Genomic DNA, 57511 nt, shown 5'->3' with positions numbered 1-57511 from the left:
CGAAAGGACTGACGAGCGGGTATCTGCCGCTGTCCGGCGTGATCGTCAGCGAGCGCGTGTGGGATGCGATCGAGCGCGGCTCGCGCGAGCAGGGCGCGATGAATCACGGCTGGACTTACTCCGGCCACCCGGTGTGCGCGGCGGCGGCATTGACGAACCTCGACATCATCGAGCGCGAGCAGTTGGTGAGCAATGCCGCGGAGGTCGGCGCCTATTTTCAGGCGCGTCTGCACGAGGCGTTCGACGCGCATCCGCTGGTCGGCAATGTGAGGGGCGTGGGCATGCTCGCCGCGCTCGAACTGATGGCCGGCAAGACTGAACGACGGCCATTTCCGGCCGCGGCGAAGGCGAGCCAACGGGTGGCGCAGGCGGCGCTCGCGCGCGGTTTGATCGTGCGCGCGCTGGGCACGAACGACATTGTCGGCTTTGCGCCGCCGCTCATCGCCACGCGCGCCGACATCGACGAAATCGTTGCTATCGCACGCCATGCGCTGCACGACGTGAGCGACGCGTTATCGGCGCCATGACAGCGAGGCCCGAGGCCGCGACCGACGGCTCGCGGAAGCCGCTGGTTTTTCACGCCCTCGCTGAGTCCGGCGAGCGGGGCTATTCAATCCAACCAGGGACTCGACCGTGTCCACGCGCAACGACGTTTTTTCCCTTGATTTCACCGACACACCGTACTGGTGGCAAGACTGGCGTCCGCATGACGAACTGATGTCGGAGGTGCCCCGCGAGGTGGACGTGGCGATTGTCGGCGCCGGTTATGCGGGCTTGTCGTGCGCGCTCGAACTGGCGAAGCAGGGCTTGCGCGTGGCCGTGCTCGAAGCGGATGTGCCTGGCATCGGCGCGAGCACGCTCAGCGGCGGACAGGTGTCGGGAGGCGTGAATGTCGGCAAGGCGCCGTCGGGAAAAAAGCTGGATGGTTCGGTATCGGAGGAGCGTCAGCGCACCCTGTTGAGCGAAGCGTCGGCGTCTTACGAGGTGTTCGAAAGCATCCTGCGCGACAACGCGATCGCGTGCAGCTACGTGAAGGCCGGGCGCATCAACGCGATGTGGACCGACGCGCATCTCGCCGCGTGGCGCAAGCGCATCGTCAATCTGAACACGTATGCGCGCGCCGGGGCGCGGCTGCTTTCACGCGACGAACTGCGCGGCGAACTGGCGAGCGACATCTATGCCGGCGGCGTTCTGCTCGAACGGGCGGGCCAGCTTCATCCGTCGATGATGTTCGCCGGTCTGCTCGCCGCGGCGCGCGGCGCGGGCGTCACGGTATGCAGCCGCGCCCCGGTCGACAGCATCGCGCGAGTCGGCGCGCAATACCGGGTCGAGACGCCGCGCGGCGCGCTCGCCAGCCGGCACGTGGTGATCTGCACGAACGGCTACACAGGTTCGTCGACGCCCGATCTGCAACGTCGCGTGGTGCCGGTCGTATCGCATCAGATCGCCACCGAGGAATTGCCGGCCGACTTGCGCGCCTCGCTGATACCGAAACGTCGCGGCATCTCGGAGACGCGCCGCGTCGTCAACTACTACCGCTATTCGCCGGACGGCACGCGGCTGCTGTTCGGTGGCCGGGCGCGCTTTTACAACCTCGATCGCCGCCAGTCGGCTGCGATCCTGCATGCGCAGATGGTCGAGCGCTTTCCGCAGATGGCAGGCGTCAAGGTGGCGTATAGCTGGGGCGGCACGGTGGCGCTCACGCTCGACTTCCTCCCGCATCTGGGCCGCACCGCCGATGGCGTCTACTACGCGCTCGGCTGCAACGGCAGCGGCGTGGTGATGATGACGTATCTCGGCTACAAGGTCGCGCGCCTGATCGTCGAAGGACAAGCGCCCGAAACCAGCGCCTACGGCACGCCGATGCTCACGCATCCGCTCTATGGCGGCAAGCCGTGGTTCATGCCCGCGCTCGGCAGCTACTACCAGATTCGCGACGTCATCGACAAACGCAGGCAACGCGCTTGAGCGGCGGCGCACATCACTTCACACAGGTAGGAACACGACAATGGGTTTGAGAATCGGAGTCGATATCGGTGGGTCGTTCACCGATTTCGCGGTGCTGGACGAAGCCACGCGAACCATTCGCACGCTAAAGGTGTTTTCACGTCCTGACAGCCCAGGCAGCGAAGTGCTCGCGGGCGTCGAGGGACTGCGCGAACGCTACGGCATCGAGCCGCACGAGGTGACGTATTTCACGCATGGCACGACGGTCGGCGTGAATGCGGTGGTGCAGCGCCGCGGGCTGAAGCTGGGGCTCATCACCACGCGCCACTTCGAGGACGTGCTCGACATCGCGCGTTTGAAGATCCCCGATATGTACCATCTGATGTCGAGCCGCCCGGCGCCGCTCATTCCGCGCGACCGTGTATTCGGCGTGATAGGACGTTTCGGCGCGGACGGCGTGGAGGAAACGCCCATCGACGAACAGAGCGTGCTCGCCGCCGTGCGCGGCATGCAGGCGGCGGGCTGCGAGGGCGTGATCGTGTCGCTGCTTCACTCATACCGCAACCCGGCGCACGAACAGCGGGTCAAGGCGATTATCGGGGCTGCGCTGCCGGGCTTCTTCGTGTCGTGCTCGCACGAAGTGTGGCCGATCATCCGCGAGTACGAGCGAACGGTGACGGCGACCATCGGCGGCTATGTGCAGCCGCGCGTGTCGAACTACTTGACGCAGTTGCAGGCGGCGCTGACGGAAAGCGGTGTCGGGGCGGACCTCAAGGTCACGAAATCGAATGGCGGCGTGATGAGCGCCGAGCACGGCAAACAGAACTGCGTGCAGATGATCCTGTCCGGCACCGCGTCGGGTGTGATCGGCGCGGCGTATCTCGCCAGGCTCTGCAACGTGAAAGATTGCATGAGTCTCGACATCGGCGGAACGACCGCGGATATCGCGCTGATCGTGGACGGCAAACCGCAGTACGCAACCGGCGAATACATCGGCGAATTCCAGATTCATATTCCGTCGGTGTCCGTGTCGTCGGTCGGCGACGGCGGCGGCTCGATTGCCTGGGTCGACGAATTCGGCGTGTTGAAAGTCGGCCCCGAAAGCGCAGGGTCGAGCCCAGGACCGGTTTGCTATGGACGCGGCGGCACGCGCCCCACCATCACCGACGCGTTCGCCGTGATCGGCGTGCTCGGCAACGCCGCGCTCGGCTACAACGCGGTGAAGGTGGATGCGCACGCGTCGCGGCGCGCAATCGAACCGCTCGCGCGGCGTCTGGGGCTCGATATCCATCAGACCGCGGCGGCCATCATCGAGGTTTCGATCTCCGGCATGTACGCGGGCGTGAGCCGGCTCAGTTCGCGCTTCGGGATCGATCCGCGCACTTTCGCGCTGATGCCGTTCGGCGGCGCGGGGCCGATGCTCGGCTGCTTTCTCGCGCGCGCCTTGAATGTGCGCAATCTTCTGGTGCCGACCACGCCGGGCGTGTTGAGCGCGCTCGGCGGCCTGATCGCCGATACGAAGAACGATTTTGTTCGAGCCACCTACTATCCGCTCGACCGTGCATCGCTCGCCTTGCTGAGAGAGGACCTCGCACACCTCGAAGCCGACGCCCGCGCATGGGTGATTCGCGAGGCGGGCACCGACGCCGCCGCCGAGATCGTCGTATCGGCCGATATGCGCTATCGCGGGCAATCGTTCGAAATCGACACGCCGCTCGCGATGGAAGCGCTCACCGGCGGCGATCTCGAAGCGATCGCGCAGGCATTTCATCGCGAACATGCGCGCCTTTTCGGGCACAGCGACGAGAAGTCGCCGATTCAGGTGGTGGCGCTGCGGCTCGTCATCACCGCGCCCACGCCGAAACCTGAACTGCCGCGGATCGCGATGGGCGAGGGCGCGCCGCGCGTGGAATCGGAGATCGACGTCTATCTGGACGGAGCCTGGCGCCGCGTGCCGCTTTACCCGCGCGCCGCGCTGCTCGCGGGACATCGGTTCACCGGGCCGGCGATCGTCGCGCAGGACGACACCACGACATGCGTGCTGCCCGGTTTCGACGCACGCGTGGACGAATACGGCAACCTTTTTCTCGAAGCGGTCTGATTGGCCGACCCTGGAAACGCACGATGACATTCGATAAATCCGTTCTTCAGATCTTCGCGAACTATTGCGTCGCGGCCGCCGAAAGCATGGCGTACACGCTCGTGCGCACCGCGCATTCGGCGTTCGTGAAGGAAACCGAAGACTTCTCCTGCACGCTGATGAACACGCGCGGCCTGACTTTCGCATCGCCGAAAACGCTCGGCGCGACCTGGTATCCGGGGCTCGATTTCGGCGCGGTGATCGACATGATCGATCACTACGAGCCGGGCGACATCTGCATGACGAACGACGCGTATAGCGGCTACGTCGCCACCCACACGCCCGACGTGATGATGTGGAAACCGGTGTTCTTCGGCGGCGAGATCGTCTGCCATGTCGGCGGGCACATTCACAACACCGATATGGGCGGCGCGGTGCCGGCGTCGCTGTCGCGCACGCTCACCGAGATTTATCAGGAAGGCATTCGTTTCGCGCCGACCAAAATCGTCCGCGCGGGCGTGCTCGATGAAGCATTGCTCGAACACATGGCGATCAATGTACGCGCGCCCGAGCAGAATCGCGGCGACCTGAAGGCGCAGATCGCCATGCTCATGACCGGCGAGAGGCGTGTGCTGGAAATCATCGAGCGCTTCGGCATCGACCAGTTTCGCGCCGGCATGGACGCGCTGCTCGACTATTCGGAGGAGCAGGCGCGCACGATCGTGCGCGGCATGCCGGACCGCGAGTACTTCTTCGCCGAGTACGCCGACGAGGATTCGGTCAACGGCAAGCCGCTGCGCGTCGCGCTGACGCTGACGGTGAAGGACGGTTCGCTCGTGTTCGATTTCACGGGCAGCGATCCGCAGTTGAATTCGTCGCTGAACATGCCGACGGGCGGCAAGGAGCGTCATGTGCTCGCGCTCGTCGGCCTGAACTACGTGCTGTATTCGCTGAATCCCGATCTGCTGCTCAATGCCGGCATGCTGAAAGTGGCGCGCTGCATCATGCCCGAAGGCACGATCATGAACTGCGTGCCGCCGGCCGCGGTCGGCATGCGCAGTTTGACCGCGAAAGTCGCGCAATACGTCACGTTCGGCGCATTCTCGATGGTGTGCCCGGACCGCTTGCCGGCCTGTCCGGCCGGCGGCATGTCGATCCTGAACGTGAAGACGGTCGACCGTAACGGCCGCACGGTGATCGCGTCGATTGGACCGGTGGGCGGCGGCGCGGGCGGCATGGCGTGCGCCGACGGCTCCGACGCGTCCGGCGCGAATGTCGCGTTCCTGCGCAATACGCCGGTCGAGATCAACGAAGCGGAAGTGCCGATCCGCATCACGCGCTATGGCGTGGTGCCGGGCAGCGCCGGCGCCGGCAAGTATCGCGGCGGCCTCGGGACCGTGATGGAGTTTCGTGTCTTCTCGCCGGGCACGCTCGTGACGGCGCGCAATCGCGACCGTTCGCGCTTTGCCTCGTGGGGTGTGTTGGGCGGCAAGGCCGGCGCCGTGTCGCGCTTCACCCGTAACCCAGGGACTGACAGCGAGGAAGACCTCGGCGTGACCGACCTCGTGATGTGCGGTCCCGGCGACGTGATCCGTCTCGAAGGGTGCGGCGGCGGCGGTTATGGTCATCCTTACGAACGGGATACAGGGAAGGTGCTCGAGGACGTGCGGCGCGGCTATCTGTCCGTCGCTCAGGCGCGCGATCTGTATGGCGTGGTGCTTCTCGAGGGCGCCGTCGATGCGGAGGCGACCGCGGGTCTGCGCGAGGCGGCGCAAAGCGCGGCGCGGCAGCGGCCGGCATGTCACTTCGACCATGGTGCGCAGCGCGACGCGTATGAAGCGAAATGGACCCGCGAACGCTACGACGTTCTGACCGGTATTCTCGCGCGCGCGCCGGTCGTATGGCGGCACTTCCTCAAGCACAAGATCTTCGATGCGCTCGACGCGAGAGAGACGGCCGGCACCTTGGCGCCGGGGCCGCAAGTGATCGCGCAACTGTATGACGAAGTGCTGCGACGCTATCCGCAGTTGCTCGATACGAAGGCGCCGGCTAGCGCCTGACAGCACCCGGTCCATGGCAGGTCGTCGGCGCGAAACCGGCAACCATGCAAATTGCCGCGTTGGCGGCGCCGGAACAGTTTGTTTATGCCGTCTGCCTTTTTTTGTCGGCGCTTTACGCGTTTTGTGCCGGCATACGATGCTGCTGACGAGACTTCACAAGAGAACGTTGCCTGATTCATTTACATCCGCGGAGCCCTGAACATGAACGACGAAACGAATAGCCGCGGCATCAGCCGCCGCGACATGATGCGCATGTTGGCCGGAACCGGCATGATGGCCGCCGGCGGCGGACTCCTCACGGCGGCGCCCGGCGCGCTCGCCGCCGAGGTTCCGAAGAAAGGCGGCAGCATTCGTGTCGCCTATGACGCGGGTTCCGTATCGGATACGCTCGATCCGGCAGCGGGCTCGACCGGCGGCGACTACATCCGCTTCTTCATGTTTTACAGCGGCCTCACGCAGCTTGACGAAAGCCTGACGCCGCGCATGAATCTCGCTGAATCGGTCTCCAGCACCGATGCGAAAACGTGGATCATCAAGCTGCGCCAGGGCGTGACCTTTCACGACGGCAAGCCGCTTGCGCCGGCCGACGTGGTCTATTCGCTGACGCGTCACAAGGACCCGCAAACGGCCTCGCGCGTGAAGACACTCGCCGATCAGTTCACGAGCGTGACGGCAAGTGGACCGAACGAAGTGACGTTGACGCTGCAGGTGCCGAACGCCGACTTGCCGGTGATTCTCGCGACCCCGCAACTGGTGATCGTCAAGGACGGCACGAGCAACTTCAACCAGGCGATCGGCACCGGTCCCTACAAGCTGAAGAGCTTCAAGCCGGGCGCGGGCACGATCGGCGTGCGCAACGACAACTACTGGAAGCCGGGGCAGCCGTATCTGGATCAGATCGAGCTGATCAGCATCAGCGACAACGCGGCGCGTGTAAGCGCGCTGCTCGCCGGCGACGTTCATCTGATCAACTCGGTCGACCCGCGCTCGACACGCCGTATCGCCGCGACGCCGGGATACGAAATGAAGGAGACCCGGTCGGGGCTTTATACCGACCTGATCATGCGCCGCGACAACACGTTCACGGGCAACCCTGATTTCGTGAAGGGCATGAAGTACCTGTTCGATCGCGAGCAGATCCGCTCCGCGGTCTTTCTCGGCTATGCGGTGATCGGCAACGATCAGCCGATTCCGCCGGGTCATCGGTACTTCAATGCCTCGTTGCCGCAACGCAAGTTCGACCTCGACAAGGCGAAGTTCTACATGCAGAAGGCCGGCGCGGTCGGAACCACGTTGCCGCCGATCTACGCCACCACGGACGCGAACGGCTCCGTCGAAATGGCGCAACTGATCCAGCAAACGGCCGCGAAGATCGGCGTGAACCTGAGCGTGAACCGCGTTCCCGCGGACGGCTATTGGTCGAATCACTGGATGAAGCACCCGCTCGGCTTCGGCAGCATCAATCCGCGGCCGAGCGCGGACGTGCTGTTCACGCAGTTCTTCGAATCCGACGCGCCGTGGAACGAGTCGGCGTGGAAGGATCCGAAGTTCGATCAACTGCTCGTGAGCGCGCGCGCCGAGACCGACGACGCGAAGCGCAAGCAGATGTACGGCGAAATGCAGGCGCTCGTGACGGACGAGGGCGGTATCGGCATCCCGTCGTTCATCAGTCTGCTCGATGCGAACGACAAGCGCCTCAAGGGGCTTGGCTCGATTCCGACCGGCGCGATGATGGGCTTTTCGTTCGCCGAATATGCGTGGTGGTCGGCTTGAAGTAGGCCGTTCAGGTTGCTGATCGTTCCGGTGACCGGCTCGCTGCGAAGGCCTCGCTGGCGAGGCGGTCTGCGTCGTGGCATTCAATCGAAAATTCAATGAAGCTAGATTCGTACTGGCTGGACACGGCTCCCGAATTCAAGGACGGCGCCGACGGTCCCGTGGAAGGGCGCAGTGATGTGGTCGTGATCGGAGGCGGCTTTACGGGCCTATCGGCCGCGCTCGAACTTGCCACGCGCGGCGTGTCGGTCACCGTGCTCGAGGCGGGGCGGATCGCGGGCCAGGCATCGGGGCGAAACGGCGGGCAGTGCAACACCGGCGTGGCGCAGGACTTTGCGTCGCTCGCGGGGAGCGTCGGGCTCGAACAGGCTCGCGCGTTTTATCGCGCGTACGAAAGCGCGGTGCGGACGGTCGAATCGATCGTGACGCAGCATCGGATCGACTGCGATTTCGTGCGTTGCGGCAAGCTCAAACTCGCGGTGAAGCCGAAGCACTTCGACAAGCTCGCGCGGACCTATGAAGTGTTGCATCGTGAAGTCGACCAGGATATCGAACTGATCGAGCCGGCACGAGTGCGCAGCGAAGTCGGTTCAGAAAGTTTCCATGGCGGACTGCTGCAACGCAATGGCGCGCAGATGCACATGGGCAAGTTCGGCGTGGGGCTCGCCCAGGCCGCGGCGCGTCATGGGGCCCGCATCTTCCAGCATGCGGCCGTGACGCAGATGAAGCGCATCGACGGCGGCCGCTTCGAGGTCACATCCGCACGCGGCGTGATTCTGGCCGACAAGGTGCTGGTGGCGACAGGACCGTCGCGGCAAGGGCCGCTGCAATGGTTCCAGCAACGGATGGCGCCCGTCGGCAGTTTCATCGTGGTGACAGAGCCGCTTTCCACGCGGCAACTGGACGCGCTCTTCCCTCGGCGGCGCAACTATGTGACCTCGCTGAACATCGGCAACTACTTTCGTGTGACGCCGGATAACCGGCTGCTGTGGGGCGGGCGGGCCAGATTCGCGATGTCGGACCGGCGCTCGGATGCGAAGAGCGGCCGTGTGCTGCAGGCCAACCTTGCGAAGTACTTTCCAGAACTGGCTGCAACGCGGGTCGACTATTGCTGGGGCGGTCTCGTCGACATGACCGTCGACCGGCTGCCGCGCGCCGGACAGCATGACGGGCTCTACTACTCGATGGGCTACAGCGGGCACGGCGTGCAGATGTCCACGCATATGGGGCGCGTGATGGCGGACGTGATGTCCGGTTCGCCCGCTGCGAACCCGTGGCGCGCGCTGCCCTGGCCGCCGGTGCCGGCCCATGCCGCACGCCGCTGGATGCTGCCGCTCGTCGGTGCGTACTACCGGATCCAGGACATGCTGCATTGACGTGAAATGCGCGGGAAGATACCACCTTGCATCGACGCTCGCGGCGAGCAGGAACGAACGATGCTAAGGCACGGGTGTCTTCAGACGGAGCCGGATGGGATGAAAAAAATATTCGAAATCTCCCTTGGCGTCGTCACGAGCGTGGGCGGCTTTCTGGAGATGGGATCGCTGTCGACCGCGGCGCAGGGCGGGGCGGCGTTCGGCTTGCAACTGGTCTGGCCGATTGTCGTCGGCACGCTGTGCATCATCTTTCTGACCGAGATGGCGGGCCGCTTTGCCGCGGTGAGCCAGCATACGATCGCCGCGGGCATTCGCGACCGCTTCGGCATCAAGTTCTTCCTGTTGCCGTTCGTCGCGGTGCTGATCGTGAACACGCTGGTGCTGTCGGCGGAAATCGGCGGCGTCAGTGTTGCGCTCGAGATGGCCACTGGGCTGAAGCACCCGTGGTGGGCGCTGCCCGTCGCGCTGCTGGCGTGGTTCACGCTGTGGCGAGGCACCTTCGGGCTGATCGAAAAAGGCGTGTCGCTGCTCGGCCTCGTCACGTTGAGCTTCGTCGCCGCGGCGGTCACGCTCAAACCGGACTGGCATCAGGTGGCGGCAGGCGTGCTGCCCAGCGTGCCGCATCATGATCGGGCGAACTACTGGTTCATCGTCGTCAGCATCCTCGGCGCGTCGATCACGCCGTCGCTGTTCCTGTTCTATTCGTCCGGCGCGGTCGAAGATCAGTGGGACTCAGGCTATCTCGGCGCGAACCGCGCGATCGCCACTTTGGGCATGACCTTCGGCGGCTGTATTTCGCTGGCCGTGCTGGTTGCCGCGGCGTATGTGTTTTCCGCACACGGCATCACGCGCGTCGACGACTACCACCAACTGCCGCTGCTGCTGGTCGCGGTCTTCGGCTTCTGGGGCTTCGTGCTGTTCATCGCGTCGCTCGCGTTCGCGTGCTTAGGCGCCATCTTGCAGATTGCGCTGGAGCAGGCGTATTTATTTGCACAGGGCTTCGGCTGGAACTGGGGCGAAAACCGCAAGCCCCGGGACGATCCGGGGTTCTGCCTCGTCTACACGTGCGCGCTCGCGATCAGTGCGATCCCGATCGCCGCGGGCGTCGACCCGCTCAAACTGACCGTGTTCTCGATGGCGCTGACAGCGGTAAGCCTGCCGCTCACCGTCGTTCCGTTTCTGGTGCTGATGAACGACGAGGGCTATGTGGGACGCCACCGCAACGGCGCGATTTCCAATACGGTGGTCGTCGCGATCATCGTGCTCGCCTTCGTGCTGGCGATCGTCGCGCTGCCGTTACAGGTATTGGGAGGCGCATGATGGACATCGTGCGGGACGTGCTCGACAAGCAGGTGGTGGACCGCCACTCCGTCAGGATGGGCCGGGTCGACGGCATCGTCGCGGAACTGCGCCCCGGCCGGCCGCCGGAAGTGATTGCGATCGAGATCGGCTCGGTAGCGATCGCGCGGCGCGTCGGCGAGCGCACCGCGCGGTGGGTCGCGCGGCTCGCCGCGAAGATCGGCGGCGCACGCCATGCCGAGCCGTATCGGATTGCGTGGAGCCGTATCCGCCTCATGGAGGTCGACATCGAGGTCGACATCGACATCGACATAAACGACACGCCCCTCGACGATTGGCAGCGCTGGCTGCGCGAGCACGTCGTCGAGCGCCTTCCCAGGTGGCTGCAATGACGCAGGTCAACGTCGATCTTTTGCTCGGCCGGCGTGTGCTGTCGCGAGACGGCAGGCCGCTCGGACATGTCGAAGCGATTCACGTCATACGTGATGCGGACGCATGGGTGATCAGCGAATTTCACATGGGTTCGGATGCGCTGCTCGAGCGCCTCGCCGTGGGGCTGCTGCCGCGGCTGCTGCGTGAAGCGATGCTGCACAGGCGCCGCTCCCGGAGTCATCGGATCGCGTGGCACCAGATCGACATCGCGGACCCGCGGCATCCGCGGCTGTTGTGTGATGAAACCGAGTTGAACCGCTTTTCGTGAAGGAGACAGCTTGTGCCGGCTCTGTCGTGAGGCGGCAGCCGTTGGCCCGGACGCCGAACAGCAGCGTGAGCGATCCGAGCGATCCGAACGCGTGAGCGCGCCCGGTTGTTGCTTCGTCACCGCCGTGAAGGGACGAGCTACCCATCGCAAAAGCGAACGCCCCCCGGCCATTTTGACCTAGACTTGAATGGATTCGCTCGCCGGGTTCGGCGTCCGCAATCGCCACTGACGGGCGCAAACGCGCCATGCCTGAATTCCGTAAACGCGAACGCCCTGTGCCCGTATCCCAACGACGGAGGTGAGCGCCATGGCCGAGAGCTGGAAGGTTGCCGGTACGTATTTCGAGAGCTGCAACTGCTACGCCCCGTGCAGTTGCGTTTGTCTCGGCCCGCCGTCGGATGGAGACTGCGCGGCGCTGATCGGTTGGCACGTCGATCAAGGCGAGTTCGCCGGCGTGACGCTGGACGGACTCAACATCGCGCTCTTTGCGTATTCGCCGGGTCACATGCTGCAAAACAAGTGGCGGGTGGCGCTTTATCTCGACGAACGCGGGACGCCGAAGCAACAAGAGGCGTTGGGTCAGATCTTCTCCGGTCAAGCTGGCGGGCCGCTTTCCGCGCTGGGCCCGATGATTGGCGAAGTCATGGGCGTCAAACCGGTCGCGATCGACTATCAACTCGACGGAAAACGTCGCAGCCTTCGCATACCCGATGTCGCGGACATGGAAATCGAAGCGCTGTCCGGGCAGGACGGAGGCGACGTCACCATCAGCAATCACCCGCTGACCCCAGTCCCCGGATTTGCGGCGGTGATCGGGAAATCGACGCGCTTTCGCTTTACCGACCACGGTTTTTCCAGAGAGATCTCGGATCGGAACGGCTTCTATTCTCCGTTCGCCTACCATGGCTGAGCGAGGTTTCGACAGTGGCTTCGCGACGCGACGGCTCCCGGTGCGCGACCGCGTGATCGTTCTGTCGGGACTCGCGGCCGCCGCGACGCTCGCGTGGATTTACCTGCTCAACATGAGTTGGGGCATGGAGCACATGGACGCGGGCGCCGCCATGGTCATCATGCCGCGCATGACGGACTGGGGCGCCATCGATCTGCTGCTGGTGCTGGCGATGTGGGCCATCATGATGGCGGCCATGATGCTCCCGTCAATCGTGCCGATGGTTTTGAGTTTCGCGTTCCTGAGCCGTCAGCGGCGTGCGCAACGACTGCCGTATGCGCACACGAGCGTATTTGTTCTCGGCTACCTGGCCGTGTGGTCCGGCTTCAGCCTGTTGGCGACGCTCGCGCAGTGGGGCCTGCTGGAAGCCCGTCTCGTTACACCGATGATGGTGAGCGCAACCCCGCTGCTTGCGGGCGCGTTGCTGATCATTGCCGGCGTCTTCCAACTCACACCCTTAAAGCACGCGTGCCTTAGCAAGTGTGCTTCGCCGCTCGGTTTTCTTCTGAACGAATGGCGCGACGGCAGCGCCGGTGCCTGGATCATGGGGTTCCGACATGGGGCGTATTGCGTCGGCTGTTGCGGCGCACTGATGGCGTTGCTCTTCGTGTTCGGCGTCATGAACGTGCTCTGGGTTGCCGCTTTGTCGATCTACGTGATGCTCGAAAAAATGCTGCCGCAAGCGCGATGGCTTCCGTTTGCGGAGGGCTTGCTGCTGGTTGGCTGGGGCGTCGCGGTGGCAACGACGGGGTGAGGTCGCGACACTAGCAGCCCGGTGAACGGTCTCCTCATGCCCCCAAACCGCGAACCTACAAAGCCGCATCCACGCCGATGACTTCAACCGCCTGGCGCCGATACCCATCAGTGGCGAGCAACAAGCTGCGCGTGTAGTCGTGCTCGACCTGCTGCGCGCGAATCTGCCCGATCGCGCGCTCCTCGACGATCTCGCCGTTGCGCATCACCGCGACGCGTTGACAGAGAAAGCCGACCACCGCGAGGTTGTGGCTGACCAGCACCATGGTCGGCCTGCGTTCACGATGCAGGCGCTGCAGCAGATTGAGAATTTCCGCCTGCACGGAAACGTCGAGCGCGGAGGTGGGTTCGTCGAGCAGCAGCACGCGCGGTTCGACGATCAGCGCACGCGCGATCGCCACACGCTGACGCTGGCCGCCCGAAAGCTGATGCGGATAACGAAAGCGGAACGCGGGCCCGAGCCCGACTTCGAGCAAGGCTTGCGCGATCCGTTCTTCCTGACGGTCGATGCCGTTGATCGCCAGCGGCTCGCGCAGCGTCTGATCAACGGTGAAGCGCGGGTGCAGCGACGCGTACGGGTCCTGAAACACCATTTGCACGTCACGCCGGAACGAGCGGTCGATCTTCTCGCCCAAGACATGCCGCCCGACCCGCATGCGGCCGCCGGCCAACGGCGTGAGTCCCGACAGCGCCCTCAAGACGGTCGACTTGCCGGAGCCGGATTCACCGACAAGGCCGAATACCTCGCCCTCGCCGACCTGAAAACTGGCGTCCTTCACGGCGTCGAAATAGCCGGTTTTCGTCTTGAAGCGGATTTGCGCCTGCTGAACGTCGATCATGCCGCAGCTCCGGTGGATTGCGTGAGCCATGCCGGATCGCGCGCGAGCACGGGCAATTCGTCCGGCGGGTCGATAAGCGGCGGGTTGGCGGCCAGCAGGCCGCGCGTATAGGGATGCCGCGCCTGCGCCAGATCGCGCGCCGCGCAGGTTTCGACCACGCGTCCCGCGTACATCACCACGACGCGGTCGCAGAACGACATCACCAGCGGCAAGTCGTGGCTGATCAGGATCAGGCCGGTGTCGTGCTTCGCGATCATTTCATCGAGAATGCCGAGCACCTGCACGGAGACCAGCACGTCGAGCGCACTCGTGGGTTCGTCGGCGACGAGCAATCGCGGTCCCGAGGAAACCATCATCGCGATCATCACGCGTTGGCCCATGCCGCCGGACAGTTCGTGCGGGTACGCATCCGCGACCCGTTCGGGGTTGCGGATATGCACGGCGGCGAGCGCTGCGACGATCTTCTCGCGCATCGCCTTGCGGCCCAGTTTGGGATCGTGCAGTGCGAACGCCTCGCGCATCTGCTGCGCCACGGTCATGACCGGATTGAGCGAATATTTCGGGTCCTGCAGGATCATGCCCATCTGCTGGCCGCACAGGCGGCGCCGTTTGCCCGGCGGCATGGCGAGCAGGTCCTGGCCGTCGAAGCGCAGCGTTTTCGCCGTGCATTGCGCGGCGGCCGGCAGCAAGCCGAGCAACGCGCGCCCGGTCAGCGATTTGCCCGAACCCGATTCGCCGACGATGCCGAGCCGTTCGCCTTTATTGACGGTGAGCGAAAGGCCGCGCACGGCTTCGGTCAAGCTGCCGTCGTGGCCGCGAAAGCCGACGCGCAGATCGTCGATTTCGCACAGAGCCCGCTTGGTATCGGCGTTCATTTTCATCCTCCGTGGCGCGGGTCGAACACGTCGCGCAAGCCGTCGCCGAGCAGGTTGAACGACAGGCTCACGAGCAGAATGGCGAAGCCGGGAATCGTCGCGACCCACCAGGCGTCGAGCAGCACGTTGCGCCCCGACGCCACCATGAAGCCCCATTCCGGGCTGGGCGGCTGCGCGCCCAGGCCGAGAAAGCCGAGGCCGGCGACCGTCAGGATGATGCCGGCCATGTCGAGCGTCGCGCGCACGATCACCGACGACGAGCACAGCGGCACCACGTAGCGCAGCAGCAAGCGCGGGCGCGAGGCGCCCTGCAAACGCGCGACGTGCATGAAATCCGCCTGCACGATGCGCAGCGTCTCGGCGCGCGCGAGCCGCGCATAGGCGGGCCACGCGGTAATCGAAATCGCGATCACCGCATTGATGACGCCGGGGCCGAGCGCGGCGGCGAAGGCGAGCGCCAGCACGATCTTCGGAAAGGCGAGGGCGATGTCGGTGATGCGCATCAGCACGTTATCGATCCAGCCGCCGAAGAAGCCCGCCGTGGTCCCCACCGCCAGGCCGACCGGCACCACGATCACGACCACGAGAATGGCGATCGACAGCGTGAGACGCGAGCCGTCGATCAGGCGCGAAAGAATATCGCGGCCGAGTTGATCGGTGCCGAGCCAATGCGATGCGGAACCCGGCGGCAGCAGACGGTCGGCCAGCACCTGTTGCAGCGGATCGTGCGGCGCGAGCAGCGGTCCCAGCGCCGCGACGACGATCAGCAGCGTCAGGATCGCGAGGCCGAACACCGACAGCGGATTGCCGGCGAAACGCCGCCAGCGCCGGTACGCGAGCCCGAGCGCGGCCTGTTTGCGCGAGCCTGGCGTGTCGCTCAGCAGCCAGGCTTTCCAGCGTCGGGGCGGGGCGTTCATCGGCCAGTCCTGCGTTGAATCGTCGGTGGAAGGAAGCACGGCGTGACTCTCCTGAATCTCAGCGGGCACGCGGATCGAACACGCGATAGAGCGCGTCGGTCAGCAGGTTGAGGGCGATGAAGGTGATGCCGATCACGAGCGTGCTGCCGAGCACGGCGTTCATGTCGGCGTTGAGCAAGGCGCCCGTCAGGTAGGAACCGATGCCCGGCCACGCGAATACGATTTCGGTGAGCACCGAGCCTTCGAGCAGATAGCTGTAGGCGAGCGCGATCACGGTGAGGAGCGGCACGGCGATATTGCCGAACGCATGACGCCAGATCACGCGGCGCTCCGGCAAACCTTTCGCGCGCGCCGTCGTGATGTATTCCTGGCTTAACTGGTCGAGCATGAACGAGCGCGTCATGCGGCTCAAATAGGCGACCGAGTAATAACCGAGAATCGCGGCGGGCAGCGCGATATGCGACACGGCGTTGAAGAACACGTCCCATTCGCCGGCGATCAGCGCGTCGAGCAGCAGGCTGCCGGTGTGCGTGTCGACCATGCCGTCGAAGACCGGGTCGATGCGGCCGGGCCCGGACACCCAATGCAGCTTCGCGTAAAACAGCAGCAGGCCCATCAGACCGAGCCAGAACACCGGCACCGAACTGCCGATCAGGCCGACGAAACGCGCGACGTGATCGATCCAGCGGTTATGGCGAACCGCGGCGATCACGCCGAGCGGCACGCCGACCAGCACGCCGAGTAGCGTCGAGAGCGTGGCGAGTTCGAGGGTGGCGGGAAAGACGCGCTTGATGTCGTCGATCACCGGATTCGCCGTCAGCAGCGACATGCCGAGATCGCCGTGCAGCACGTCGCGCACGTAGATCAGGAATTGCACGGCGAGCGGCTTGTCGAGGCCGAGTTCGACGCGCATTGCGGCATACGCTTGCGCGGAGGCGCGGTCGCCTAGCACCGCCAGCACCGGATCGATCGGCACCTTGCGGCCGATCACGAAGGTCACCGCGAGCAGGCCGGCAAACGTGATCAGCAGCGTGAGCGCCCAGCGTAGCAGGCGCAAGATCCAGCGCACGCTGCCGCGATCGGCGGCGAGCGCGCGCACGCGGTCGAATGCGCCAACGGGTGTAATCGGAGTGGACATGATTTTTCCTTGCCCGAAGCGCGGCGGCGAATGCCGCGAAGCCGCGCTTCAGGCTGTCGCGCTTACTGCTTCTTCAGATCGCGATACGACACGAGGTCGTTGATCGGGCCGACTTCGAGACCGCTCACGCCCGGACGGTACGCCACCTGCGCGACCTTCTCGAACATGATGACGAAGGGCGATTGCGCCAGCACTTCCTTCTGCATCGCCTGGTACAGTTGCGGGCGTTTCGCGCTCGACGGTTCGGCCAGTGCGGCGTTGGTCTCTTTCGTCAGTTGCGGAATATCCCAGGCGTTGCGCCACGCGAGCATCTTGTAGCTGGAGCCGTCGCCATTGTCGGGATTCCAGGTGAAGCCCTGGGCGTTGCTGTGCGGGTCGATATAGTCCGCGGACCATTCGCCGATGTAGATATCGTGCTGACGGGCGCGATATTTCGCGAGGGTCTGCTTGTTGTCGCCCGGAATGATCTCGACCTTGATGTTGCCTTGCGCGAGATTCGCCTGCACGGCCTGCGCGATCTCGTTGTAGGGATAGTCGTTACGCACATCCATCTTCACGGTGAAGCCGTTGGCGAGGCCGGCTTTCGCGAGCAGGGCCCGCGCCTTCGCGACGTTCTGCTGGTACGGGTTCGCATTCAGCGCGCCGAGGAAGCCTTCCGGCAAGAAGGTTTCGTGCACCTTGTAAGTCGATCTGACCACGTGATTCTGGATGCCGTTGTAGTCGATCAGCCATTTCATGGCTTCCTGTACCTCGGGCTTCGCGAGGTTCGGGTTCTTCACGTTCAGGCCGAGATACATCAGCGTCGCTTGCGGCACCGCCGTCACGCGCGCCTTGCCGCTTTTGGCGAGCGTCGCGAGGTCGTCGGGGCTCAGGCCGCGCGCCACGTCGACATCGCCGTTTTCGAGCAGCAGACGCTGGCTCGCCGCTTCGGACACATGGCGCAACACGATGCGTTTCATCGCGAGCGGCACCCGGTAGCCGTCGAAGCGTTGCAGCACGATGCTGTCGTTCGCGGTCCATTTGACCAGCTTGTACGCGCCGGAACCCGCCTCGTTGGTGCGCAGCCAGTCGTTGCCGAAGTCGTTGCCTTTCTGATGCGACATCAGGAGCTTCTGGTCGAGCACCGAGGCGGGCCAGGAGCCCAGCACGTTGAGCACGAACGTGGGCGCGTATTTCTGATCGGTCGTCACGCTGACGGTGCTGTCGTCCACCTTCTTCACGCGTTGCAGCACGTTGTCTTTCGCGAGGCCGATGCCTTGCAGCACGGCCGCCGGCCCCTTGTCGAGCAGCACGGCGCGCTGGATCGACCACGCGACGTCGTCGGCGGTGAGCGGATTGCCCGAGTGGAACTTGAGGCCCGGGCGAATCTTGAAGGTGACGGTGAGGCCGTCGGGGCTGACCGTCCACGATTGCGCGACATCGCCGTTGAACTTCGACGGATCGCGCAAATCGACTCGCACCAGCCGGTCATACGTATTCGCCACGTATTCTTCCGGCACGAGTTCGTAGATTTCGCCCGGATCGAGCGTGGTGAATTCGTCGAGCAGCGTCGCCATGACGAACATGTCCTTCGGCGTCGCCGCATGGGCGGCACCGCCCGCCACCGACAGCGCCAAAGCCGACGCGACGGCGGCCACCGCCAGCGCATTGCGCAAAACCAGTTTCATACTCGCTCCGTGAGGAATGGTTAAACGGCAAGAAAGATGCGGACCTGCAAATACGATGTGACTACATCAGGCGCAATGGACCGCTTTCGCTGTTGTCGATCAGCGGCAAGGCCAGCGAGCCCGGCAACTCGTAGTGCCACCATTCGCTCTTGATGTGCATGAAGCCCGCGGCATGCATCACGCCGAGCAACAGCATGCGATTGCGCTGGACAGGCTCGGGCAAGCCGGCGTGGAAGTGCTCGGATTCGACGGTCATCGCGTCGAAGCCGGTGCCCATGTCGAGCGCCTCGCCGTTCGCATCGACCAGCGTCACATCGAGCGCCGTGCCGCGGCTATGGTTCGAGCCGCGGCCGAGGTCGGCGATATAGGTGGGGTCCGGCAGGAAGTCCCACAGCACCTGTTGCGCTTGCGGCGGGCGGTAGGCGTCGAAAATGCGCAGCGTCGTCCCGATGTGGCGCGCGAGTTGCACGGCGCGGCGCAATGCGGCTTCGGCCGGTTCCAGCAGCAGGCAGTGCGCGGCTCGGTAGATCGGCTTGCCGGTGAGATTGCGGTGCGTCGCGTATACGAGGTCGATGTCGACCCCATGCGTCGCGGGCGTGATCTCGATGAGTCGGTGGTCGGTCATGAGCGGTGAATGAAGGTTCAAAGATCGAACTGGTTGAGTTCGCCTTGCAGTTCGCGATTGCGCGCGACGCGTTCGTCCAGCGTCGGCCCGAGCCGCTCGACGATGGCGGTGATGAGCAGATTGAACAGGCACGTGAGCGGCGCGAGCGAGTCCCAGAACTGGCCCACGTCGGTTTTCACCTGCAGCAGATCGGCGGCGAAATCCCTCGCCCACGGACAATAGATGTCGGTGACGAGCGCGAAGGGCAGGCCGCGGCGCGTGGCGGCCTCGCAATAGCGGCGCGCGATCATCGAGTAGGCGCGCGTGTCGGTGACGATCAGATACGGCGACGCGAATTCCGAGTTCAGCGAATCGACGTACGAGCCGGACATGCCGTCGGAATAGAAGACGCGCGGGCGAATATATTCGAGGTAGCTGTAAAAGGCGTTGCTGATGCCGCGGGTCGATTGAATGCCCAGAATGTAGACGGCATCCGCACTGGAAATGCGCTCGGCCACGCGCGCGAAGGTCGGCGATTGCGCGAGCTGGTAGACGTGCTGGATCGCGCCGATCTCGAGGTCGAGCGAGTGGGCGAGGGCGGGGCTGGGTGTGACAGGGTTTCCCGTTTGCGGTGCCTGCCGCGCGTGCGCGGCTTCGCCGTGTTCACCCGATGCGCGGCGAAACGCGTCGAGCCGGTCGGTGATCATCCACGGGCGGTCCCGGTGCGTGCCGCGCAGTTCGCGTTTCAAATCGTCGAGATTGCGGTAGCCGACGCTGCGCAGGAAGCGGCCCACTGAAATGCCGCTCGTGCCGGCTTGCTGCGCGATCTGATCGGCGGTCTCGAGGCCGAGCCGGTCGAGATTCGCGAGCAGATAGCTGGCGATGCGCTTTGCAGTGGGCGTGAGTTCGGCGAAGCGTGCTTCGACCGTTTGCGCGAAAGTGGGCGGCATAAGGCGCTTGCTGTTTGTTAGTTGGCTGTCATTTTGCGGAGCGACGACATGCATCTAACAAAGCCAATAAACCGAGCGCCAGTCTGGAAAAATAATCGGAGTGCGGGGATCGATAGGTTTTGGCACCGGAACGCGCGGCGTAGTCATGCTCGCGGCCTTCGCTGTATGACTGGCTTAACGGGAACGGAGCCTGGCTTGGTCAACGTGGAGGCGGACCATCGAAGCGTACTGCGCGCGCGTCGAGGTGGGATAGATCGTCATCGTCGGCTAAGACGGTTCAAGGCCGCATGCCGCCGCAAGCCCAGGCTTGCTGTGCCGACCGCGGTTCACGTTCATCCTCGCGAACCGCCGACATGACAGCTTTCCACTGTCCCCATTGCCGCTACTACTGTCTGTATGTACAGTGTTGGTCGAACCTCGCGCAATCGGCTCAGCCGAATCAACTACGCGCGGCCATGCTCGCACACTCAATGGAGATCCATCCTCATGCCGGCTTCATCCAGTCAGGAGCAACATGCCTGAACAACTCTGGCTGCCCGGGCTCGAGGCGCCGCCCCCGCCGACGGACGGGCTTTTCTTCGCCGTCTTTCCCGACACGCGCACGGCGGGCGGCATTTCCGAACTCGCGCGGCAGCTCTGCGGACAGACGCGCGCGAGAAGCAAACCGCTCGGGGCTGGCCGCTTGCACGTCACCTTGCAGCACTTGGGGAATTTCGCGGGTGGTTTGCCGCCAGCACTCGTCGACGCCGCGATGCGGGCAGCCGCTTCGATCAGCATGGAGCCGTTCACGGTCGAATTCGACGCGGTAACGAGCTTTGCGTCGAAGCCGCGGCCGGGGCCGTTGGTGCTGGTAGGAAGCGAGGGCGTCGTCGGGCTTCATGCGCTTCACGACGCGCTCGCAGAGGCATTGCAAAACATCGGTTTCGGCGGCCGCGCGCATTCACCGGCCGCGCCTTATACGCCGCATGTCACGCTGGCTTACGGCATGCCCTGGGGCGCGGCGCGCCCGATCGAGCCGGTCTGCTGGAACGTACGGGAGTTCGCGTTGATACACAGTTTGCTTGGACGCACGCGGCATATTGCGCTGGCGCGCTGGTCGTTGAAAGGGGCGAAGTAATGGCGCGCGGCGACTTCACGCCCACTTCGCGCCCACTTCACGGCGCGCCGGCCTGTCCGTCTGACGAGGTTGGCCGGCGGCGCACCCGCCTAGAACCGCACGCCGGTTGCACAACCGCCGGCAAAGCCGCCGCCGCTTCCGCCCGCGCCGCCGCAGAACACGCCACAGCCGGACAACGCGACCGACATCGTCACCGCGGCGAGCATCACACGCAGGCATGATCGGAAAGCCGGCTTGCCGAGGCCGACAGTGAATGCGGCGGGGCGCGGGCGCCTTTCGGCGGAAGCGGTAAGGGTATTGCTGGCGGGTAGCTCGAACGTTCCAGATTGCATGGCGTACATGACTCTTATCAGGGGTAAGCGGTAGTGAGAGCCGCGCCGGTTGACGCAAGAAAAGCGGCGCGGCCGCGAACCCCGCAGCCTAGTTCACGCTTGCCGCCACTCACCTACGCGAAATCCGAAAGTCCAGCGGATTTCTCCGGTCGAACAGGCGAAACCGCCCGTGCGCTCCCTGATAGAATGCGTGGGCCGCAACGTAGTGGATTGCCGATGAAATTGCTTGATGCGTTAGTCGAACAGCGTATTGCCGCCGCAGCCGCGCGCGGCGAGTTCGACGATTTGCCGGGCGCGGGCGCGCCGCTGTCTCTCGAAGACGATGCACTGGTGCCCGAGGAAGTGCGCGTCGCCAACCGGATCTTGAAGAACGCGGGCTTCGTGCCGCCGGCTGTCGAACAGCTGCGCGCGTTGCGCGATCTGCAAGCGGAACTGAATGCCGTGAGCGACCGGGTCACTCGCTGCCGTCTCCAGGCACGCATGCTGGCGCTCGACATGGCGCTTGAATCGCTGCGCGGCGGCCCGCTGGTCCTGCCGCGCGAATATTGCCGTCGCATTGCCGAACGACTGTCGCAGCGCGCCGGCGAGCCCGATACCGCTGACGCGGGTTCGCAGTGAACGAGCCGTTTGTCCGCTCGGCCGCGCCGGGTTCCCCTTCCGCCGAATCCGACGGCGCGCTGAATTCGTCGACTCCCAAGGCTGAGTCCGCGTTCGTCGGACCGGGCGCCCCCCCCAACACCGAGCCGGGCGCCGCTGCCGGCACGCCGAACCCGGCCGCCGCGCTCGACGCGACACCCGCACTAGTTTCAGAGCGCGACCGCCGCTTCATGGCGCTCGCCCAAGCCGCCGCCGAGGAAGCGCGCGCAGCCGGTGAAGTGCCGGTCGGCGCGGTGCTCGTGCGAGGCGACGAGGTCATCGCCAAAGGCTTCAACCATCCGATCAGCGGGCACGACCCGTCGGCGCATGCCGAAATGGCCGCGCTGCGCGCAGCCGCGCAAGCCGTCGAAAACTACCGCCTGCCGGGCTGCGAACTTTACGTCACGCTCGAACCGTGTCTGATGTGCGCCGGCGCGATCATGCACGCGCGCATCGCGCGCGTCGTGTTCGGGGCGCGCGATCCGAAAACGGGAGCGTGCGGCAGCGTCGTCGATGCATTCGCGAATCCGCAACTGAACCATCACACCACGGTGATCGGCGGCGTGCTCGAGGACGAATGCGGCGCGGCGCTCAAATCATTCTTTGCCGAGCGGCGCCGCGCGAGCCGGGCAGCCCGCGCCGCGGCACGTCGCGAAGGCGGCGCCGAAGCCAGCGGCGGCTCCGATCCGGCCGAGCCGCTCTAAACCGCTCTAAACATCAACGTCCAACAGGTCTTGCCAATGACCGTTCATCGCACCATCGAATTGATCGCCCCGTCCGGTTATCCGAACGATCCTGAAGTGGTGCATCGCGCGTTGCAGCGCTTCCATGCGCAGGGGCATCGGGTTCTGGGCGTCGAGGCGACACAGCGCTGCTACCAGCGCTTTGCCGGCACCGACGGCGAACGCGCGGCCGAGCTGAACCGCCTCGCCGATCCCGCGCGCAAACTGCCCGACATCGTGCTTGCCGTGCGTGGCGGCTACGGCGCGGTGCGCATCCTGCACGGCCTCGACTACGACGGCTTGCAACGGCGGCTGAGCGGCCGACCGGTCGCGCTGGTCGGGCATAGCGACTTCACCGCGATCCAGCTCGCGTTGCTGGCGCGCGCCGGCGTGAAGACTTTCGCCGGGCCGATGCTGATGAGCGATTTCGGCGCCGAAGATTCCAGTGAATTCACCATGCGGCACTTCTGGTCGGCGTTGACCAGGCCGACCATGACGGTGACGAGCAACGCGCCGCAAGCGCAGGCGGTCGACGTGTCGGGCACGCTGTGGGGCGGCAATCTCGCCGTGCTCGCCTCGCTGATCGGCACACCCTATATGCCGCCCGTGCAGGGCGGCATCCTGTTTCTCGAGGACATCAACGAGCAGCCGTTCCGCGTCGAGCGGATGATTTATCAGCTGCATTTGTCCGGCATCCTCGCGCGGCAGCAGGCGCTCGTGCTGGGCGACTTCTCCGGCGGCAAATCCTACGAGTACGACAACGGCTACGATCTGCACGCCATGATCGAGCAGGTGAGATCGGTGACCGGGGTGCCGGTCGTGACCGGCCTGCAATTCGGGCATGTTCCCAACATGCTGACGCTGCCGGTGGGCGCGGATGCGCATCTCGTCGCAAACGCGCACGGATTCAAGCTGACGCTGTCGGGTTATCCGCACCTGACGTGACAGTCGGCGGAGCCGGGCGGCGCGCGTTTGCGAAAGCCCGCGACATTGTTGACAAAACCGGCCGTCAATAGACGGCCATTCCCTCGCTCAATTAAACGCCTACTCAAGCAGCGCGGGCCAAGCGTGGCGCGCCGCCGGCCTATCCGCTCGTCCAGACCTTCCGGATTGTCCCTATTCAAGATAAAAATTGTTGACAATCTTTATGTCCATCCTATGATGACCAACATACCGAGACGCACATCATGTCCGACACAGATTCCGCCGCCGCGAGTCATTCGAAGCCCGAAGTCATCGCCGAACGCATTCGCGCCGCGATCCTCGAGCATCGGCTCGCGCCCGGCGCCAAGCTGACCGAAGCCCAGTTATGCGAAGTCTTCGGCGTGAAGCGCGGTCCGATCCGGCAAGCGCTCGCGCAACTGGCCGCCGATCGTCTCGTCGATCTCGAACCGAACCGCGGTGCGTTCGTCGCGAGTCCGTCGTTGCAGGAAGTGCATGAGGTGTTCGAAATGCGCCGCATCATCGAACTGGCCGTGGTGGAAAAGATTTGCAGCGGCCACGGCGTGCGGCGCCTGAAGAACATCGGCGGCATGATCGGCCGCGAACGCAAGGCGTTCGAAACGCGTGATTTTCCGGCGTGGATTCGTCTGTCGGGCGAATTTCACACCGAGTTGGCCGGGCTCACCGGCAATACCGTGCTGTGCGACTGCCTGAACGGACTGGTGGCGCGCTCCACGCTGATTTCCGCGCTGTACGAGTCGCTCGGACGCAGCCCATGCTCGTTCGAGGACCACGCAGCGATTCTCGCCGCGCTCGACGCCGGCGATGCCAAGGAGGCGGCGGCGCTGATGGCGCACCATCTGCAAAGCGTCGAGTTGAAGATGCTGGAGCGCCCCGCGCGCGGCGCGGCGGATCTGCATGAAGTGTTCGGCGCGCTCGACGGCGCGTCCAGGAACGAAGCCAAAGTGAAGTCGGAGCGAGACTGAGGCGAGCGGCCGGCGTGCGCGCTTTGCTGGTGCGCGCCGCACTGAATTGAACTGAACCACACCAGTGTTGCAAGGCGGCTCGATGCGCGTGCTGCCGGCTTGCGCACGCGTGCGCCGCGCGTGGGTAGCGGCTTTCGAGCAACGAAGCATCGCCGGGAATCCGCGGTCCGAGCGCTGCGATAAGCACAAGTACATCAAGTACGGAGACACCCGCGGCACGGCTGCCTGGATAGCGCCCGAGCAGGGTGCGACTGGCATGGCCGATGCAATGTCCTTCGATTCGCTATCGATGGTCCCTATCTCAAGGAGGAGTCATGGCTCAGTTCAGCGCAGCGCCCGGAAGTCCCGCAATTCCCCCAATCCCCGCTTACGAAGACGCCGGCGCGCCCGACGATTCGTCGATGCCGGCCGGCTACAGCGAGCGGCTGTATAACGAAGACCTCGCGCCGTTGCGTCATCAAACCTGGGGCGCGTACAACATCTTCGCGTTCTGGATGTCGGACGTGCACAGCGTCGGCGGTTATGTGTTCGCGGGCAGTCTGTTCGCGCTCGGCCTGACGAGCTGGCAGGTGCTGATCGCATTGCTGATCGGCATCACGATCGTCAACGTGCTGTGCAACCTGATCGCCAGGCCGAGCCAGGCGAACGGCGTGCCTTATCCGGTGGCGTGCCGCGCGACCTTCGGCGTACTCGGCGCGAATATTCCGGCGGTGATTCGCGGCCTGATCGCGGTAGCGTGGTACGGCATTCAGACCTATCTGGCTTCGAGCGCGCTGGTGATCGTGGTGCTCAAGTTCGTGCCGCAATTGCTGCCGTATGCCGACGTTCATCATCATGGTTTCATGGGTCTTTCGACGCTCGGCTGGGCCGGCTTCATGCTGCTGTGGGTCTTGCAGGCGCTGGTGTTCTGGCATGGCATGGAGACCATCAAGAAGTTCATCGACTTCGCCGGTCCCGCCGTCTACGTGGTGATGTTCATTCTCGCGGGCTACATGGTGTATCGCGCGGGCTGGCGCAACATCGGCATCAATCTCGGCGGCGTCAAATATCACGGCCTGCAAGTGGTGCCGGTGATGATCACGGCGACCTCGCTGGTGGTCTCGTACTTCTCCGGACCGATGCTCAATTTCGGCGACTTTTCCCGCTACGGCAAGAGCTTTCGCAGCGTGCAGCGCGGCAACTTCTGGGGACTGCCGGTCAACTTTCTCGCCTTCTCGCTGGTGACGGTGATCACGACCGCGGCCACGCTGCCGGTGTTCGGCGAACTGATCACGGACCCCGTCGAAACGGTGGGCCGCATCGACTATCCGACCGCGGTGATTCTCGGCGCCTTGACGTTCACGATTGCAACCATCGGCATCAACATCGTCGCCAATTTCGTCTCGCCGGCTTTCGACTTCTCGAATGTCGCGCCGCGTCTGATTAGCTGGCGCGCGGGCGGCATGCTCGCGGCGGTGGCGTCGATCTTCATCACGCCGTGGAATCTCTTCAACAACCCGGCCGTGATTCATTACACGCTCGACGTGCTCGGTAGCTTCATCGGCCCGTTATACGGCGTCTTGATCGTCGACTACTATCTCGTGAAGCGTCAGAAGATCGTGCTCGACGATCTGTACACCGTGGCGCCCACGGGCTCGTACTGGTATCGCAACGGCGTCAACTACCGGGCGGTGGCCGCGTTGCTGCCCGCCGCGCTCATCGCCGTGATCTGCGTGATGGTGCCGGCGCTCGACGGCATGGCGAATTTTTCGTGGTTCATCGGCGCGGGATTGGGCGCGCTGTTCTATCGCTTGCTCGCACGCTGAGTGCGTGCAGACGCAACAGGAGTCGCTATGCGCATCAAACTGATCAACCCGAACACGACCCAACGCATGACGGATGCAATGGGCCGCTGCGCGCGTGACGTCGCGGCGCCCGGCACCGAAGTGATCGCCGTGAATCCGACGATGGGGCCGCCGTCGATCGAAGGCTATTACGACGAAGCGCTCGCCACGCCCGGCTTGCTGGCCGAGGTCATGGCCGGCGAGCGCGAGGGCTGCGACGGTTACGTGATCGCGTGCTTCGGCGACCCCGGCTTGTACGCGGCGCGCGAGTTGGCGCGCGGTCCGGTGATCGGCATCGCCGAGGCGGCGATGCACGCGGCAAGCGTGCTGGCGCCGGGTTTTTCCGTCGTGACCACCTTGGCGCGCACCTGCGGCATGGCGTGGCACCTCGCCGAACGCTACGGCATGAAGCGCTTTTGCCGCAACGTGCGCGCGACCGACGTGGCCGTGCTCGATCTCGACAAGCCCGGCTCGGCGGCGCGCCGCATCATCCTCGACGAATGCCGGCGCGCGCTTGCCGAAGACGGGTCCGACGCGATCGTGCTCGGTTGCGCGGGCATGGCCGAACTGTGCGCGGAAATCGAGGATGCGTTGGGCGCGCCGGTGATCGAGGGCGTGACGGCCGCGGTCAAATGGACCGAAGCGCTGATCGCGCTGCGTCTGTCGACAGCCAAGCGCGGCGACTATGCGCGGCCGCTGGCCAAGCGCTACGACGGCGCGCTGGCGTCGTTCAGCCCGACCGGGGACGACGTGAATGCGCAACCGGCGCGCGGTCCTGCTGGGGTCTCTCTGGTCGATGCGCAAGAGAGTGCGGAGACCGCCGGTTTGCTGCGGGTAAACACGGGCGAACCGGGCGAGCACATACATTCCGTCTGACACGCACTATCTGCCGGGCTGTATGGGCGCGTCGGAGCGTTTTCGCTACACTGGTTCCACTCGTCGCGGGTGCGCGAAATGCTTTTGCCGCTGTTTTCGAGCGGTATTTGCGCGCCGCGCCAGCGTCAGCCGCCTGCTCGCCGCACGCTAGCTCACGCGATAATCCAGCGCGACTTTCATGTACCGTCACCACGCATCCGTCAAACCATGCCACTCGACCCGAACTACCCACGCGATCTGATCGGCTACGGCCGCCACCCGGTGCAGGCGAACTGGCCGGGGCAAGCGCGCGTCGCGGTGCAATTCGTCCTGAACTACGAAGAGGGCGGTGAAAACTGCGTGCTGCACGGCGATCCGGGCTCGGAGCAGTTCCTGTCGGAGATCGTCGGCGCGGCGTCTTTTCCGGCTCGTCACATGAGCATGGAGTCGATCTACGAATACGGCTCGCGCGCCGGCGTGTGGCGCATCCTGCGCGAATTCGAAAAGCGCGGCTTGCCGCTCACGGTGTTCGGCGTCGGCATGGCGATCGAACGCAATCACGACGTGGCGCGCGCCTTTGTCGAACTCGGTCACGAGATCGCCTGCCACGGTTATCGCTGGATTCACTATCAGGACATGTCGCCGGAGAAGGAGGCCGAGCATATGCGTCTCGGCATGCAGGCGATCGAGCGCGCGACCGGCGAGCGGCCGCTTGGCTGGTACACCGGGCGCGACAGTCCCAACACGCATCGTCTGGTGGCGGAATACGGCGGCTTCCTGTACGACTCCGATTACTACGGCGACGATCTGCCGTTCTGGATGGAGGTCGACGTAACGGGCGGCGCGAAGGTGCCGCAACTGATCGTGCCGTATACGCTCGACACCAACGACATGCGCTTCGCCAGCCCGCAAGGCTTCAACACCGCGGACCACTTCTTCACGTATCTGCGGGACGCATTCGACGTGCTGTACGAAGAAGGCGACGAAGCGCCGAAGATGCTGTCGATCGGCATGCACTGCCGCCTGCTCGGCCGCCCAGGGCGCTTTCGCGCGCTGCAACGTTTTCTCGATCATCTCGAACAGCACGATCGCGTCTGGGTGACGCGGCGCGTCGACATCGCGCGGCACTGGCGCGACCATCATCCTTATCAACCGGGCGGCCGCGGAGCGGCGGCATGAAGGCGATGCACTACACCCTGGCGCAACTCAACAGCATTCCAGCCGACGCGTTCGTCGCGGCGCTGTCGGGCATTTTCGAGCACTCGCCGTGGGTCGCGGAAATCGCCGCGCGGCAGCGGCCGTTCAGCGGCATCGACGAAATGCATCGCAAGATGTCCCACATCGTCGAAACGGCCGGCGAGGAGAAGCAGCTCGCGTTGATCAACGCTCACCCGGAACTCGCGGGGAAAGCGGCGGTGCGCGGCGAACTGACGGCCGAGTCCACGCGCGAACAAAGCGGCGCGGGTCTCGCTCAATGCACCCAGGAGGAATTCGACAAGCTGGTCGCGCTCAATCGCGCGTATCGCGAGAAGTTCGGTTTTCCGTTCATTCTCGCGGTGCGCGGCTATGACCGCCACGGCATCATCGCGAACTTCGAGGCGCGCGTGAACAACAGCCGCGCCGACGAATTGCGCGCGAGCCTCGATCAGATCTACCGCATCGCACGTTTGCGGCTCGACGATCTGATCGACGCGTAGCGCGTTAGCCACGCGTCGCGATCCTCGAACCGAAACGTTTTCCCGGCATCAACCAACACCAAGGAAGATAAAGATGGCACTCCCGATTCTCGACCCTAACGCACCGGAATTCACGCGCCGCTATGTGAACCTGGCGGACCCGCGTCTGGGCGCGCAGGCGCTCGAGGCCAGCGACGAATTCTTCGCACCGAAGGAACGCATGCTGAATCCCGAGCCGGCCGTCTTCATTCCAGGCAAGTACGACGACAACGGCAAGTGGATGGACGGTTGGGAAACGCGCCGCAAGCGCGCCACCGGCTACGACTGGTGCATCGTGAAGCTCGCGCGCGCTGGCGTGATCAAGGGGCTCGACCTCGATACCAGCCACTTCACGGGCAACTTTCCGCCGGCCGCTTCCGTGGAAGCCGCGCGCGTGACGGACGGCGTGCCGAACCAGTCGACGCAATGGACCGAAATCGTTCCGTCCACCACCTTGCAAGGCAACAGCCATCACTATCACGAAGTCAGCGACGCGAATGCGTACACGCATCTGCGCGTGAACATTTATCCGGACGGCGGCATCGCGCGTCTGCGCGTGTACGGTCAGCCGCAAGTCGACTGGGCGGGCGCGAGCCGCACCGAGCAGTTCGATCTGGCCGCGATGGAAAACGGCGCGTATCTGGTCGCGGCGAACAACCAGCATTTCGGCGCGGCCTCGACGATTCTGATGCCGGGCCGTGGCGTGAACATGGGCGACGGCTGGGAAACGCGCCGCCGCCGCGAACCGGGCAACGACTGGGCGATCGTCGCGCTGGCGCAGCCGGGCGTGATCAGAAAAATCGAAGTGGATACGGCCCACTTCAAGGGTAACTATCCCGACCGCTGCTCGATTCAGGCCGCGTACGTGACGGGCGGCACGGACAGCTCGCTCGTCACGCAAGCGATGTTCTGGCCGGTGCTGCTCGGCGAACAGAAGCTGGAGATGGACAAGCAGCATGACTTCGAAAGCGAAATCGCCGCGCTCGGTCCTGTCACGCATGTGCGCTTTAACATCATTCCGGATGGCGGCGTGTCGCGTCTGCGTCTGTGGGGCACGCTCGCATGATGAAAACGCTGGCGATCGAACCGTTGACCAAGGAAGCGTTCGCCGCATTCGGCGACGTCATCGAACTCGAAGGCGCGAAGCAGATTCCGATCAATCTCGGCACGACGATCCGCTATCACGATCTCGCGAAAGTGGACGTCACCGACGAGAACGGCCGCACGCTGGTGAACCTGTTTCGCGGACAGCCGCGCACGTTGCCGTTCGAGGTGACGATGCTGGAGCGTCATCCGCTAGGCAGCCAGGCGTTCGTGCCGCTGAACGACAAGCCGTATCTCGTGGTGGTGGCGCCGGCGGGTGAACTCGACGCGCAGCGGATTCGCGCATTCGTGACGAGCGGCTGGCAGGGCGTCAATTATGCGAAGGGCGTTTGGCATCATCCGCTGATCGCGCTGGGCGAGGTGAGCGACTTCATCGTCGTGGATCGCGGCGGCGAGGGGCTCAATCTGAATGAGCAGGATCTGGCTGAATCGCTGTGGCTCACCGAGGATGCGTTGAGCGCGGTGACTGTTTGAAGCGCATTGCTTCGGCGCAATGAGCGGGTTGTTGATGCTGATGCGAAAGCCCACGGCGCAGGCCGTGGGCTTTCGCTTTTGTGAGCGCAGGCGATGGACGGGATCGGCGTGTTCAGCCACGCTTGGCGAGTAGCGGTGAGCGCCCGATTACTTCACGCGCGCGTTCCGCCGGCTCAGGTGCGGAAAAGCCGGCGGCTTCGATCGCCGGTTTGAGTCCCTTGAACTGAAGGCTTTTTTTCGGCGACCGCAATGAGGTCATTCCGTCGTCCCATGCGTGCAGCATCTGCTTGGCGACGTTGCGCCATGGCGACTCGTTGCGTGCCGCTTCGATCAACTCGTGACCGACTGCGACGGCCGAATCGCACAATGCTTCGACCATCTGCGCATATTGCCGCGGCGGAATCCCCATGCGGGTGTTGAAAAAACGCTCCAGTGTTTTGCCGGCCGCCCAGCTTTTGCGGCCGTCGATCGGAAGCCCCGGCGGGTTGGCGGCGAAACGCGGATAAGCCTGAGTCGTGACGATGTCGTAGACGGGCGTGAACGTGACGTCGTCCACCGACGTGTAGAGCAGCGCGATGTTCTTCGTATGACAGTCGGCGTTGCGCACGACATAGTTGGTCAGCAGATGCCAGCCGAGCCGTTCGAGTTGCTGCCGCATGCTGTCGCGATCGAGCAGATAGGCCTTCGCGGCATTGAGCATCTTTTCGCTGGTGGAGTTGTATTTCTCATGCGGCGGTAAGCCCAACAGGCCGCACAGGTCCTCGACACCATACGCCGGCAATCCGTGCGCATCCACGTCGAAACGTTCGACGATCAGCGCCCGGCCATCGTCCGACATCTGCGTACGCGCGACCGGCGCCACACCGAGCCGTTCGAGTACGCGCATCGAATGGAACTCGTTGAAGCCGAGAAACGGCGTGTTGTCGTCGGAGCCTTTGACGATATGGCGGCTCGTGCGAATCGTCGGTTTGCCCAGTGTCACCGGCATTGGCGTGGAGGTGCCGGGGGCCTGGGCTTGCGGCGCGATGAACTTCGGCACCGCGCCGGAAATGGCGGCGCGCGCGTAGTCGCGCACCAATGCGGCGAAATGCTCGGCCGTGTTGTCGCCGTGCAGAATATCCCGCACGTCCAGCGCTTGCAGGTCGGTGCCTGGCGGCATGCCCTCGGGTGTGACGGTGACGCGTCCGATCCCCATCGCGCCCACCACGGCCAGCAGCGAGAGATCGGTGCCGTCGAGCAAGGGCCCGAATTGTTCGCGAATCAGGTTCAGCAGATAACCTTCCGGCAGGTTCTGCCGGAAAAACGGATGCAGGTCGCGCGGCCAGCGCCACGCTTCTTCACGCACCGGCATGGTCAGGCTGACGAAGTCGGCGGCCGTCGCGTCGCGGTTGTATTTGAGGACATAGTCGTCACGCTCGCGAAACAGCGTGGCGACGTTCTTGCCCAGCACCTGGACGTCGAGCCTCATGAATTCTGATCCGGCATGCGTTGCTCGGCGAGGATGTCTTCGAGCGTGCGTGCGTGCCCATGCGCCACGACCTTGAGATCGTAGCCCGCCGCTTCGAGCAGGCGTACGAGGACGGACACGCTCATGTCGTTTTTAGCGAGCGTTTCCATGCGTGCGACCGTAGTGCGAGCAACACCGGCCCGGCGCGCCAGTTCTTCTTGCGAGAGCCTGGTTTCGCGCCGTATGGCGCGCAGCATATCGGAGACGTCAGCGAGATTGGTCATTTGTAGCCCCAAGGCCTCAATTTTCATCATTTCATCTTTATTGTAGCCCGTGAGCGACAAATCGTGGTCGAGAATTTGTATCTCAAGGGCTACAAACCAGCGGAGAAATCGATTTTTGTGTCCCAAAGGCTACATTTATACGCAATGTCGCTGCGCAAATCCCAAAATAAAAACGGGTTCCCCGCTCGCGCGAAAAACCCGCCTCATACCTCACCGAAACCGGGCCTCCCGCCGGCCATTCGACTACTTCACCGCACCGCCTTCGAACCACGCGGCGATCTTCATGCGCTCTTCGTCGGTCATGTGCGTGACGTTGCCGAGCGGCATCGCTTTCAACGTCACCGCCTGCTGATAGATCCGCTGCGCGTTCTGCGAGATTTCATCCGGCGTATCGAGCAGCACGCCGGCCGGCGCGCTGCCCATCATCGTCGGATGCGCCGAATGGCAGGCGGCGCAGCGCTGTTGCAGCACCGGCGCGATGTCGGCCACCTTGACCGCCGGCGCGTTCGCGGCCTGCGCTTGCGGCACCATCGGCTTGGGCATGGTCCAGAACAGCGCGCCGAACATCAGCACGACGCCGACTATCGGCAGATACCACAGCACCTGGCCGCGGTGACGCATCACGAAGAACTGGCGGATCAGCGCGCCGGCCAGCATGATGATGACGAGCACCGCCCAGTTGTACGGATGCGTGTAGGTCATCGCGTAGTGATTCGACAGCATCGCGAACACCACCGGCAGCGTGAAATACGTGTTGTGCACCGAGCGCTGCTTGCCGCGCTTGCCGTAGACCGGATTCGGCGTATCGCCCTTGAGCATCGCGTCGACCATCTTGCGCTGGCCCGGAATGATCACGAAGAACACATTGGCCGACATGATCGTCGCCAGCATCGCGCCCATGATGAGGTAAGCCGCGCGGCCCGCGAAGATATGGCACGCGAGCCACGTCGCGATCAGCACATAAGCGCCGACGCAGATGCCGAGCACCGTATCCCGGTTGCCGAGAATGCGGCACAGCGAGTCGTAGACGATCCAGCCCGCGGCGAGAAAGCCGAGCGCCGAGGCCACCGCGACCACCGGACCCATGTCGAGCACGTTCTTGTCGATCAGATAAGTCGTGGGCGAGAACAGATACAGCACGGTAAAGAGTGCAAAGCCCGACAGCCACGTGGTGTACGAGGGCCACTTCGACCAGTGCAGATCTTCCGGCATTTCCGGCGGCGCGACGGTGTACTTCTGCATGTTGTAGAAGCCGCCGCCGTGCACGTGCCACAGTTCGCCGAACACGCCGCGTTTGCGCTGGTTCGGGTCCTGCGGCGGTTTGAGGCTGTTGTCGAGCGCGACGAAATAGAACGACTCGCCGATCCATGCGATCGCGGCGACGACGTGGAACCAGCGAATCGCCAGATTCAGCCAGTCGGTGATAAAGCCTTCCATGAAACTCCTCCACTTCTGATTCGTTTTATCGCGCGACGACGCGAGTGCCTTGATTGCCTTTTCAGGGACCCGCCGAGCGCGGGTAATCGGCATGCAACGCGTGATCGCGCGGAATGCGGGGTGAAAGACGCGGTGCGCTCAGTTCGCACGGCGCCGTTGTTCTGGGCACGCGGACCGCACGTCCCCATGACGTGTTTCCTCAACTGCCTCGATACGTGCTGTACGACCACGGCGACACCAGCAGCGGCACGTGATAGTGCGCGGCGGGGTCGGCCACGCCGAAGCGCAGCACCACACGGTCGACGAAACGCGGCTCCGGCACCTTCGCGCCGATCGACGCGAAGTAATCGCCGGCGCCGAATACGAGTTCGTATTCGCCCGCGACCAGTGCGTCGCCTTCGAGCAGCGGCTGATCGCAGCGGCCGTCGCTATTGGTGAGAGTGGATTTGAGCGCGCGGCGCGTGTCGCCCGAGAGCGCGAAGAGTTCGACCTTGATGCCCGCGCCGGGACGGCCGTTCGCGGTGTCGAGCACATGGGTGGTGAGCTTTCCCATTCGCAATTTTCCTTATGTGAATGCGAGGTTTCGGCGGCGGCCCGATCCAGATACGGTTGCGGCGGATCGAGGCTCCACGTCAGTGGCTACATACCCGTCGGCGAAATGAAGCGAGCGCCGTGGCATCCATTGTAAAAAGCTTGTTCGTGTCGGTGCGCGCGAGATAGGAAAGATAATAGCTGGCGCATGACGGACACTCCGCTGGAAGCGGCCACGAGCCGTTTCGTTCGACCCGTGCAGTGGATTCGATCGTAGCGGGGCCAAAAAAGACCCACTATATCGCCGGCGTGAAGTTGGGTATCGCACCGGCGCGAGTTGTCAGCGTTATTTTGACCGTCGAAGGTTACGGCTGTGCGCCGCAGCAAACGCGAGTCGAACCTTAGCCTAACCAGACTCACGCGCGGCGCCACCCGAAGACGGCGCAAACACGCTGGGTAACCGGGCCAACGGCGTTCGACGGAACGCGGCGGCACGGCGAGCGTGCCGTCGCATCGCGTTCGAACGGCTTTGCACGGCAAGCATGAAGCGGAGAAACGAATGACGATGGAGCAAGCGGTCAACGAGCCGAAAAGAACGATGCTGGTGAAGCACGCGGACGTACTGGTCACGATGGACGGCGCGAGGCGCGAACTGCGCGACGGCGGCCTGTATATCGAGGACAACCGCATCGTCGCGGTCGGCCCGACGGCGGAGTTGCCGTCAAGCGCCGACGAGGTGCTGGACATGCGCGGTCAACTGGTGATTCCGGGGCTCGTCAACACGCATCACCACATGTATCAGAGCCTGACGCGCGCGCTGCCCGCCGCGCAGAACGCCGAGCTGTTCGGCTGGCTGACGAATCTCTACAAGGTGTGGGCGAACCTCACGCCGGAAATGATCGAAGTCTCGACGTTGACCGCGATGGCGGAGCTGTTGCTCTCCGGCTGCACGACCTCGAGCGATCACTTGTATATCTACCCGAACGGCAGCCGGCTCGACGACAGCATCGCGGCCGCGCGCCGGATCGGCATGCGTTTTCACGCGGCCCGCGGCAGCATGAGCGTGGGCCGCAAAGACGGCGGCTTGCCGCCGGATTCGGTGGTGGAACGTGAAGCGGACATCTTGCGGGACACGCAGCGACTGATCGAGACGTATCACGACGAAGGGCGTTACGCGATGCTGCGTATCGTGGTCGCGCCATGCTCGCCGTTTTCCGTGAGCCGCGATCTGATGCGCGAATCGGCGGTCATGGCAAGGCAATACGGCGTGTCGCTGCACACGCATCTCGCGGAAAACGTCAACGACATCGCGTACAGCCGCGAGAAGTTCGGCATGACGCCGGCCGAATATGCGGAAGACCTCGGCTGGGTCGGCCATGACGTTTGGCACGCGCACTGCGTGCAACTCGACGAAACCGGCATCGAACTATTCGCGCGCACCGGCACGGGCGTCGCGCACTGTCCGTGCTCGAACATGCGGCTCGCGTCGGGCATCGCGCCGGTCAAGCGGATGCGTCTTGCGGGCGTGCCGGTGGGATTGGGCGTCGACGGTTCGGCATCGAACGACGGCGCGCAGATGATCGCGGAAGTGCGTCAGGCGCTGCTGTTGCAGCGAGTCGGTTTCGGCCCGGATGCGATGACCGCGCGCGAAGCCCTGGAAATCGCGACGCTCGGCGGCGCGCAGGTGCTCGGTCGCGACGACATCGGCGCCTTGGCGCCGGGCCTGGCGGCGGACTTCGTATCGTTCGATCTGCGTCAGCCGCTCTTCGCGGGCGCGTTGCACGACCCGGTCGCGGCGCTGGTGTTCTGCGCGCCGTCGCAGGTGAGCTACAGCGTGATCGGCGGCAGGGTAGTCGTGAAGGACGGACGGTTGACGACGCTGGAACTCGGACCGGTCATCGAGCGGCACAACCGCTTGGCGCGGACGCTTTACGAGGCGGCGGCGTAAAACCGCAAGAACGGCAAGCGATGTTATCGGCATGCATGCAGCCTGGATGCCGATAGCGGAGCGCCAGGGTTTCAGGGCTTGTCGATCAACGTCCGGGTCGCCTCGGCGACCAGACCGCGCAGCCAGCGTACTTCGTCGGAGTAGTGCACGCGTTCGTGCCACAACTGGTAGTACTGCATCGGCGGGAAATCGAGCGGGGCGGGCACCACGGTGAGCGGCAGGAACTTCGCGTAGTAATCGGCAAAGAGACGCGTTGTCGTGAAGATCAGATCGGACTTGATCAGCACATACGGCGCCAGGTTGAAGTACGGCAACGTGACGACCACGTGACGCTTCAGGCGCTCACGCGCGAGGTGCACGTCGATCGCGCCGCGCTGGCCCACCGAATACGGAGTCGGCGCGAGATGCGGTGCATTGAGGTACTGGTCGAGCGTGAGCCCGCCGCGTTTGGCGAACGGATGCGCGTTGCTCATCAGGCAGACGATCTGATCGACGAACAGATTCGACAGATGCAATTGCTCCGGCGGCTCGGGCCAGTTGCCGACCACGATGTCGAGCTTGCCGTCCTCGAGCGCGAGTTCATAGTCGAAGGCGGGGCCGAGCGAATGGAATTCGAGCGTCGCGTTCGGCGCGGCCTGGCGAAAGCGTTCGACCACTGTCGGCACGAACAGCACGTTCAGGTAGTCCGGGCAGCCGATGCGATAGCAGCGGATCGAGGTCGCCGGATCGAAGTTGTGCTGCTGGAACTTGATGCGCTCGATTTCGCGCAGCGCGTTCTGCACCGGTTCGAGCAGGCGCAGGCCGTATTCGGTCGGCACCATGCCGGATTTGCCGCGCACCAGCAGCGGGTCGCCGGTGATGTCGCGCAAACGGCGCAGCGCGGCGCTGATGGCGGGTTGCGATTGATTCAGCTTGACGGCGGCGCGTGTCACGCTGCGCTCCATCAAGAGGGTGTGCAAGACGCGTAGCAGGTAGGTATCGATCGCCTCGCGTTGCTGGCTCATGACTTCTCCGAAATATATGTTCTGGCTGATCGAATGGGCGTGTGGGTATATGCGTTTTAATATGGACGAAAAACCGCGTCAAGGGTGGCATACCCGCAAAGCAAGCAGTGGCGCGGGTTTGCGGGAATTTTGAAGGCTCGACTGGGTGGGTCGAATTAGGTATCGTCATCCGGTTGTGGTGACGGATCGTCTGCCGGCAAGGCGGGCGGACGCGTTGTAACCGGCAGTCACCGACGTACTACGGAAACACATGAGCGACTCTTCTTATAGCGACGGCGCCGCCGCGCAGCCGGCAACGACGCCGGAACAGGCGGCGCCCCGGCTGGTGCTCGAGGGCATCACCAAACAGTACCCGGCCGTGCGCGCCAACGACGACGTCACGTTGATCGTCGCGCCGGGTGAAATCCATGCGGTGCTCGGCGAAAACGGCGCCGGCAAGAGCACGCTGATGAAGATCATCTACGGCGCGGTGCGGCCCGACGCCGGCGAGATTCGCTGGGAAGGCGAGGCGGTCGAGATCGCGAGTCCGGCGGCGGCGCGCAAGCTCGGCATCGGCATGGTGTTCCAGCACTTTTCGCTGTTCGAGACGCTCACGGTCGGCGAAAACATCGCGCTCGCGCTCGACGAGCCCTTCGACCTGAAGACGCTGTCCAAACGTATTCGCGAAGTCTCCGCCGATTACGGCCTCGACATCGACCCGCAGCGTCACGTGCATAGCCTGACGGTGGGCGAGCGGCAACGCGTGGAGATCGTGCGCTGTCTGTTGCAGAACCCGCGCCTGCTGATCATGGACGAACCGACTTCGGTGCTCACGCCGCAAGCGGTGCGCAAGCTGTTCGAGACGCTGCGGCGGCTCGCCGCCGAAGGCTGCAGCATTCTCTACATCAGCCATAAGCTCGACGAGATCCAGGAACTGTGCGACACCGCCACCGTGATGCGCGGCGGCCGCGTGACCGGTCACGTGAAGCCGAAAGAGGAAACGCATGCGTCGCTCGCGCAGTTGATGGTCGGTCATTCGCTGCCGGATTACACGCGTCGTGAGCACAAGCCGGGCGCGGTGCTGCTCGACGTGCAACGGTTGTCGGTGACGAGCGACGATCCGTTCGGCACCTCGCTCGAGAACGTGTCGTTCGGCGTGCATGCCGGCGAGATATTCGGCATCGCGGGCGTGTCGGGCAACGGGCAGGCCGAATTGCTGTCGGCGCTATCGGGCGAAAAGCGCGGTGTGCGCGCCGATGCGGTCACGATCTGCGGCAAGCCGGCGGGGCGGCTCGGCGCGGGCGCGCGGCGCGCGCTCGGCTTCGGCTTCGTGCCGGAAGAGCGGCTGGGTCGCGGCGCGGTGCCGGCGATGACGCTGTCGGAGAACGCGCTGCTCACCGCGCATCGGCAGCAGATGGTGAATTCCGGCTGGATCAAGGCGGGCGCGATGCGCGCGTTCGCGAGGCGCTGCATCGAAGCTTTCGACGTGCGCTGCGGCGGCTCGGAAGCGTTGGCGCAAAGTCTTTCGGGCGGCAATCTGCAGAAATACATCATGGGCCGCGAGATATTGCAGTCTCCCAAGGTGCTGGTGGTCGCGCAGCCGACCTGGGGCGTCGACGTCGGCGCGGCGGCGTTCATTCGTCAGCAGTTGCTGGATTTGTCGGCGCGCGGCGTGGCGATCCTGGTGATCTCCGAGGAACTGGAGGAACTGTTCGACATCTGCGACCGGATCGCGGTGCTCGCGCGCGGCAAGCTCTCGCCGGTGCGCGCCACCGGCGCGACCAACGCCGAGGAAATCGGCCGCTGGATGGCGGGCCTGTTCGGCGACCGCGAGGGCGCGGCGCCTTCGGCGGAACAGCCGGCGCACGCCTGAAGCGGATCGGCACCGCTAGAACCCAACATAACGACACGCTACCCATGATTCTTCCGTATCGACTCGAAGCACGCACCACGCCCTCGCGCGCGATGCAGCTTGCCGTGCCGCTGATCGCCGCGTTGCTCACGCTCGCGATCGGCTTTCTGATCTTCGGCCTCGTCGGCCGTGATCCGCTGCAGGCAATGCACGCGTTTTTCATCGAGCCGCTTGCCAGCGTGAACGGTTGGTCCGAACTGCTGCTGAAAGCGTCGCCGCTGTGCCTGATCGGCCTCGGCCTCGCGATCGGCTATCGCGCCAACGTCTGGAACATCGGCGCGGAAGGGCAGATGCTGCTGGGCGGCATCGCCGCGAGCGGCGTCGCGATCTATTTCGATCAGGCCACCGGCTGGTGGATTCTGCCGACCATGATGGCGGCCGGCGTGCTCGGCGGCATGGCGTGGGCCGCCATTCCCGCGCTGCTCAAAAGCCGCTTCAACACCAACGAGATTCTGGTCAGCCTGATGCTCACGTATGTGGCGACGCAATTGCTGATCTATCTGGTGAGCGGCCCGTGGCGCGATCCGCAAGGCATGAATTTCCCGCTCTCCGAAATGTTCGGCGGCGACGCGCTGTATCCGACTTTTTCCGGCGACTGGCACTGGAAATGGCTGCGCGGCACGCGTCTGAACGCGTCGCTGTTCGTCACGCTGATCGCGATTCCGCTCGTGTGGCTGTTCATGCGCAAGAGCTTCGCGGGCTACCGGATGAACGTCGGCGGTCTCGCCCCGCTCGCCGCGCGCTACGCCGGTTTCTCCGACAAGAAAACCATCTGGACGTCGCTGCTCATCAGCGGCGGCCTCGCGGGCCTCGCCGGCATGGGCGAGATTTCCGGCCCGATCGGCCAGTTGCAGGCCACGTGGTCGCCGGGCTATGGCTTCACCGCGATCATCGTCGTGTTCGTCGGACGGCTGCATCCGCTCGGCATCGTGCTCGCGAGCCTGCTGATGGCGCTGCTGTACCTCGGCGGCGAAGCGGTGCAGACCTCGATGCAGTTGCCGCAGGCGCTCTCCGGCGTGTTCCAGGGGCTTCTGCTGTTCTGCCTGCTGGGCGCCGACCTGTTCGTGAACTACCGCGTGCGCCGCCGTTCGCTGGCGCCGCAGGTTCACTGATCGGCTCACTCGCTCATTCGCCGATTGGCTCGCTGATCGGCTGACTCATTGGCTCACTGATTTTTCACGCCGGATCTCATGGATATTCAACAAGCCAGCGCGCTCACCTCGGGCGCCGTCACCGCCGCGATTCCGCTGATGTTCGCGGGCGCGGGCGAACTCGTCACCGAGAAGTCGGGCGTTCTGAACCTCGGTGTCGAAGGCATGATGCTGATGGGCGCGGTGACCGGCTACGCGGTCACCGCGATCACCGGCAACCCGTGGCTCGGCGTGCTCGCCGCGATCGGCGCGGGTCTCGCGATGTCGCTGCTGTTCGCGTTCCTCACGCTCACGATGCTCGCCAACCAGGTCGCCACCGGCTTGTCGCTGACGATCTTCGGCATCGGCCTGTCCGCCTATGTCGGCAAGCCGTACACGTCGGCCGCCGTGCGCGAGACGATCGGAACGTGGACCATTCCCGGCCTCTCGAAGATTCCGGTCATCGGTCCCGCGTTCTTCAGCCTCACGCCGCTCGACTATCTCGCGTTCCTGATGTTCGCCGTGATCGGCTGGTTCCTCTATCGCACGCGCGCGGGCCTCGTGCTGCGCTCGGTCGGCGAATCGCCGCAAGTCGCGCATTCGGTCGGCTTTCCGGTGGTCGGCGTGCGCTACGGCGCGGTGGCCTTCGGCGGCGGCATGGCGGGACTCGCGGGCGGCTATTACTCGATCGTCAATCTGCATTTGTGGCAAGAACAGCTGACCTCCGGCCGCGGCTGGATCGCGCTCGCGCTGGTGGTGTTCGCGACGTGGCGGCCGGGTCGTCTGCTGATCGGCGCGCTGCTGTTCGGCGCCGTGACGGGCCTGCAGTTTTACGCGCAGGCGATCGGCGTGCCCGTGCCGACGCAATTCCTCGCGATGCTGCCGTACGTCGCGACGGTCGTCGTGCTGGTGCTGATTTCGCGCAACCCGAACACCATTCGCCTGAATGCGCCAGCATCGCTCGGCAGGCCGTTTTTCTCGGCGGGCTGATTGCGCAGCCAGGCGCACGTTTCATTGATTCGACACACTCACATTCGACAGACACGACAGGAGAAAACATGAAGAGAAGCAATCTGCTGACCGCTTTCGCGGGGGGCGCGGCGTCGCTGGCGCTGGGGGCGGCGTTGAGCGCGCCGCTCGCGCAAAGCGCGCAGGCCGCGGAGGCGCCGGGCGTTGCGTTCGTCTACCTGGGCAATCCGGGCGATGCCGGCTGGACCTTCGCGCACGATCAGGGCTCGAAGGAAGCCGAAGCGAAGTTCGGCGGCAAGGTCAAGATCACCCGCATCGAGAACGTGCCCGAATCGGCCGACTCCGAGCGCGTGTTCCGCGATCTGGCGAACAAGGGCAACAAGATCATCATCGGTTCGAGCTTCGGCTACCAGGATTTCGAACTCAAGGTCGCGAAAGATTTTCCCGACACCGTGTTCCTGCACGCAACCGGCTACAAGAAGGCGCCGAACTTCGGCACCTACGACGTGCGCATGTATCAGGGCGCGTATCTGGCCGGCGTCGCCGCGGGCTACGTGACGAAGACCAACACGCTCGGCTTCGTCGCCTCGGTGCCGATTCCCGAGGTGATCCGCAACATCAACGCGTACACGCTCGGCGCGCGCTCGGTGAATCCGAAGGTGCATACCAAGGTCATCTGGATCAATAGCTGGTTCGATCCGGGCAAGGAGAAGCAGGCCGCTGAAACGCTGATCGGCCAGGGCGCCGACGTGCTGCTGCAAAACACCGATTCGAGCGCCACGCTCGCGACCGCATCGGCCAAGCACGTGCACGCGTTCGGCTGGGATTCGAACATGAAGAAGTTCGGGCCCGACGCGCACCTCGGTTCGGTGGTCGCGCACTGGGGCGTGTATTACAACGCGGCGATCCAGCAGGTGCTGGACGGCAAGTGGAAGAACGATCCGGTGTGGTGGGGGATTCCGCACAAGGCCGTGGATCTCGAAGACCTGAACACGTCGGCGCTGCCGGCCGACGCGCAGAAGAAGGTCGCCGCGAAGCGCGACGAACTGGCGGGCGGCAAGTGGGACGTGTTCGCGGGCCCGATCAAGGATCAGGCGGGCGCGGTGAAGGTGCCGGCCGGCAAGACGCTGACCGATCCCGAACTGCAACGTCTGAACTGGTATGTGGAAGGCGTGGACGGCTCGCTGCCGAAATAAATAAGCCAGGGGCTCGCGACCGACGCGCGTGGTGATCGGCGCGCAAGCGCTTTTAGCACGCTGTGCAAGGAGCTGCGTCCAATGCGGACGCAGCTTTTTTCGTTTCGGCGCTTCGGGTTTTGCGTAGCAGGCAAGCGCAACGCCGCGTTACTCGATACGCAAGCCGACCTTGATGGTCACCTGCCAGTAAGCGACTTTGTCGTCCTCGATCTGGCCCCGCGTTTCCGTGACTTCGAACCAGTGCAGGTTGCGCAAGGTTTTCGACGCTCTGGCGATCGCGGTGCTGATGGCGTCGTCGATCGATTTGGTCGACGAACCCGTGAGTTCGATCTGCTTGTAGACGTGGTCTGACATGAACTTCCTCCTTTCCTCTTCGTGGGTGTCCAAAAAGTATAGGCAACGGATCGCGCGCGCCGCCGGCACCGTTCGCCGTTCGAACGAGCGTTGTCGCACGTCGCGTACCCGATAAATGGGACGGGTGGCGAACGCGAGGCCAGGCGGGCCATTCGCCACGCCTTCGTGGACGCGCGGCCCGCGCCGCGCGGCGCTGAGGCCCGGCCGTAGGCCGCGCGCGCAGGTTAAATTCGCGATAACCTGCTAAAATATGCGGTTTTTCGCCGATATCACATTCAAAGGGACGCGCCGTGCTGTCTACCGCCAATATCACCATGCAATTCGGGCCAAAGCCCCTCTTCGAGAACATCTCGGTCAAATTCGGGGAAGGGAACCGCTATGGCCTGATCGGTGCGAACGGCTGCGGTAAATCCACCTTCATGAAGATTCTGGGTGGCGATCTGGAGCCGAGCTCGGGCAACGTGATGCTCGAGCCGAACGTGCGCCTCGGTAAATTGCGCCAGGACCAGTTCGCTTATGAAGACGTGCGCGTGCTCGACGTCGTGATGATGGGCCACACCGAAATGTGGGCCGCGATGACCGAGCGCGACGCGATCTACGCGAACCCCGACGCCACCGACGACGACTACATGCACGCCGCCGAACTCGAAGCGAAGTTCGCCGAGTACGACGGCTATACGGCCGAGGCGCGCGCGGGTGAGCTGCTGCTCGGCATCGGCATCGCGATCGAAGACCACGACGGCCCGATGAGCAACGTGGCGCCGGGCTGGAAACTGCGCGTGCTGCTCGCGCAGGCGCTGTTCTCGAAGCCGGACGTGCTGCTGCTCGACGAGCCGACCAACAACCTGGACATCAACTCGATCCGTTGGCTGGAAGACGTGCTGAACCAGTACAACTCGACGATGATCATCATCTCGCACGATCGCCACTTCCTGAACCAGGTCTGCACGCACATGGCGGACATGGATTACGGCACGCTGAAGGTCTATCCGGGCAATTACGACGACTACATGCTGGCGAGCACGCAGGCGCGCGAGCGTCAGCAGAACGCCAACGCGAAGGCGAAGGAACGTGTGGCCGATCTGCAGGACTTCGTGCGCCGCTTCTCGGCCAACAAGTCGAAGGCGCGCCAGGCCACCAGCCGTCTGAAGATGATCGACAAGATCAAGATCGAGGAATTCAAGCCGTCGTCGCGGCAGAACCCGTTCATTCGCTTCGAGTACGAGAAGAAGCTGCACAACATCGCGGTGGTCGCCGAGCGCATCACGAAGAAGTACGAGCGCACCATCTTCAACGACTTCAGCATCAGCGTGCAGCCGGGCGAGCGGATCGCGATCATCGGCGAGAACGGCGCGGGCAAGACCACGCTGCTGCGCGCGCTGCTCGGCAAGCTGCAACTCGACCACGGCACCGTGAAGTGGGCCGAGAACGCGAACGTCGGCTACATGCCGCAGGATACCTACGAGGAATTTCCCGACGACGTCACGCTGATGGACTGGATCGACACGTACCGCAAGGAAGGCGACGACGAGCAGATGGTGCGCGGCACGCTCGGCCGGCTGCTGTTCAATGCGGACGATATCCGCAAGTCGGTGAAGGTGCTGTCCGGCGGCGAGAAGGGCCGCATGATCTGGGGCAAGCTGATGCTGGGCCGCCACAACGTGCTGCTGATGGACGAGCCGACCAACCACATGGACATGGAGTCGATCGAATCGCTGCAAATCGCGCTCGACAAGTTCGAAGGCACGCTGATTTTCGTCTCCCACGACCGGGAGTTCGTGAGCGGACTGGCGAATCGCATCATCGAAGTGAAGACCAACGGCACGCTGAACGACTTTGGCGGCAACTATGAAGATTTCCTGTTGAGCCAGGGCGTGCAGTAAGGTTTTCAAGCCTCTCGCCCAAGCGTCATGTGACACCGCCAGGCCCGCTTCCTCGAAGCGGGCTTTTTTCATGGCCCGAAGATTGCACACCGTCAGGCATCGCAGCGCTGACTAGAATGGAAAGATCAATCCCGAGCCACGGACGGACCATCATGAAGACCTACGACAAGCTCTATATCGACGGCAAATGGATCGCGCCGTGCGGCACCGGCACGATCGACGTGATCGACTCGGGCACCGAGGAGATCATGGGCCGCATCCCGGAAGGCATCGAAGCCGATGCGGAAAACGCGATTGCCGCCGCGCGCGTCGCCTTCGACGCCTGGGCCGCGACGCCGCCCGCCGAACGCGGCGACTATCTGCGCAAGATCGCAGCGAACCTGAAGGCGCGCACCGACGAACTGGCCGCGCTGATCGCCGGCGAAGTCGGCATGCCGTTGAAACTCGCGCGCGCGATTCAGGTGGGCAGCCCGATCTACAACTGGGGTGCCTACGCGAAGCTCGCAGCGGAGTTCCAGTTCGAGGAGCGCGTCGGCAATTCGCTGGTGGTGCGCGAGCCGGTCGGCGTGGTGGCGGCGATCACGCCGTGGAACTATCCGCTCAACCAGATCACGCTGAAGGTCGCCGCGGCGCTCGCCGCGGGCTGCACGGTGGTGCTCAAGCCGTCGGAGGTCGCGCCGTTGAATGCGTTCGTGCTCGCCGAGGCGATCCACGAAGCCGGCTTGCCGGCCGGCGTGTTCAATCTGGTGAGCGGTTACGGACCGGTGGTGGGCGAGGTGCTCGCGAGCCATCCGTCGGTCGACATGGTGTCGTTCACCGGTTCGACGCGCGCCGGCAAGCGGGTGTCCGAGCTGGCGTCGGCGACGGTCAAGCGCGTTGCGCTCGAACTCGGCGGCAAATCGGCCTCGGTCATCCTCGACGATGCGAATTTCGCGGCGGCGGTGAAGGGCACCGTCGACGCATGCTTCCTGAACTCCGGACAAACCTGCTCCGCCCACACGCGCATGCTGGTGCCCGAGGCGCGCTACGACGAAGCGCGCGCGCTCGCGAAGCAGGCCGCCGAGGCGTACGTCGCCGGCGATCCGCACAACGAGACGACCCGGCTCGGACCGTTGGCTTCGGCGCTCCAGCAGTCGCGTGTGCAGCAATACATCGCGAAGGGCGTCGAGGAGGGCGCTGAACTCGTGACCGGCGGGACGGGTCTGCCGGATGGTTTATCCAGAGGCTTTTTCGTGAAGCCGACGGTATTCGGCCGCGTGCATCCGAAGGCGACGATCGCGCAAGAGGAAATCTTCGGCCCGGTGCTCTCGATCCTCACATACAAGGACGAGGAAGAAGCCGTGCGAATCGCCAATGACTCACCCTATGGACTCGGCGGCGCGGTATGGGCCGGCAGCGATGAGCGCGCGGCCGGCGTCGCGCGGCGCATTCGCACAGGGCAGGTCGACATCAACGGCGGAGCGTGGAATATGGCCGCGCCGTTCGGCGGTTTCAAGCAGTCGGGGTTCGGGCGCGAGAACGGCGTCTATGGACTCGACGAATACCTCGAGTTCAAATCCATGCAATTCAAGCTGTGATCCGCATGACCGGCGTCAACTAGGCATCACAAGCGCTGAAGTCGCGAACAGGCTCGTTGATCCAGCGCAACGCAAGCCGCACCCGACGGTCGATTATCTGCGTTTCGATAGTCACCGCTCGGGGCGCCATGCTCACTTCTCATTCCTTTCCACCGCTCATCATCCGCGGCCGCTCGTTACTGCCTATCGTGCAGGGCGGCATGGGCGTCGGTATCTCCGCCCATCGCCTTGCCGGCAGCGTTGCCCGCGAGGGCGCGCTCGGCACCATCGCCAGCATCGACTTGCGCCATCACCATCCCGACTTGCTCGAACGCTGCGCTCAGTCGCCGGACCGGGCGACTCTGGAGCAGGCGAATCTGACCGCGCTGGCCCGCGAGATTCATGCCGCGAAGGCACTCAGCGAAGGCCGCGGCATGATCGCCGTGAACGTGATGAAGGCAGTCAGCGCGCAGGCGGACTACGTGCGCGTCGCGTGCGAGAGCGGCGCGCACGCAATCGTCATGGGTGCGGGTCTGCCGCTCGATTTGCCGGATATGACCCAAGGCCACGACATCGCGCTGATTCCGATTCTCTCGGATAGCCGCGGCGTCGCGCTCATGCTGAAGAAGTGGATGAAAAAAGGCCGCTTGCCCGACGCCGTGGTGATCGAACATCCGGCGCACGCAGGCGGCCATCTCGGCGTCACCCATCTTGCCGACATGCACGATCGACGCTTCGACTTCGTGCGCGTTCTCGAGGAACTCGAGACGGTCTTCACCTCGCTCGGCCTGAAGCGTGACGACGTACCGCTGATCGTCGCGGGCGGCATCAATAGTCATGAAGCGGTGCGCGAACTGCTCGACGCCGGGGCGAACGGCGTGCAACTCGGCACGCCGTTCGCCGTCACCGAGGAAGGCGACGCGCATCCGAACTTCAAGCGCGTGCTGGCCGAAGCCGCGCCCGAGGACATCGTCGAATTCGTCAGCGTGACGGGGCTGCCCGCGCGTGCCGTGAAGACGCCTTGGCTGGTGCGCTATCTGCGCCAGGAAACGAAGATCCGCGAGAAGGTCGGCGCGCTCAAACATGCCTGTCCGACCGCGCTCGAATGCCTGAGCGTGTGCGGCTGGCGCGACGGTATCGAGAAGTTCGGCCACTTCTGCATCGACACGCGGCTCGCCGCGGCATTGCGCGGCGACGTCGCCAACGGCCTGTTCTTCCGCGGCCGCGAGGCCTTGCCGTTCGGCTCGGCCATTCGCAGCGTGCACGATCTGATCGAACTGCTGCTGACCGGCGCAACGCGACCGTCGGTCGCAGGGCGCTGGGCGTTTTTCCTGGGTTGATACCGGTCAACGTAGGGGCTGACGAGAGCTTCGACAATCCCCATGTCCACACCAACAAGAGGGGAATCACATGAAGCACTCGTACAGAAACGTTCTCGGGCTGAGCATCAAGGCCGCCGCCGTCGCGGCGAGCCTGTTATGCGCGGGCCTTCTCGCGCCGCAGGCGCAGGCCGCGGGCGATGATCCGATCAGCGGCATTCACGCCGGCGACGTGCTGGTGCGTTTGCGCGCGATCAGCATCATGCCGAACGTGGACACCACGCAATCGCTGTCGGCGCTCAACGTGGGCGTGAACAACGCGATCGTGCCGGAACTGGATCTGACTTACATGATCCGCGATTATCTCGGCGTCGAGCTGATTCTCGCCACGTCGCGCCATCAACTGACGTCGAGCCTCGGCAATCTCGGCGGCGTGAACGTGTTGCCGCCCACGCTGCTGCTGCAATATCACTTCAATCATGCCGGGCGCATTCGCCCCTATGTCGGCGCGGGCATCAACTACACGCTGTTCTATAACAACGGCGCGAACGTGGGCGGCCAGCCGATCTCGGTCACCAATCACAGCTTCGGCCCCGCGTTGCAGGCGGGCGTGGACGTGCAGGTGACCAGGTCGCTGTTCGTCAACGCGGACATCAAGAAGATCTGGATGCATACGGATGCGTCGCTCGGCGGTCAGTCGCTTGGCCGCTTGAGCATCGATCCGGTGATCGTGGGGTTGGGTGTCGGCATGCGGTTCTGAGCGCCACCGCCAGGAAGAGGGAGCGGGAGAGGGACTACAGCTTGTCGTTCTGAAAGCGCATGGCGGTGCCGTCCTGCTCGATCCGTACCCACACCGCGCGCTTTTCCTCGTCGCTCAGAAACACCCAGTTGGAGACCTCGGTGGCGGTGCGGCCGCAGCCTTTGCACACCTCGTCGAAGAGCGTGGAGCAGACGCCGATGCAGGGGCTGTCGGGTAGGTCATGGAGATTCGAAGCCATCGGAAACCTTGGGGCGAAGAAGCGAAGTTCCGCTATGTTAAACGATGCGGCGCGCGCCCCTTGCCCCGCTTTCAGCGCGCGATGCTGTAGCCGATGCGCGCCATCCAGTGCTGGCGGTTGTTGTAATCCAGCAGATCCTCGCCATAACCGTTGAAATAGCCGACCCACAGATAGCCGCCCCACGCGCTGCCCAGCAGTTTGGCGAGCGGATAGGTGAATTGCGTGTCGATGCTGCCGTACCAGTGCCTGGTGCCCTTGCGCAGGGTGGTCGCGAGTTGCCAGCCGTCCGGGCTGCCGTATTTGACCAGCAGGTCGACGTAGCCGCGATAGTCGGCGATGTCGGGGTTGCTGCTCTTGCCGAGGTAGTAATAGATTTTCGGCGAGACGCTCAGGTGATTGCCCGTCAGATCGCCGAATTCCCACGTCGGCCGGATAAAAGGCATGTTGATGCTGCGCGAGTCCGCGCCGCCTTTGCCGTTCGATTCGTGGCTCAGCCCCGCGGCGAACCCCATGCGCGTGAACCACGAACTGCGCCAGCCCGTGTCCGGCACGTAGTAGAAGAATTGCGGACTATAAGTCGTATCGCGGAACGGCCGCGAGTCGGCGGACAGGTTCCAGATCGAGGTCTGCGTATAGGCGAAATAGACGTTGTCGAGAAAGGCTTTCGAGCGCAGGTCGTCCGGCATCATGAGGCGGTATTTGAAGCTGAATTGCAGCCGCGCGTTCGTGTCGCCGTTGTGGCCGGCGGCGATGTACATCGGGTCGTAGTAGGAGACGTGGGCGAGCACGCCGCGTCCGGGCGTGGCGAGCGAGTCGCCGGGCGGCGACATCGCGTCGCCGGTCGGGCCGTCGACCGCCGCCGCGGTGGCCGCGGCTTGCGCCGGGGTGCTCGCCTGGCTTTCCGTGCGTTCGGCCTGGGCGATCGCGATCTGTTGCGGCCCGCGGTTGATTGCGACGAGTGCCGGCGAAGCGTCGAAGCCGACCGGATCGATCCGCACTTCGCCGCGCGCCCACTCGGGCCACGGCGCGGAGAAGCGGACCTTGCGGAACTGGCCGGGCCTCAGGCGCAGCGTGTCGGGCACGCCCGCTTCGCGCTGCAAGTCGAGCGGTTGCGGCGATCGTTCGGCGCCGTTCAGTCTCACGCGGATCGTCGGCGGCACGGTGACGGTGAGGGGTTTGGCGTCGTCGGCGGAATAGAGCAGCGTGATTTGCAACGGCTCGGTGGCGGCGGCCACGCGCGCCGGCTGCAGCATGGCGACGGTCGCCCGGGCCTCGCGCGGCGTGGCCGCGGTTGCGGCAATGACGACGATGGCGAGGAACGGAAACAGCGGCGCGAAGGGTGACGTGCGGCTTGATGTGCGGCTTGACGTGCGCGCGCTGGCACGGCGAGTTCGAGGTGACTTGAGACGGGCGAGGCGATTGAGCGAAACGGCGAAACGCATGGGCTGTCGTCCAGGGAGCAAGGGCAGCGGGCGAAACGGCGCGGCGGGTGTCGAATCGCGACAGGGCACCGGCACGCCGGAACGCACGCGCGGAAGCGCGAGGGCGCGAACGTGGCACAAAAAGGCAGCGGCGCGATGCGCGGCCGCTGCCGCGAGCTTGAGGCCCTGGCCGGCGGGGCGCGGGCCGAGGGCGGCATCGCCGATTATGGCGAAATACTCAGGCGATGCTCGCCAATTTACTTCATCCGGAGCCGGGGGCGCGAAAAGGTCGCGTGGGTTGGTTGATGGTCGAGCCTTGGGGCGTGGCTTCGTAGCGCGGCTTCAGAGGCCGGTTTCATAGCGCGGCTTCGTAGCTTGGCTTCACAACCCGACTTCATAGCCCGGCTTCTTAGCCGACTTCATGGCCCGGCTTCGCAACCCGACTTCACAGCCGACTTCACAGCCGACTTCACAGCCGGCTTCAAGCCGACTTCATGGCCCGGCTTCATAGCCGGCTTCACAGCCCGGCTTCAAAGCCAAGCTTCATCACCCACACCATCAACCCGCTTCATTCTCCGAACGCCAACTGCCACAGCAGCGTGCCGTTGATCACGAGGATCAGCGTGGCGCACAGCCACGCCAGCACGAGCGGCACGCCGCGCACGCGCCAGTCGCCCATCAGCCCGGCGTTCGACGTGTAGCGGATCAGCGGCACCACCGCGAGCGGCAACTGCAGACTCAGCACCACCTGGCTTGCCACCAGCAATTGATTCGACCCGTGCTGGCCGAACAGCGCGACCGCGAAGAGCGCCGGTCCGATCGCCAGCGCGCGGGTGAGCAGCGCGCGCTTCCAGCGCGGCAGGCGGATGCGCAAAAAGCCTTCCATCACCGCCTGACCGGCCAAGGTGCCGGTGACGGTCGCGCTCAAGCCGCACGCGAGCAGCGCCGCCGCGAACAGGATGCTGGCCCAGGGCGTGCCGACCAGCGGCGCGATCAGCCGGTGGGCGTCGGCGAGATCGGTGATGTCGCGATGGCCGTTCGCATGGAACACCGCAGCCGACACGATCAGCAGCGCCGCGTTGATCACGAAGGCAAACGAAAGGGAAGCGAAGGTGTCGATATTGACGACGTGCAACGCGGCCTTGATCTCGGGGTCGCTGCCGCCCGGCGCGTGCTGCTTGACGAGCGCGGAGTGCAGATAGAGGTTGTGCGGCATCACCGTCGCGCCGACGATGCCCGCCGCCAGCCACACCATGCCCGCATTGCGCAGCAACTCGGCGCTCGGCACCGTGCCGGCCAGCGCGGCGTGCCAGTCGGGATCGGCCAGCGCCAGTTCCACCACGAAACACAGGCCGACGAAACCGATCAGCGTCGCGATCACCGCTTCGAGCTTGCGGCCGCCTTTCTGCTGGAGCGCGAGGAGCGCGAACGTGCAGACCGCCGACATCAGCACGCCGACCGTCAGCGAGACGCCCAGCAGCAATTGCAACGCGACGGCGCTGCCGACCACCTCCGCGACGTCGCACGCGATGATCGCGACCTCGCTCGTGAGCCATAGGAACAGCGTGCCGCGCCGGCCGGTGCGCTCGCGGCAGACCTGCGCGAGATCGCGCCCGGTCACGACGCCGAGGCGCGAGGACAGCCATTGCAGCAGCATCGCCATCAGGCTCGACAGCAGCACCATGCCGAGCAGCCGATAGCCGTAGCCCGCACCGGCGCCGAGCGCGGTCGCCCAGTTGCCCGGATCGACATAGCCGACCGCGATCAGCGCGCCCGCGCCGACGAACGAAAACCAATGCGCTGGACGTGCCGGCCCGCCATCCGGCAGACGAGGGCGGCGATTGGGGCGCAACGCGAATGGATTGGTGTTCATCGATGCCCTGAGCGTAAAGACTGCATGGCTTCGCAAGCCACGTGCCCGCGGCGGGTCGGGCACGCGGGGGCGGCGAGAGGTCCGGCGCGGCCGCGGGATTGCCGGCGCGTTGTCGTTCGGATCTCTGGCAGCTATTGTGCGCCGACGAACGCGAGGCGGCTCGCGCTTGCCGAGACGCTAGCCGGTTCGCATAAAGACGCGCGAACGGCGCGGGAATCGACGCGGGAACCGACGCTGGAACGATGGAGGAACGGCGCACGAACCGACGCGGGAACGACGCACGAACCGACGCGCAAACGGCGCACAACCCGCCTCTCCGCCGGCCGCTTCCAACGAGAGCGACGCAAGCCCCGAACGCCGCGACCGGAGCAAGAGAAGGCCGCGCCGCCGCCGTCGATCTTTTTTTCGGGTGGACAGGCGCCGATAACCCGCTAAAATTGCGCGCAATTTTCCAGCGCGCGGCTTACGCTGTACCGTTTGCGCGACAGGCGGGCATTTTTTTTGGACCGCGCAATAATTGATGGTAGTTTTCGGATTTTTCAGGGGAGCCGTGTGCGCTGTGCCGCGGCATGGGTGGCGACGGTCGGCTCGCGCCGGCCACGATCGGAGAACGGAATGAAAAGACGGGTAGTGGGGCAAGTGGCGGCGCTGGTCTTGTGCGCGGCGCCGTGGTTGACGGCCGTTGCGAAGGATACGCAACTGAACGTGTATAACTGGTCCGATTACATCGCCAAGGACACCATTCCGAACTTCACCAAGCAGAGCGGCGTCCAGGTCAAATACGACAACTACGACAGCGACGACACGCTGCAAGCCAAGCTCCTCACCGGCAATTCCGGCTACGACATCGTCGTGCCGACCAGCAATTACGCCGGCAAGCAGATCGCCGCGGGCATCTTTTCACCGCTCGACAAATCGAAGCTGCCGAACCTCAAGTACCTCGACCCCTCGCTGATGGCGCTCGTCGCCGGCGCCGATCCGGGCAACAAGTACACGGTGCCCTGGGCTTACGGCACGACCGGCCTCGGCTACAACGTCACCAAGGTCCAGCAGATTCTCGGCAAGAACGTGCCGCTCGATAACTGGGACGTGCTCTTCAAGCCGGAAAACATCTCGAAGCTGAAGGCCTGCGGCGTGTCCGTGCTCGACGCGCCGGACCAGATGTTCGCCGCCGCGCTGCACTACATCGGCAAGGATCCGATGAGCACGAACCCGGCCGACTACCGCGCCGCGCTCGCGATGTTGAAGAAGATCCGTCCGTACATCACGCAGTTCAACTCGTCGGGCTACATCAACGACCTGGTCGGCGGCGACGTCTGCTTCGCATACGGCTGGTCGGGCGACGTGGTGATCGCGAAGCACCGCGCGGCCGAAGCGAAGAAGGCCTACAAGATCGAGTACTACATTCCGAAGGGCGGCGCCCCGGTGTGGTTCGACGTGATGGCGATTCCGAAGGATGCGAAGAACAAGGAAGCCGCGCACGAGTGGATCAACTACATCGAAACGCCGCAGGTTCACGCCGCGATCACCAATGCCGTCTACTACCCGAGCGCGAACCTCGAGGCGCGCAAGTACGTGGACAAGGACGTGGCGAGCGACCCGGCCGTGTATCCGCCGCCCGACGTCATCAAGACGCTGTTCCTGCTGAAGCCGCTGCCGCCGGAAGTCCAGCGGCTGCAAACGCGGCTGTGGACTGAATTCAAGTCCGGCCGCTGACCCGCGGCTTCCATGAACGGGTAAGCATCATCATGAAGCCCTCGGTGTTCACCGGGGGCTTTGTTCGTCAAACGCCGGAGTAAAGCATTGTGATGAGTAGTGACCAGTCGGGCGCGCTGGCAGGGTCGGCCGCGCCGTCGCCGGGCCTTAACGCCGCTACGGGCGACGCAGCCGATAACTTCGTCCAGATCGTCGATGTCGTGAAGAAGTTCGGCGAGACCGTGGCGCTCAAGGGGGTCAACCTGTCGGTGAAGAAGGGCGAGCTGTTCGCGCTGCTCGGCAGTTCCGGTTGCGGCAAGTCGACCTTGCTGCGCATGCTGGCCGGCCTCGAAAGCGTGACCTCGGGCAAGATCCTGATCGACGGCGAGGATCTCGCGCAATTGCCGCCGTACCGTCGGCCGGTCAACATGATGTTCCAGTCGTACGCGCTGTTTCCGCACATGACCGTGGAGACGAACGTCGCCTTCGGTCTGAAGCAGGAAGGCGTGCCGAAAGCGGAGCTCAAGGATCGCGTGCAGGCCGCGCTCGATCTCGTGCAGATGGGCCGCTTCGCGAAGCGCAAGCCGCATCAGCTTTCCGGCGGTCAACAGCAGCGCGTGGCGCTCGCGCGATCGCTCGTCAAGCGGCCGAAGCTGCTGCTGCTCGACGAGCCGATGTCCGCGCTCGACAAGCAGATCCGTCAGCGCACGCAGATCGAACTGGTCAACATTCTCGACAAGGTGGGCGTGACCTGCATCATGGTCACGCACGATCAGGAAGAGGCGATGACGATGGCGAGCCGCCTCGCCGTGATGAGCGAAGGCGAGATCGTGCAGCTCGGCACGCCGCATGAGGTGTACGAGTATCCGAACAGCCGTTTTTCGGCGGAGTTCATCGGCTCGACCAATCTGTTCGACGGCCATACCGTCGAGGACGAGCCCGATCATGTGTTCATCGAAACGTCCGACCTGTCGTGCCGGCTGTACGTGAATCACGGCATCACCGGTCCGCTCGGCATGCCGGTGACGATCTCGGTGCGGCCCGAGCGCATCGCGCTCACGCGCAAGCCGCCCGAGGGCGCGTACAACTGGGGCAAGGGCGTCGTCACGAATATCGCTTACATGGGCGGCTATTCGCTGTATCACGTGAAGCTCGAAGCCGGCAAAACGGTGATCGCGAACGTGACGAGCCTTGCGTTGACGGAAATCGATCCGCCTACCTGGGGCGACGAAGTGTATGTGCGCTGGAGCGCATCGGCCGGCATGGTGCTGACGTCATGAAGCGCCCGCTCAATGCCTTCGCAAGCTGGCCGGTGCGCCGCTTCAATCTGACCGGGCGCACCGCGGTGGTGGCCGGCCCGTTCATCTGGCTGCTGCTGTTTTTTCTGGTGCCGTTCCTGCTGGTCGTGAAGATCAGCTTCGCCGATTTGCAGCTTGGCATTCCGCCCTACACGGAGTTGACGAACTTCGCGGAAGGCGCGCTTCGCATCACGCTCGACTTCTCGCATTACGCGTTTCTGCTCACCGACAGCCTCTATTTCGCGACCTATGTGAATTCGGTGGTGGTCGCCGCGATTTCGACGGTGCTGTGTTTGCTGATCGGCTATCCGATGGCGTATTACATCGCGCGCTCGAATCCGGCGAGCCGGAATCTGCTGATGATGGCCGTGATGCTGCCGTTCTGGACGTCGTTTCTGATTCGCGTGTATGCGTGGATCGGCATTCTGAAGAACAACGGCTTGCTGAATAACTTCCTGATGTCGATCGGCGTGATTCATACGCCGATCGAGCTGTATCACACGAATACCGCGGTGTATATCGGCATGGTGTATTCCTACCTGCCGTTTCTCGTCATGCCGCTGTACGCGCATCTGGTGAAGATGGACATGACCTTGCTGGAAGCCGCTTACGACCTCGGCGCGAGGCCGTGGAAAGCGTTCTGGCAGATCACCTTGCCGCTGTCGAAGAACGGCATCATCGCCGGTTGTCTGCTGGTGTTCATTCCGGCGGTGGGTGAGTACGTGATTCCCGAATTGCTCGGCGGCGCGAATACGCTGATGATCGGCCGCGTGATGTGGAATGAGTTCTTCGACAATGCCGATTGGCCGATGGCCTCCGCGGTGACGTGCGCGATGGTGTTGCTGTTATTGGTGCCGATGGCGTTTTTCCAGTACGCGCAGGCGAAGGCGATGGAGGAAAGGCGCTGATGAAGCCGAACCGGGTTTTGCAGTTCATTGCGTTGGGGCTGGGCTTTCTGTTTCTGTATGTGCCGATCGTGAGTCTGATCGTGTATTCGTTCAACGAATCGCAACTCGTGACGGTCTGGACGCGCTTTTCCACGCGCTGGTATGCGGCGTTGCTGCAGGATGAAGAACTGATCGCGGCGGCGTGGCTGTCATTGCGGGTGGCGTTGCTGACGGCGTTTGCGTCGGTGATCATCGGCACGTGGGCGGGCTTCGTGCTGGCGCGAATGGGACGGTTCCGCGGCTTTACGCTGTACACGGGGATGATCAATGCGCCGCTGGTGATTCCCGAGGTGATTCAGGGGATTTCGCTGCTGCTGCTGTTCATCGAAATGGCGAAGTGGTTCGGGTGGCCGGCGGGGCGTGGCATCTTCACGATCTGGATCGGGCATGTGATGCTGTGTATTTCGTATGTGGCGATCATCGTGCAGTCGCGTGTGAGGGAGTTGCATCCTTCTCTCGAAGAGGCCGCGCTGGATCTCGGGGCGACGCCGCTGCGGGTGTTTTTCTCCATTACGTTGCCGTTGATTTCGCAGGCGCTTGTTTCGGGGTGGTTGTTGTCGTTTACCTTGTCGATCGATGATCTGGTTTTGTCGGCATTCCTGTCCGGGCCTGGGTCGACTACGCTGCCGCTAGTGGTTTTTTCTCGCGTTCGGCTGGGGTTGAATCCTGAGATGAATGCGCTGGCTACTTTGTTTATTGCTGTGGTTACTGTTGGGGTTGTGGCGGTTAATTATTTTATGCAGCGGGCGGAGAGGAAGAGGGTTGTAGTGGGGTAGCCGGTTTTTTTTTGCCTTTTCGGCGGTTGGTTGGGTTGCTTGTGGTGGTGGGCTTTCCTTGTTGTCTTAGTGGTCTATTGGCGATGCCCCTGTGCGGGGCGGCACCTACTTTTCTTTGCCGGCCGCAAAGAAAAGTAGGCAAAAGAAAGCGGCTCACACCGCTAATTCTTAAGTGGGTCTCCTGGCTTGGAGGGGATCGTGGTGCATCTGGAATCCGTGCTCTCGCGCATTCCGCGCTGGTGACACAGCAGTCATTTTTCCGGCGGCGCTGCGCGCGCCGTCGCGGTGCTTCTTCCCTCCGTTTCGGCGTGTGGGCCAGGCGAAGCCGACGGCTCCCACGGCGGGAGAATTTCCATTGTTTTCCGGGGCAGACCCATTCTCGACGCACGCAGTGCGGGGAGCTAATGACGGCTTGGTCACTTACGCGAAATATGACCAACGGCCGGTCGCATCGATGCACGCAAATGGGAATGTCGCGTTGTTACCGAAACGGCTTTGCGCAGCAACGAGCGTCCATCGCAGCGGGCCATTCCCATGAAGCACCGCGACGGTGCCAGTAATCTGATGGCGCACCGAGGAACGGAGCAACTCGCCCGTTCCGTAAAGCGACGGCTAGCATGCAGCGCAGGCGGTTTGAAAAAGTACTGCTGCCCGCGAAACCTGCCCGCGGTTCAAATGAAGCACCGCGACGGCGCGCGCAGCGCCGCCGGAAGAATGACTGCTGTGTCACCAGCGCGGAATGCGCGAGAGCACCGATTCCAGATGCACCACTGCCCCCTCCAAGCCAGGAGACCCACTTAAGAATTAGCGGTGTGAGCCGCTTTCTTTTGCCTACTTTTCTTTGCGGCCGGCAAAGAAAAGTAGGTGTGTAGTGGTCCAATGACTCTGGACACCTCTAAAGGGGATAATCTCCAACCGAGG

51 protein-coding genes (1 of these 51 cut by a window edge) are annotated in these 57511 nt (G+C 64.2%); 35 read left to right on the top strand and 16 right to left on the bottom strand.

The window, feature by feature from the left end:
* The 11 genes from ACTJLC_RS25195 to ACTJLC_RS25145 form a co-directional block, all read left to right on the top strand.
* Positions 1 to 527, top strand: partial view of an aminotransferase gene (locus ACTJLC_RS25195; protein WP_374710312.1) — the final stretch only. 877 nt of this gene lie to the left of the window's left edge; only the last 527 of its 1404 coding nucleotides appear in the window; the start codon falls outside the window, past its left edge; its stop codon occupies positions 525 to 527.
* Between the two features lie 106 nt (positions 528 to 633).
* Positions 634 to 1968, top strand: a complete 1335-nt coding sequence (locus ACTJLC_RS25190) for an NAD(P)/FAD-dependent oxidoreductase (protein ID WP_310133522.1) — start codon at positions 634 to 636, stop codon at positions 1966 to 1968.
* Between the two features lie 40 nt (positions 1969 to 2008).
* On the top strand, positions 2009 to 4048 hold the full coding sequence (locus tag ACTJLC_RS25185) for a hydantoinase/oxoprolinase family protein (protein WP_310133519.1): 2040 nt from the start codon (positions 2009 to 2011) through the stop codon (positions 4046 to 4048).
* A gap of 23 nt (positions 4049 to 4071) precedes the next feature.
* Complete coding sequence (locus tag ACTJLC_RS25180; RefSeq protein ID WP_310133516.1) at positions 4072 to 6087, top strand: hydantoinase B/oxoprolinase family protein; 2016 nt, start codon at positions 4072 to 4074, stop codon at positions 6085 to 6087.
* A gap of 201 nt (positions 6088 to 6288) precedes the next feature.
* Complete coding sequence (locus ACTJLC_RS25175) at positions 6289 to 7860, top strand: ABC transporter substrate-binding protein (RefSeq protein ID WP_310133513.1); 1572 nt, start codon at positions 6289 to 6291, stop codon at positions 7858 to 7860.
* Positions 7861 to 7958: 98 nt separating this feature from the next.
* Complete coding sequence (locus ACTJLC_RS25170; RefSeq protein ID WP_440845544.1) at positions 7959 to 9236, top strand: NAD(P)/FAD-dependent oxidoreductase; 1278 nt, start codon at positions 7959 to 7961, stop codon at positions 9234 to 9236.
* A 99-nt stretch (positions 9237 to 9335) separates the two neighbouring features.
* The gene (locus tag ACTJLC_RS25165; RefSeq protein ID WP_310133507.1) at positions 9336 to 10556 is read left to right on the top strand and encodes an NRAMP family divalent metal transporter; all 1221 of its coding nucleotides are present in this window, start codon (positions 9336 to 9338) and stop codon (positions 10554 to 10556) included.
* On the top strand, positions 10553 to 10927 hold the full coding sequence (locus ACTJLC_RS25160) for a hypothetical protein (RefSeq protein ID WP_310133504.1): 375 nt from the start codon (positions 10553 to 10555) through the stop codon (positions 10925 to 10927). The genes ACTJLC_RS25165 and ACTJLC_RS25160 overlap by 4 nt, the downstream gene beginning before the upstream one ends.
* Positions 10924 to 11235, top strand: a complete 312-nt coding sequence (locus ACTJLC_RS25155; protein WP_310133502.1) for a hypothetical protein — start codon at positions 10924 to 10926, stop codon at positions 11233 to 11235. Before ACTJLC_RS25160 ends, ACTJLC_RS25155 begins: the two co-directional genes overlap by 4 nt.
* A 307-nt stretch (positions 11236 to 11542) precedes the next feature.
* Positions 11543 to 12145 (top strand): DUF1326 domain-containing protein, encoded by a 603-nt coding sequence (locus ACTJLC_RS25150; protein WP_310133499.1) that lies wholly within the window; start codon positions 11543 to 11545, stop codon positions 12143 to 12145.
* 124 nt (positions 12146 to 12269) lie between these two features.
* Positions 12270 to 12938: a DUF2182 domain-containing protein gene (locus ACTJLC_RS25145; protein ID WP_440845541.1), complete on the top strand. Its 669-nt coding sequence runs from the start codon at positions 12270 to 12272 to the stop codon at positions 12936 to 12938.
* A gap of 55 nt (positions 12939 to 12993) precedes the next feature.
* Here the strand turns inward: ACTJLC_RS25145 and ACTJLC_RS25140 are convergent, their stop codons facing one another.
* The 7 genes from ACTJLC_RS25140 to sapR all read right to left on the bottom strand — a co-directional run bounded on the left by ACTJLC_RS25140 (position 12994) and on the right by sapR (position 19927).
* The gene (locus tag ACTJLC_RS25140) at positions 12994 to 13776 is read right to left on the bottom strand and encodes an ABC transporter ATP-binding protein (RefSeq protein ID WP_310133492.1); all 783 of its coding nucleotides are present in this window, start codon (positions 13774 to 13776) and stop codon (positions 12994 to 12996) included.
* Positions 13773 to 14651, bottom strand: coding sequence for an ABC transporter ATP-binding protein (locus tag ACTJLC_RS25135; RefSeq protein ID WP_310133489.1), 879 nt, complete (start codon positions 14649 to 14651; stop codon positions 13773 to 13775). The genes ACTJLC_RS25140 and ACTJLC_RS25135 overlap by 4 nt, the downstream gene beginning before the upstream one ends.
* A gap of 2 nt (positions 14652 to 14653) precedes the next feature.
* Complete coding sequence (gene nikC, locus ACTJLC_RS25130; RefSeq protein ID WP_310133486.1) at positions 14654 to 15568, bottom strand: nickel transporter permease; 915 nt, start codon at positions 15566 to 15568, stop codon at positions 14654 to 14656.
* A 58-nt stretch (positions 15569 to 15626) separates the two neighbouring features.
* Positions 15627 to 16706: an ABC transporter permease gene (locus ACTJLC_RS25125; RefSeq protein ID WP_310133483.1), complete on the bottom strand. Its 1080-nt coding sequence runs from the start codon at positions 16704 to 16706 to the stop codon at positions 15627 to 15629.
* A gap of 62 nt (positions 16707 to 16768) precedes the next feature.
* Positions 16769 to 18373 carry an ABC transporter substrate-binding protein gene (locus tag ACTJLC_RS25120; protein ID WP_310133480.1) on the bottom strand — a complete coding sequence of 535 codons (1605 nt, stop codon included), beginning with the start codon at positions 18371 to 18373 and terminating at the stop codon, positions 16769 to 16771.
* Positions 18374 to 18434: 61 nt separating this feature from the next.
* A complete protein-coding gene (ddpX, locus tag ACTJLC_RS25115; RefSeq protein WP_310133478.1) occupies positions 18435 to 18998 on the bottom strand; it encodes a D-alanyl-D-alanine dipeptidase in 564 nt (187 codons plus the stop codon).
* 17 nt (positions 18999 to 19015) lie between these two features.
* Positions 19016 to 19927 (bottom strand): sap1 transcriptional regulator SapR, encoded by a 912-nt coding sequence (gene sapR, locus ACTJLC_RS25110; protein ID WP_310133476.1) that lies wholly within the window; start codon positions 19925 to 19927, stop codon positions 19016 to 19018.
* Between the two features lie 514 nt (positions 19928 to 20441).
* On the opposite strand from sapR, the gene ACTJLC_RS25105 reads away from it, so the two are divergent.
* The 11 genes from ACTJLC_RS25105 (at position 20442) to ACTJLC_RS25055 (ending at position 30633) form a co-directional block, all read left to right on the top strand.
* Positions 20442 to 21044 (top strand): 2'-5' RNA ligase family protein, encoded by a 603-nt coding sequence (locus ACTJLC_RS25105; protein ID WP_310133473.1) that lies wholly within the window; start codon positions 20442 to 20444, stop codon positions 21042 to 21044.
* 548 nt (positions 21045 to 21592) lie between these two features.
* On the top strand, positions 21593 to 21994 hold the full coding sequence (locus ACTJLC_RS25100) for a DnaJ family domain-containing protein (RefSeq protein WP_310133470.1): 402 nt from the start codon (positions 21593 to 21595) through the stop codon (positions 21992 to 21994).
* Positions 21991 to 22716 (top strand): tRNA adenosine(34) deaminase TadA, encoded by a 726-nt coding sequence (gene tadA, locus ACTJLC_RS25095; RefSeq protein WP_310133468.1) that lies wholly within the window; start codon positions 21991 to 21993, stop codon positions 22714 to 22716. The genes ACTJLC_RS25100 and tadA overlap by 4 nt, the downstream gene beginning before the upstream one ends.
* 36 nt (positions 22717 to 22752) lie before the next feature.
* Positions 22753 to 23679 (top strand): muramoyltetrapeptide carboxypeptidase, encoded by a 927-nt coding sequence (ldcA, locus tag ACTJLC_RS25090; RefSeq protein ID WP_310133465.1) that lies wholly within the window; start codon positions 22753 to 22755, stop codon positions 23677 to 23679.
* A 242-nt stretch (positions 23680 to 23921) separates the two neighbouring features.
* Positions 23922 to 24662 (top strand): GntR family transcriptional regulator, encoded by a 741-nt coding sequence (locus ACTJLC_RS25085; RefSeq protein WP_073428075.1) that lies wholly within the window; start codon positions 23922 to 23924, stop codon positions 24660 to 24662.
* 314 nt (positions 24663 to 24976) lie between these two features.
* Entirely contained in the window at positions 24977 to 26467 is a 1491-nt protein-coding gene (locus ACTJLC_RS25080; protein WP_073428076.1) for an NCS1 family nucleobase:cation symporter-1, read from the top strand.
* Positions 26468 to 26494: 27 nt separating this feature from the next.
* Entirely contained in the window at positions 26495 to 27361 is an 867-nt protein-coding gene (locus tag ACTJLC_RS25075) for an aspartate/glutamate racemase family protein (protein ID WP_083083786.1), read from the top strand.
* Between the two features lie 207 nt (positions 27362 to 27568).
* Entirely contained in the window at positions 27569 to 28519 is a 951-nt protein-coding gene (puuE, locus tag ACTJLC_RS25070; protein ID WP_310133458.1) for an allantoinase PuuE, read from the top strand.
* Positions 28516 to 29037: a 2-oxo-4-hydroxy-4-carboxy-5-ureidoimidazoline decarboxylase gene (gene uraD / locus ACTJLC_RS25065; protein WP_073428079.1), complete on the top strand. Its 522-nt coding sequence runs from the start codon at positions 28516 to 28518 to the stop codon at positions 29035 to 29037. The genes puuE and uraD overlap by 4 nt, the downstream gene beginning before the upstream one ends.
* Positions 29038 to 29110: 73 nt before the next feature.
* Positions 29111 to 30121: an allantoicase gene (alc, locus tag ACTJLC_RS25060; protein ID WP_073428080.1), complete on the top strand. Its 1011-nt coding sequence runs from the start codon at positions 29111 to 29113 to the stop codon at positions 30119 to 30121.
* Positions 30121 to 30633, top strand: coding sequence for an ureidoglycolate lyase (locus ACTJLC_RS25055; RefSeq protein ID WP_073428122.1), 513 nt, complete (start codon positions 30121 to 30123; stop codon positions 30631 to 30633). Before alc ends, ACTJLC_RS25055 begins: the two co-directional genes overlap by 1 nt.
* 112 nt (positions 30634 to 30745) lie before the next feature.
* On the opposite strand, the gene ACTJLC_RS25050 is transcribed toward ACTJLC_RS25055, so the two are convergent.
* The 4 genes from ACTJLC_RS25050 to uraH form a co-directional block, all read right to left on the bottom strand.
* Positions 30746 to 32101 carry a type II toxin-antitoxin system HipA family toxin gene (locus ACTJLC_RS25050; protein WP_073428081.1) on the bottom strand — a complete coding sequence of 452 codons (1356 nt, stop codon included), beginning with the start codon at positions 32099 to 32101 and terminating at the stop codon, positions 30746 to 30748.
* Positions 32098 to 32364, bottom strand: a complete 267-nt coding sequence (locus tag ACTJLC_RS25045) for a helix-turn-helix domain-containing protein (RefSeq protein WP_073428123.1) — start codon at positions 32362 to 32364, stop codon at positions 32098 to 32100. The genes ACTJLC_RS25050 and ACTJLC_RS25045 overlap by 4 nt, the downstream gene beginning before the upstream one ends.
* Before the next feature lie 243 nt (positions 32365 to 32607).
* Positions 32608 to 33801 (bottom strand): urate hydroxylase PuuD, encoded by a 1194-nt coding sequence (locus ACTJLC_RS25040; protein ID WP_073428082.1) that lies wholly within the window; start codon positions 33799 to 33801, stop codon positions 32608 to 32610.
* 199 nt (positions 33802 to 34000) lie between these two features.
* Positions 34001 to 34354 (bottom strand): hydroxyisourate hydrolase, encoded by a 354-nt coding sequence (gene uraH, locus ACTJLC_RS25035; protein ID WP_073428083.1) that lies wholly within the window; start codon positions 34352 to 34354, stop codon positions 34001 to 34003.
* 537 nt (positions 34355 to 34891) lie between these two features.
* On the opposite strand from uraH, the gene ACTJLC_RS25030 reads away from it, so the two are divergent.
* Positions 34892 to 36280, top strand: coding sequence for an 8-oxoguanine deaminase (locus ACTJLC_RS25030; RefSeq protein WP_310133452.1), 1389 nt, complete (start codon positions 34892 to 34894; stop codon positions 36278 to 36280).
* Between the two features lie 71 nt (positions 36281 to 36351).
* Here the strand turns inward: ACTJLC_RS25030 and ACTJLC_RS25025 are convergent, their stop codons facing one another.
* Entirely contained in the window at positions 36352 to 37284 is a 933-nt protein-coding gene (locus ACTJLC_RS25025) for a LysR substrate-binding domain-containing protein (protein WP_073428085.1), read from the bottom strand.
* 250 nt (positions 37285 to 37534) lie between these two features.
* Between ACTJLC_RS25025 and ACTJLC_RS25020 the strand changes: the two genes are divergently transcribed.
* The 4 genes from ACTJLC_RS25020 to ACTJLC_RS25005 all read left to right on the top strand — a co-directional run bounded on the left by ACTJLC_RS25020 (position 37535) and on the right by ACTJLC_RS25005 (position 42470).
* Complete coding sequence (locus ACTJLC_RS25020; protein ID WP_310124587.1) at positions 37535 to 39136, top strand: ABC transporter ATP-binding protein; 1602 nt, start codon at positions 37535 to 37537, stop codon at positions 39134 to 39136.
* Positions 39137 to 39180: 44 nt separating this feature from the next.
* A complete protein-coding gene (locus ACTJLC_RS25015; protein WP_073428087.1) occupies positions 39181 to 40287 on the top strand; it encodes an ABC transporter permease in 1107 nt (368 codons plus the stop codon).
* 78 nt (positions 40288 to 40365) lie between these two features.
* Positions 40366 to 41295, top strand: coding sequence for an ABC transporter permease (locus ACTJLC_RS25010; protein ID WP_440845530.1), 930 nt, complete (start codon positions 40366 to 40368; stop codon positions 41293 to 41295).
* A gap of 68 nt (positions 41296 to 41363) precedes the next feature.
* On the top strand, positions 41364 to 42470 hold the full coding sequence (locus ACTJLC_RS25005; protein ID WP_073428089.1) for a BMP family ABC transporter substrate-binding protein: 1107 nt from the start codon (positions 41364 to 41366) through the stop codon (positions 42468 to 42470).
* 147 nt (positions 42471 to 42617) lie between these two features.
* Here the strand turns inward: ACTJLC_RS25005 and ACTJLC_RS25000 are convergent, their stop codons facing one another.
* Positions 42618 to 42824 (bottom strand): dodecin, encoded by a 207-nt coding sequence (locus ACTJLC_RS25000; protein ID WP_073428090.1) that lies wholly within the window; start codon positions 42822 to 42824, stop codon positions 42618 to 42620.
* Positions 42825 to 43114: 290 nt separating this feature from the next.
* Here ACTJLC_RS25000 and ACTJLC_RS24995 point away from each other — a divergent pair, with 290 nt between their 5' ends.
* The 4 genes from ACTJLC_RS24995 (at position 43115) to ACTJLC_RS24980 (ending at position 48342) form a co-directional block, all read left to right on the top strand.
* Positions 43115 to 44707 (top strand): ABC-F family ATPase, encoded by a 1593-nt coding sequence (locus tag ACTJLC_RS24995; RefSeq protein ID WP_310133446.1) that lies wholly within the window; start codon positions 43115 to 43117, stop codon positions 44705 to 44707.
* Positions 44708 to 44859: 152 nt separating this feature from the next.
* Positions 44860 to 46284 (top strand): aldehyde dehydrogenase family protein, encoded by a 1425-nt coding sequence (locus ACTJLC_RS24990; RefSeq protein WP_440845527.1) that lies wholly within the window; start codon positions 44860 to 44862, stop codon positions 46282 to 46284.
* 128 nt (positions 46285 to 46412) lie between these two features.
* Positions 46413 to 47603, top strand: a complete 1191-nt coding sequence (locus tag ACTJLC_RS24985; protein ID WP_073428093.1) for an NAD(P)H-dependent flavin oxidoreductase — start codon at positions 46413 to 46415, stop codon at positions 47601 to 47603.
* A gap of 70 nt (positions 47604 to 47673) precedes the next feature.
* Entirely contained in the window at positions 47674 to 48342 is a 669-nt protein-coding gene (locus ACTJLC_RS24980; protein ID WP_073428094.1) for an OmpW/AlkL family protein, read from the top strand.
* A gap of 34 nt (positions 48343 to 48376) precedes the next feature.
* On the opposite strand, the gene ACTJLC_RS24975 is transcribed toward ACTJLC_RS24980, so the two are convergent.
* From ACTJLC_RS24975 to ACTJLC_RS24965, 3 genes are all read right to left on the bottom strand, one after another.
* Positions 48377 to 48580 (bottom strand): DUF1289 domain-containing protein, encoded by a 204-nt coding sequence (locus ACTJLC_RS24975; RefSeq protein WP_073428095.1) that lies wholly within the window; start codon positions 48578 to 48580, stop codon positions 48377 to 48379.
* 71 nt (positions 48581 to 48651) lie between these two features.
* Entirely contained in the window at positions 48652 to 50022 is a 1371-nt protein-coding gene (locus tag ACTJLC_RS24970; protein ID WP_083083785.1) for a phospholipase A, read from the bottom strand.
* A 547-nt stretch (positions 50023 to 50569) separates the two neighbouring features.
* Positions 50570 to 51874 (bottom strand): Nramp family divalent metal transporter, encoded by a 1305-nt coding sequence (locus ACTJLC_RS24965; RefSeq protein ID WP_073428097.1) that lies wholly within the window; start codon positions 51872 to 51874, stop codon positions 50570 to 50572.
* A 615-nt stretch (positions 51875 to 52489) separates the two neighbouring features.
* Between ACTJLC_RS24965 and ACTJLC_RS24960 the strand changes: the two genes are divergently transcribed.
* From ACTJLC_RS24960 to ACTJLC_RS24945, 4 genes are all read left to right on the top strand, one after another.
* Positions 52490 to 53590, top strand: coding sequence for a polyamine ABC transporter substrate-binding protein (locus ACTJLC_RS24960; protein WP_073428098.1), 1101 nt, complete (start codon positions 52490 to 52492; stop codon positions 53588 to 53590).
* A 92-nt stretch (positions 53591 to 53682) separates the two neighbouring features.
* Positions 53683 to 54849, top strand: coding sequence for an ABC transporter ATP-binding protein (locus ACTJLC_RS24955; protein WP_440845523.1), 1167 nt, complete (start codon positions 53683 to 53685; stop codon positions 54847 to 54849).
* Positions 54846 to 55775, top strand: coding sequence for an ABC transporter permease subunit (locus ACTJLC_RS24950; RefSeq protein WP_310133431.1), 930 nt, complete (start codon positions 54846 to 54848; stop codon positions 55773 to 55775). The genes ACTJLC_RS24955 and ACTJLC_RS24950 overlap by 4 nt, the downstream gene beginning before the upstream one ends.
* Complete coding sequence (locus ACTJLC_RS24945; RefSeq protein ID WP_114162564.1) at positions 55775 to 56590, top strand: ABC transporter permease subunit; 816 nt, start codon at positions 55775 to 55777, stop codon at positions 56588 to 56590. The genes ACTJLC_RS24950 and ACTJLC_RS24945 overlap by 1 nt, the downstream gene beginning before the upstream one ends.
* Positions 56591 to 57511 lie beyond the last annotated feature (921 nt).

This window comes from Paraburkholderia sp. 22099 (genome assembly GCF_052045835.1).
Lineage (GTDB): Bacteria > Pseudomonadota > Gammaproteobacteria > Burkholderiales > Burkholderiaceae > Paraburkholderia > Paraburkholderia terricola.
Note: the sequence above shows the minus strand (reverse complement) of the source record. Positions and strands in the feature narration are given on the sequence as shown.

Coding starts and splice junctions, on each gene's coding strand:
- ACTJLC_RS24960 (WP_073428098.1), top strand. CDS start 52,490: ATGAAAAGACGGGTAGTGGGGCAAGTGGCGGCGCTGGTCTTGTGCGCG.
- ACTJLC_RS25135 (WP_310133489.1), bottom strand. CDS start 14,651: ATGAACGCCGATACCAAGCGGGCTCTGTGCGAAATCGACGATCTGCGC.
- ACTJLC_RS25125 (WP_310133483.1), bottom strand. CDS start 16,706: ATGTCCACTCCGATTACACCCGTTGGCGCATTCGACCGCGTGCGCGCG.
- ACTJLC_RS25015 (WP_073428087.1), top strand. CDS start 39,181: ATGATTCTTCCGTATCGACTCGAAGCACGCACCACGCCCTCGCGCGCG.
- ACTJLC_RS25010 (WP_440845530.1), top strand. CDS start 40,366: ATGGATATTCAACAAGCCAGCGCGCTCACCTCGGGCGCCGTCACCGCC.
- ACTJLC_RS25140 (WP_310133492.1), bottom strand. CDS start 13,776: ATGATCGACGTTCAGCAGGCGCAAATCCGCTTCAAGACGAAAACCGGC.
- uraD (WP_073428079.1), top strand. CDS start 28,516: ATGAAGGCGATGCACTACACCCTGGCGCAACTCAACAGCATTCCAGCC.
- ACTJLC_RS25075 (WP_083083786.1), top strand. CDS start 26,495: ATGCGCATCAAACTGATCAACCCGAACACGACCCAACGCATGACGGAT.
- ACTJLC_RS24970 (WP_083083785.1), bottom strand. CDS start 50,022: ATGCGTTTCGCCGTTTCGCTCAATCGCCTCGCCCGTCTCAAGTCACCT.
- ACTJLC_RS25165 (WP_310133507.1), top strand. CDS start 9,336: ATGAAAAAAATATTCGAAATCTCCCTTGGCGTCGTCACGAGCGTGGGC.
- ACTJLC_RS25055 (WP_073428122.1), top strand. CDS start 30,121: ATGAAAACGCTGGCGATCGAACCGTTGACCAAGGAAGCGTTCGCCGCA.
- ACTJLC_RS25005 (WP_073428089.1), top strand. CDS start 41,364: ATGAAGAGAAGCAATCTGCTGACCGCTTTCGCGGGGGGCGCGGCGTCG.
- uraH (WP_073428083.1), bottom strand. CDS start 34,354: ATGGGAAAGCTCACCACCCATGTGCTCGACACCGCGAACGGCCGTCCC.
- ACTJLC_RS24945 (WP_114162564.1), top strand. CDS start 55,775: ATGAAGCCGAACCGGGTTTTGCAGTTCATTGCGTTGGGGCTGGGCTTT.
- alc (WP_073428080.1), top strand. CDS start 29,111: ATGGCACTCCCGATTCTCGACCCTAACGCACCGGAATTCACGCGCCGC.
- ACTJLC_RS25025 (WP_073428085.1), bottom strand. CDS start 37,284: ATGAGCCAGCAACGCGAGGCGATCGATACCTACCTGCTACGCGTCTTG.
- ACTJLC_RS25145 (WP_440845541.1), top strand. CDS start 12,270: ATGGAGCACATGGACGCGGGCGCCGCCATGGTCATCATGCCGCGCATG.
- ACTJLC_RS25160 (WP_310133504.1), top strand. CDS start 10,553: ATGATGGACATCGTGCGGGACGTGCTCGACAAGCAGGTGGTGGACCGC.
- sapR (WP_310133476.1), bottom strand. CDS start 19,927: ATGCCGCCCACTTTCGCGCAAACGGTCGAAGCACGCTTCGCCGAACTC.
- ACTJLC_RS24955 (WP_440845523.1), top strand. CDS start 53,683: ATGAGTAGTGACCAGTCGGGCGCGCTGGCAGGGTCGGCCGCGCCGTCG.
- ACTJLC_RS25020 (WP_310124587.1), top strand. CDS start 37,535: ATGAGCGACTCTTCTTATAGCGACGGCGCCGCCGCGCAGCCGGCAACG.
- ACTJLC_RS25045 (WP_073428123.1), bottom strand. CDS start 32,364: ATGACCAATCTCGCTGACGTCTCCGATATGCTGCGCGCCATACGGCGC.
- ACTJLC_RS25000 (WP_073428090.1), bottom strand. CDS start 42,824: ATGTCAGACCACGTCTACAAGCAGATCGAACTCACGGGTTCGTCGACC.
- ldcA (WP_310133465.1), top strand. CDS start 22,753: ATGACCGTTCATCGCACCATCGAATTGATCGCCCCGTCCGGTTATCCG.
- ACTJLC_RS24975 (WP_073428095.1), bottom strand. CDS start 48,580: ATGGCTTCGAATCTCCATGACCTACCCGACAGCCCCTGCATCGGCGTC.
- ACTJLC_RS24965 (WP_073428097.1), bottom strand. CDS start 51,874: ATGAACACCAATCCATTCGCGTTGCGCCCCAATCGCCGCCCTCGTCTG.
- ACTJLC_RS25180 (WP_310133516.1), top strand. CDS start 4,072: ATGACATTCGATAAATCCGTTCTTCAGATCTTCGCGAACTATTGCGTC.
- nikC (WP_310133486.1), bottom strand. CDS start 15,568: ATGAACGCCCCGCCCCGACGCTGGAAAGCCTGGCTGCTGAGCGACACG.
- ACTJLC_RS24980 (WP_073428094.1), top strand. CDS start 47,674: ATGAAGCACTCGTACAGAAACGTTCTCGGGCTGAGCATCAAGGCCGCC.
- ACTJLC_RS24990 (WP_440845527.1), top strand. CDS start 44,860: ATGAAGACCTACGACAAGCTCTATATCGACGGCAAATGGATCGCGCCG.
- ACTJLC_RS24985 (WP_073428093.1), top strand. CDS start 46,413: ATGCTCACTTCTCATTCCTTTCCACCGCTCATCATCCGCGGCCGCTCG.
- ACTJLC_RS25185 (WP_310133519.1), top strand. CDS start 2,009: ATGGGTTTGAGAATCGGAGTCGATATCGGTGGGTCGTTCACCGATTTC.
- ACTJLC_RS25105 (WP_310133473.1), top strand. CDS start 20,442: ATGCCTGAACAACTCTGGCTGCCCGGGCTCGAGGCGCCGCCCCCGCCG.
- puuE (WP_310133458.1), top strand. CDS start 27,569: ATGCCACTCGACCCGAACTACCCACGCGATCTGATCGGCTACGGCCGC.
- ACTJLC_RS25150 (WP_310133499.1), top strand. CDS start 11,543: ATGGCCGAGAGCTGGAAGGTTGCCGGTACGTATTTCGAGAGCTGCAAC.
- ACTJLC_RS25030 (WP_310133452.1), top strand. CDS start 34,892: ATGACGATGGAGCAAGCGGTCAACGAGCCGAAAAGAACGATGCTGGTG.
- ACTJLC_RS25050 (WP_073428081.1), bottom strand. CDS start 32,101: ATGAGGCTCGACGTCCAGGTGCTGGGCAAGAACGTCGCCACGCTGTTT.
- ACTJLC_RS25085 (WP_073428075.1), top strand. CDS start 23,922: ATGTCCGACACAGATTCCGCCGCCGCGAGTCATTCGAAGCCCGAAGTC.
- ACTJLC_RS25155 (WP_310133502.1), top strand. CDS start 10,924: ATGACGCAGGTCAACGTCGATCTTTTGCTCGGCCGGCGTGTGCTGTCG.
- ACTJLC_RS25040 (WP_073428082.1), bottom strand. CDS start 33,801: ATGGAAGGCTTTATCACCGACTGGCTGAATCTGGCGATTCGCTGGTTC.
- ACTJLC_RS25080 (WP_073428076.1), top strand. CDS start 24,977: ATGGCTCAGTTCAGCGCAGCGCCCGGAAGTCCCGCAATTCCCCCAATC.
- ACTJLC_RS25100 (WP_310133470.1), top strand. CDS start 21,593: ATGAAATTGCTTGATGCGTTAGTCGAACAGCGTATTGCCGCCGCAGCC.
- ACTJLC_RS25120 (WP_310133480.1), bottom strand. CDS start 18,373: ATGAAACTGGTTTTGCGCAATGCGCTGGCGGTGGCCGCCGTCGCGTCG.
- ACTJLC_RS25175 (WP_310133513.1), top strand. CDS start 6,289: ATGAACGACGAAACGAATAGCCGCGGCATCAGCCGCCGCGACATGATG.
- ACTJLC_RS25170 (WP_440845544.1), top strand. CDS start 7,959: ATGAAGCTAGATTCGTACTGGCTGGACACGGCTCCCGAATTCAAGGAC.
- ddpX (WP_310133478.1), bottom strand. CDS start 18,998: ATGACCGACCACCGACTCATCGAGATCACGCCCGCGACGCATGGGGTC.
- ACTJLC_RS24950 (WP_310133431.1), top strand. CDS start 54,846: ATGAAGCGCCCGCTCAATGCCTTCGCAAGCTGGCCGGTGCGCCGCTTC.